Genomic DNA, 55,408 nt, shown 5'->3' with positions numbered 1-55,408 from the left:
CGCGTTCGCGGCGGCGGGCCGTCGGCTGTCGGGGCCGGCGACGCTCCGCCCCGCCCGGCCGGTGGCCGGTACGGGGCGGAGCGCTTCGGAGGAACGGGGCGCCGAGTGCGGGCTCGGCGCATCCCGTCCCCGCCCGGCCGGACGGGGCGGAGGGGGGTGCGGGCCTCGCCGCACTCCGTGCCGGCCGAGCTCCCTCCCCACGGAAGGGAGGGGGCGAGGGTTCGTCAGGAGGCGGTGCAAGCGCCCACGACGGGCGCCGACGTGTTGCCGTTGGTGGTGACGGTGAATCCGAAGCTCGTCGAGGCGCCCGCCGCCAGCGTTCCGTTCCAGGCGGACTTGACCGTCATGACGCTGCCGGACGTGGTGGGTGTGCCGTTCCAGACGGCGGAGACCCTCTGCGGTGACGGGACGGTCACGGGTACCGTCCAGCCGGTGATGCCCGAACTGCCGGCCTTGACCGTCACCTGGCCGTTGTACCCGCCGTTCCACGTCGACGTCTGGGTGTAGACCGCTGTGCAGGCACCTGTACCGCCACCCTCGCCGCCCCCGCTCGACCCGCCGAGCGCGGCGAGCACCGCGTCGTAGGCAGGCTTCTTGTTGTAGTCACCGTCGAAGAGGAGCGGCGTGCCGCTGCTGCGCCACGAGTACTTGTCCGTGACACCCCAAACGGTGATGCCGGTGCACCGCGTGACGGCCAGGCAGGCGTTCACCACCTTGGTGTAGTTCGCCGCCTGGGCGGAGCCGGAGCCCTCGATGTCGAGCTCGGTGATCTGCACGTCGACACCGAGATCGGCGAAGCGCTGCAGGTTAACCTGGAAATCCGAGGGGACGGGCGAGTTGCTGTTGAAGTGCGACTGGAAGCCCACGCAGTCGATCGGGACCCCGCGCTGTTTGAAGTCCTTCACCATGTCGTAGACCGCGTTGCTCTTCGCGTTCTGACCATCGGTGTTGTAGTCGTTGTAACAGAGCTTGGCGTCGGCATCGACGGTGCGAGCGGTACGGAACGCCTCCTCGATGAACCCGTTGCCGAGCTTGTCCTGGAACGGCGAACTGCGCCGCGCCCCACTGCCGCCGTCCTGATACGCCTCGTTCACCACGTCCCACGAGTCGATCTCGCCCTTGTAGTGCGTCATCACCTGGGTGATGTGGTTGTTCATCGCCGAGCGGAGGTCCGTGGCGCCCAGGCCGCTCACCCAGCCCGGAAGCTGAGAGTGCCACACCAGGGTATGACCCCTGACCTTCATGCCCTTGCTCTGCGCGTGGTCGACGATCCGGTCGGCGGCCGCGAAGTCGAACGAGTTGCGCGAGCTCTCGAGGGCGTCCCACTTCATCTCGTTCTCAGGCGTGACCGAGTCGAACTGGGCGTCCAGTGTGGATGCGTACGCCGCCTCGCCGAGGTGGTTGGCGGCCACCGCCGTACCGAAGTAGCGGCCCTTCGCGGCTGCCGCGTCACCGAGGGCGCCGACGGCCTGGGCGTTGCCGGCGAGCGCGACGACGCCGGCGGCGGCGAGGACTCCAGCGGTGAGGAAGGACAGTGCCCGTCCGGCACTGGCCGGTGGGCGGGGGCGGGCGGGGGTGCCGCCGGAGGTCTTCTGGAGCATCGCGTTTTCAGCCTCTTCTTCCGGTTGCCGGGCGTGTCGGAGAAGTCGCCCGGGCAGGGGGATGCGGAGCGTGCGAGGTGCTGTGCAGCCGACGGCGGTCGCACCAGAAGGGCTTACCTGCCGACGGGAAGACGAGCCGTGGAACAAGGGGAGCGAGGAGAGTATGCGCTCAACGGGAAGACTCGTCAACGCTACGTTTCCGAAACATTTCCGAGCTAACTAGCGCTCACCTGAGGGGAGTTGATCGCCTGGCCTGCGAATTGAGCGGAGCTGTGGCGCGATGCCGGACCAGCCGTCGGGGCACTCCCCGAGCTGAGTGGGAGTGCGACGAAAGTCATTCAGTAAAATGGTCGAAAGTTTCGTGAGCTTTCATGGGCTCGGTCGGCTCCTGCCGGGACCGAGAGGCCGAGGGGTGCGGACCGCCGCCGGTGAGGTCCGGGCCCACCCCGCGCAGGCGTGAGGAGGTCCTCAACCGCCGATGACGGACAACCCGCGGACGACCCCGCCAGGCACGGCCACCTTGCCGGGCGTCAGATCGCTCTCACCGGCTGCGCCGTGGTGACTGCTGTGGCTGCGGTAGCTCTGCATATGTTCCGCGTCGGCCACCTTGATGTGGATGACGGGTCCGCGTTGCGCCCCGGCCGCATGCACGTGCAGGGCGGCTCTCTCCCGCGCTGCTGCCACAGTCGCAGTGCGCGGGGGCGCGCAGTCCCCTCTGCGCGCGCACGTCGAACTCGACAGCCTTGGCTGCGTTGCCCCCACGTCGACGACGTCGGCCAGCACGGTCTTCAGGAGGTCCAGCTCACGCAGTCAGGTTCAGCCTCGACGTGGCGGCGAATGCCTCGCCCGGTCTGTTCCTGTCCGCGCCGTCGCGACGCGGAGGCGTGCCAGGTCGGGAGCGGCGTCCACGCTCGCCGCTCCGGACACCGACACGCCCCACGGGGTCTCTGGGGACTGGGTTCCGTTCATGGCGGTCATCCAGCCGGCCCGGGCTGATCAGTCGGAGGAGACGGTCCATCCCGTCGCCTCGACGCGTCCCGCGTCACCGGGCCTGTTCCCGTCGAAGAGCGGACGGCCGCCGTCCTCGACCCGTACGTCGTCCACGTACGCGCCCCGGCCGACGTACGACTGGTCGGTCACGTACCGCCAGCGGAGCCGCACCTCTGTGCCCCTCCAGGCCGCCAGGTCGGCTTCGACGCGGTGCCAGACGCGCCCCGACCAGCCGGAGACCGAGCCGTCCGGGTGCGCCCGGGACTGCCCCTGCCCCTCACCCCGCGCGGGCTCGGTGGTGAACGGCACGGGCTGCCATGTCGTTCCGGAGTCCGACGAGGCCTCCAGGCGGAGGGTGTCCGAAGCCGGCTCGGTGTCCCACCAGAGGGCGCAACGGAGCGAAGGCCGGGGGGACACGGGGCGCAGCGCGGGGAGCGCGAGCGTCGCGTTCGCGCCACCGGCCATGCCGGAGAACCAGGCCGAACGGCCGCGGGCCGGACGGACGGGCACCGCGCGCGCCATCCGGTTGGCCGCAGCCACCCGGGGGGCGCTCCCCGAACGCCAGGTGCGTACCGGGTGGACGGAGTTGCCCAGAACGATCAGGAACGAGTCCGTCGTCGGATCGAGAACCAGACTCGTGCCGGTGAACCCCGTGTGCCCCGCCGTGCGCGGAGTGGCCATCGCCCCCATGTACCAGTGCTGGTAGAGCTCGAAGCCCAGGCCGTGCTCGTCGCCGGGGAAGGCGGTGTTGAAGTCGGTGAACAGCAGCTCCACGGACTCCTCGGACAGGATCCGGGACCTGCCGTAGACCCCGCCGTTGAGCAGCGTACGGGCCAGCACGGCCAGATCCCAGGCGCACGAGAAGACTCCCGCGTGGCCGGCCACCCCGCCCAGGCTGTACGCGTTCTCGTCGTGCACCTCGCCCCAGACCAGCCCGCGATCCAGGCCCGACCAGGGAAGGCGGGCGTCCTCGGTGGCCGCGATCTTCGGCTTCCATGAGGCGGGCGGGTTGTACCGCGTGCGGTGCATCCCGAGCGGAGCGGTGATCTCCTCCCGGAGCAGGGCGTCCTGGGCGCGGCCGGTGACCTTCTCCAGGATCAGCTGGAGCGAGATCAGGTTCAGGTCCGAGTAGAGGTACTTCGTGCCGGGTGGTGAGGCCGGGACCTCGTCCCAGAGGAGTTGGAGCTTCCCCTCACGGGTGGGCTCCTTGTAGAGGGGGATCCAGGACCGGAAACCCGAGGTGTGGGTGAGCAGCTGACGCACAGTCACGTCCTGCTTGCCCCCACCGGCGAAGTCGGGGAGGTAGCGGGCGGCCGGTGCCTCCAGCTCCAGCGTTCCCCGCTCGATCTGCTGAACGGCGAGGATCGAGGTGAACAGCTTGGACACCGAGGCCAGATCGAAGACCGTGTCCTCGGCCATGGCGATCTGCTCGTCCGGGGGGAACTCCACCCCGGTGTCGGTCGTCTCGTCATAGGCCGAGTAACGCACGGCCCGGCCGATCGGCCGGTGCAGGGCCACCGTGCCTCCCCGTCCGGCAAGCAGCACCGCGCCCGCGTACCAGGGATGCGCGGGGGAGTCGGTGAGGTACTTCTCCGCGTCGGCCACGAGCTGGTCGAGCTGGTCGGGCAGCAGACCCGCACGCCTGGCCGACCCGCGGCGCAGTGTCGGCCTGTCCCGCCCTGATCCCATACCCGTCCCGGTTGCCGATGCCGTACCCGGAGCTCCGCCGCCCGGGGCGTCCGCACCTCGTTCCACGCCGACGGCCACGCCTGTACCCGCGAAGGGGATCGGTGCGAGGGCGAGCGCTCCGCCCAGCGCCAGTATCCCGCCGCCCAGCCTTCGGCGGCTCATTCCCCGGCCCGACACGTCTCCGGTCATCCGGAACCCCTTCCCTCATGTCGAAAGCACCGCCGCGAAAGTAACTTTCGAAATCTCGTGCGGTGTTGAAACTTCTTGCCGAACAGAGGTTACTGTCACCACTGCCGTCCGTGGACCCCCTAGCGCCACAAAGAACCGACGTCCCGTCATGTGCCGGTGTGCCGGGGCGGTCGTCGCGCCCGCGCTCCGCACCTGCTGCCGCAGCCGCCTGGACGACGAGGCAGGCCGACAGGCCCCCAGGCCCTTGACCCCCGGCGGCCCGACACCCAGGATCACGCCATGACAGGAGTACGCAGCAGCACAGTGGACGGCCTGGTGACACGTAGCGCACGGCGCACCCCCGAGCGCGTCGCCGTACGGTACGCCGAGCGGTCCTGGACCTACGCCGCGCTGGACGAGGCGGTCAGCACGGCGGCCGCTGCGCTGACCGCCGCACACGGCCTGAGCCCCGGCGACCGGGTGGCCTGTTACGCGCACAACTCCGATGTGTACCTGATCGCCTACCTGGCCTGCGCCCGCGCCGGACTGATCCATGTGCCGGTCAACCAGAACCTCACCGGGGAGGACCTGGAGTACATCCTTCGTCAGTCCGGCAGCGCACTGGTCCTCACCGACCCGGGACTCGCGGCACGGGTCCCGGCCGGCTACCCCGTGCGGCCACTGCGCGACGCCCCGGAATCCCTCCTCGGCATGCTGGCCACCCCGCGCCCTTTCGTTCCGCCACGCGAACCGGGTGCCGAGGACCTGGTCCAACTGCTCTACACCTCCGGCACGACCGCCCAGCCCAAGGGCGCGATGATGACGCACGGCGCCCTGGTCCACGAGTACGTCAGTGCCGTCACGGCTCTCGACCTGCGCGCCGGCGACCGTCCGGTGCACTCGCTGCCGCTCTACCACTCCGCGCAGATGCATGTGTTCCTGCTGCCGTACCTCGCGGTCGGCGCCGAGAACACGATCCTCGACTCCCCGGACGCCGGCCGTATCTTCGATCTGGTCGAAGCGGGCCAGGCGGACAGCCTGTTCGCGCCCCCGACCGTCTGGATCGCACTCGCCAACCACCCGGAGTTCGCCACCCGGGAGCTCGGAGCGCTGCGCAAGGCGTACTACGGGGCGTCGATCATGCCCGTTCCCGTCCTGGAACGCCTGCGGGAGAGGCTGCCCGCGCTGGCGTTCTACAACTGTTTCGGCCAGAGCGAGATCGGACCCCTCGCCACCGTCCTCGGTCCTGACGAGCACGAAGGGAGGATGGAATCGTGCGGCCGGCCGGTGCTCTTCGTCGAGGCGAAGGTGGTCGACGAGCACGGCGAGGATGTGCCCGACGGCACGGCGGGCGAAGTGGTCTACCGCTCCCCCCAGCTGTGCCGGGGCTACTGGGACAAACCGGAGGAGAGCGCGGAGGCCTTCCGTGACGGCTGGTTCCACTCCGGCGACCTCGCCGTGCGCGACGCCGAGGGCTACTTCACAGTCGTCGACCGTGTGAAGGACGTCATCAACTCGGGAGGCGTCCTCGTAGCTTCCCGCCAGGTGGAGGATGCCCTTTACACCCATCCCGCGGTGGCCGAGGCGGCGGTGGTGGGACTGCCCGACGCGCGCTGGATCGAGGCCGTCACCGCGGTGGTGGTGCTCCGGGGCGAGGCCTCGGAATCCGAACTCATCGAGCACGCACGAGGAAAGCTCGCCCATTTCAAAGCGCCGAAGCGGGTGCTGATCGTCGGCGCACTCCCGCGCAACGCCAGCGGAAAGATTCTCAAGAGGGAGCTGCGGGACCGGTTCTCCGCTTCCAACGCACCCACGGACAGGCCGTCGGAGTCACCGGCGGACCGGACCGATCCCTGATCCCGGCCCACCGCACTCCCGGCCCGTGCTGCCAGGCCTACGGCGACCACCCGCCCGTCGTGCGTTTCCGGCGGCTCGCCGGACGAGCTGTGCCGAGGCGCTGTTAGACCATTCGCCGCCCGGGGCGCGCTGTCTGCCGTGGGCTCGTCCCGGGCTCGGTGACCTGCGTAAACGCCTGGCGCGCGACGGGCTCCGGGGTCCGGCCGGGTGACGCGCGGCGCATCGTCTCGTGTTGCGGAGGTGACGGGCTGTCGGTTGCCTCGGGAGCGGAGCACAGCAGAGGCGCCGCGCAGACCAGCCGGACCCTGCTTCCCCGGGAGGATCCTCATGCGTAACACACGTGTCTGTGCGGGTATCTGTCTGGCCGTAGGTTCCCTCGCCCTCGTGGCTCCGCCGGCAGGAGCGGCGGCCGACCCTGCCGGGGAACAGACCATTCGCATCAGCCCGGCGACGGCCTCGCCGGGCTCACAGGTCACCGTCAGCACCAGAGCCTGCGGCAAGGAGACCTACGGCAAGGGCACGTCCGAGGCAGGAGGGGCGTTCCACCTCTTCGAGGGCGACCGGGAAGGCGTGCTCGTCGGCGTGTTCTCCATCCCGGCGGGGACCCGCCCGGGTACCGACACCGTCACCGTGAAATGCCCGCCGCGGGTCAAGCTCACGGATACGTACCGCATCGTCCACCGCGTTCCCACGGGCGGGATCGACGCCGGCGTCGGGGCGCCCGCCGGGAGCAGCACGCATCTCGTCGCGGGCAGCGTGCTGCTCGCGGCGGCGGCGGCCGGGGGAGCGGTCAGAATGCGTCGCCGGAACGCCTCCGCGCGCCCCTGACCGCACGACGCGCGTCCGCGGTCCCGAAGGGATCCCGGTCGGGTGGCCTCCCGGCCGGGACCCGCCTCCGGCCGGGACCCTTGCCGGTACGGGGCCGCGGACGTCCCACACCGTCCGCCGCGGAGCAGAGGCACAACTGATGGATACCGAGCACACGACCAGCACGTCACCCCCCTCGTTCCCCGCGATCAGACACCTCGTCTGGGCCGTGGTGGCGGGTACGGCGTTGGTGCTCAGCGGCATGAGCGACGGACAGCCGCCGCTGTCTCCGGCATCCGCGCCAGCCGCCCCCGCCCAACCCCCGGAAGCCACCTGGGCGCCCGCGCCGCCCGTGGTCCCGGCCCCGGCAGGCCCGTCCGCAATTCCCACGAGGCGTGCGGCCCCCGCCTACCTGGCCCCTGCCGGCCCTCCACCCGAACCTCCTTCCTACGTGCGTCTTCCCCTGCCGCCACCCGCCCTTCCGCCCCACCTCCCCGCCCGCCTCTCCCCCCTGCGCCCCCTGCCGTCCGGCGCCTCGTCGACGACCCAGCCGGATCACGCCCCCGGCCGTCCCGCCGGCACGGGTCCGGCACCCGCACGCACCGTCTCACCGCGCCCCGCCGTGAAGCCCCTGCCACCCTCGGTGGCGCTGCGGCTGGTGATCCCGGACCTCGGGGTGGACGCGCCCATGGTGGAACTCGCGTTGAACGCGGCCGGAGCCCTGGAGCCGCCGCCCGACGACAACCCCGTGCTCGCCGGCTGGTACGCCGGCGGAACGGTACCCGGATCCGTGGGCACCGCCGTCGCGACCGGTCATGTGGACACCCTCGTCGGACCCGGTGTCTTCCACCGGCTGGGGTCGGTGCGCAAGGGTGCCACCGTCGAGATCGTGCGTGCCGACCGGCGCACCGCCGTGTTCACCGTCTACGCGGTGGAGGTCCACGACAAGAAGCACTTCCCGGACGAGAAGGTCTACGGCCCTTCCGCCGGGCCCGAACTCAGGGTGATCACCTGCGGGGGTGACTACGACAAGGAATCGGGCTACGAGGACAACGTCGTGGTGTTCGCGGCCATGACCGGGTCGCGCTGATCGCCTGACGCGTTCCACCGAGCCCACGCACACCGCGTCAGCCGGCCTCCCGCAGGTCCACGATCCGCCGGATCTTGCCGACCGACCGCTCCAGAGTCTCCGGATCGACGATCTCGACCCCGACGCTCACACCGATTCCGTCCTTCACGGCGGACGCGATCGACAGCGCGGCAGCCTCCCGCTCGGCAGTCGTCGCAGCGGCCCGCGCCTCCGCCCGCACCGTCAGGGCGTCCATCCGCCCCTGCCGGGTCAGCCGTAGCTGGAAGTGCGGCGCCACCCCCGGGGTCCGCAGCACGATCTCCTCGATCTGTGTGGGGAAGAGGTTCACACCGCGCAGGATGACCATGTCGTCACTGCGCCCGGTGACCTTCTCCATGCGCCGGAAGACGCGCGCCGTACCGGGTAGCAGCCGTGTCAGGTCCCGGGTGCGGTAACGGATCACCGGCATGGCCTCCTTGGTGAGGGAGGTGAGGACCAGCTCACCCTTCTCCCCGTCCGGGAGCACTTCTCCGGTGAACGGATCGACGACCTCGGGATAGAAGTGGTCCTCCCAGATGTGCAGACCGTCCTTGGTCTCGACGCACTCCTGAGCCACGCCCGGGCCCATCACCTCCGACAGTCCGTATATGTCGACGGCGTCGATGGCGAACCTCTCCTCGATCTCGCCGCGCATCTGCTCGGTCCACGGCTCGGCGCCGAAGATGCCGACCCGCAGCGACGTGGAACGGGGATCGACCCCTTGGCGTTCGAACTCGTCCAGGAGGGTCAGCATGTAGGAGGGCGTGATCATGATGATCTCGGGCCGGAAGTCCTGGATCAGCTGGACCTGGCGCGCAGTCATGCCCCCGGAGGCCGGGATGACGGTGCAGCCGAGGCGCTCCGCCCCGTAGTGAGCGCCGAGGCCTCCGGTGAACAGCCCGTATCCGTAAGCCACGTGCGCCTTGTGGCCGGGGCGTCCACCCGCCGCCCTGATCGACCGTGCCACCACGTCCGCCCAGGTGCCCAGGTCGCGCTCGGTGTACCCGACCACCGTGGGCCGGCCGGTCGTGCCGCTGGAAGCGTGGATCCGGCGCACCTGGTCCTGGGGGACGGCGAACATCCCGAACGGGTAGTTGTCGCGCAGATCGGCCTTGGCGGTGAACGGGAAGCGGGCGAGATCCGCGAGCGTACGGCAGTCCTCGGGGCGCAGCCCCGCTTCGTCGAAGGCCGCACGGTAGAAGCCGACGTTCTCGTAGGCGTGCCGCAGGGTGGCTCGCAGCCGCTCCAGCTGCAGGTCTCCGAGCTCGTCGCGGCCGAGCCGTTCGCCGGCGTCGTACAGCGCGGTCATACCGATCATCCCCTCGCCGACCGACGACCGACCATTCGGTCGTCTCCTCGGAGCAGTAATTCAGGAGGCGGGGGGTCCTGGCAAGGGGGGAGGTGCCGCCTGTGGACAACTGATCCGCTGTGGGCGGACGCCGCCGCAGCGCGCCGTCCGCCCTGTTTGAATGCAGCCATGCCGATCTTCAGCACGTACGACGGAACCCGGCTCGCCTACCACCTGGTGGGTGAGGGCGAGCCGCTGATCTGCCTGCCCGGCGGCCCCATGCGGGCAGCCCGCTACTTCGGCGACCTCGGCGGTCTGTCCCGAGTGCGGCAGCTGGTACTGCTCGATCTGCGGGGCACCGGCGAATCGGCCGTCCCCCAGGACACCTCGTCGTACCGGATCGACCGTCTCGTCGACGACGTCGAGGCGCTACGCGCACACCTCGGTCTCGAACAGGCCGACGTCCTCGGCCACTCCGCCTCCGGCGAGCTCGCGGCGCTCTACGCGGCCAGGTACCCGCGGAGACTCCGCTCCCTCACTCTCATCACACCCGGAACCGACACCCTCGGCCTGCCCGCCACCGACCAGGACCGGCGCGACGCCGCCGGACTGCGCGCCCATGAGCCCTGGTACGCCGAGGCCCGGGCCGCACTGGAAGAGATCCAGGCCGGACGCGCCACCCCCGAGGCCTGGGCGGGAATCCGGCCGTTCGCCTACGGGCGCTGGGACGCGGCGGCGCAGGCGCACGCAGCCGGGTCCCCAGCTCAGCGGAACGCCCTGGCAGGGTCGCTCTACTACCCGGAGAGCGGCCTCGACACCGGTGCGACGGTCGCCGCGCTGCGGGAGCTGCCGGTGCCCGTGCTGGTCCTCGCGGGAGAGTACGACGGAGGCCCCACCCCCGACCGGGCGGCGGAACTGGCCGCGCTGTTCCCCCACGCGGAATGCGTCGTCCAGCGGGGCGCCGGCCACTTCCCCTGGATGGACGACCCCGGGGCATTCGTCCGCACGGTCTCCGCCTTCCTCGACCCGGACGTCAGCAGCGTGCAAGCGGGCGGGATCCGGCTCGCCTACCGCACCTGGGGCGACCCCTCGGCGCCGCCCGTCGTCCTCGCCCACGGGCGGGGCGGGAGCAGCCTGGACTGGACGGACATCGCCGAACAGCTCGCAGCCCGTCATCGGGTGTACGCACTCGACTTCCGGGGACACGGCCTCAGCGACTGGCCGGGCCGCTACTCCTTCGCGCTGTTCCGTGACGACCTGCTTGCCTTCCTGGAGGCCCGCGACCTGTCCGGTGCCACGGTGATCGGGCACTCCATGGGCGGCGTGGCCGCCGTGCTGCTCGCCGAGCGCCATCCGGCACTCGTCGGGGCGCTGGTCGTCGAGGACGCTCCGGCCCCGCTCCCACTCGACCCGCCCCGCCCGCCGGCCGAGCGGCCGGCGGAAGAGCTGGACCACGACTGGCAGGTGGTGCCGGCCATCGACGCCCAGCTGAACGCCCCGGACCCGGCAGCACGGGAGTCCCTGGGCGAGATCACCGCCCCCGCCCTCGTCGTAGGAGGCTCCCGCAGTCACGTCGACCAGGAACAACTGGCTTGGATGGCGCGGCAGATGCCGGGAGGGCGGTTCGTCACCGTCGACGCGGGCCACCTGGTGCACGCCGACAACCCGAAGGCGTTCCTCGCCGCCCTCCGATCGTTCGGGGTCGGCTGACGGGCCCCGCGGGGCCCGCCGGCCCGTTCCGCTGTCAGCCTCGGTGGAGCAGAGTCAGCATGACCTCGTACAACGTCGCCTCCGGGTCCGCCGCCGGCCCCTCCGAACGCCAGGCGACGAAGCCGTCGGGGCGCACCAGAACGGCGCCCTCGGCGGACGTGCCGTGCACGGCGGCCCAGTCGGCCCCGCTCTCGGGCTCCAGATCCGCCCCGGGGACGGAACCGATACCGAAGGCCTGCAGCGGGACCGACAGGCGCTTCGCCACCTGCTGCGCCGCCGCGCGCCAGTCCGGATACCGGGCATCGCTCAGCAGCACGAACGACTTCTCGTACAGGTCAAGGGTCGACACCCGCGTCCCGGCGTGTCCGAGCCACATGTGCGGTGCCCGCGTGCCGGGTTCGCCCGTCAGCGCCATGGCCTCCGGCACCACCGGAAGCCCGGGGTCCACCTCCAGGACGGCGCCCCGCACGTAGCGGTAGCCCAGGGCGACGGTGAGCATGCCGCCCTTGCGGCCGCCGCCCGGACCGGGCGAGCCCGCGTACCCGGGGTGACTGTGCTCTCCCGAACGGGCCGACGCACGCGCACTCGTCGCCTTCGCCACCGGCAGCCGTTCCGCCTCATAGGTCTGCAGAAGCCCCGGCCCCGCCGTCTCGTCGAGCACGGCAGCCAGCTTCCACGCCAGGTTGTGCGCGTCCTGGATACCGGTGTTGGAGCCGAACGCGCCGGTGGGGGACATCTCGTGCGCCGAGTCACCGGCAAGGAAGACGCGGCCGGAGGCATACCGTTCGGCGACCCGCTCGGCGGCGTGCCACGGAGCCTTGCCCGTGATCTCGATGTCCAGGCCGGGCGCTCCGACCGCCCTGCGGATGTGCTCCGCACACCGTTCGTCCGTGAAGTCCTCCAGGGTCTCGCCCCGGTCGGGCTGCCACGGGGCGTGGAACACCCACTTCTCCTCGTTGTCCACGGGCAGTAGCGCCCCGTCCGCCTCCGGATCGGTCAGGTAGCAGACGATGAAGCGCCGGTCACCCACCACGGACGCCAGCCGGCGGGACCGGAACGTGATGCTCACGTTGTGGAAGAGGTCCCCCGGGCCCGTCCGGCCGATGCCCAGCTGCTCCCGGACCGGGCTGCGGGGCCCGTCGGCCGCGACGAGGTAGTCCGCCCGCACCGTCGTGCGCCCTCCGGTCTCCCGGTCCTTCAGCACGGCGGTCACCCCGTCGGCGTCCTGCTCGAAGGTGAGCAGCTCCGTGGAGAACCGGAGCTCGCTGCCCTGGGCCCGCGCGTGGGCGACCAGCACCGGCTCGAGGTCGTTCTGACTGCACAGACACCAGCCGCTCGGGCTGAACCTGGCGAGCCCACCGCCCGGGTCGATCTCCTTGAAGAGCCACTCCTGGTCGTCGCCGGTGAGCGACCCGGCCTGCAGGATCCCGTGGTTGTCCGCCAGCACGGACGCGGCGTCGCGGATCAGCTGCTCCGCGCCCGCGGCCCGGAAGATCTCCATCGTGCGGACGTTGTTCCCCCGTCCGCGCGGGTGGGTCGACGTATCGCTGTGCTTCTCCACGAGCAGGTGGCGGACGCCGAGCCGGCTCAGGAAGAGGGAGGCGGACAGGCCCACCAGGGAGCCGCCCACGATGAGGACCGGTACGCGGAGGTCGACGTTCTCGTTCATCAGTTGCTCCAGCTCGGACGCGTGACGGATGCAGTGTCCATGCCCTCGGGGGAGACCTTCGGCCGGACTTCGGACGGTGCCTCACCTGAACGGTTCATAAATCTCGCGCACCCCGTACCGGCGTTCCACGATCAGTCGCGGGAGCGTTGCTCGCGATGCGGGGGCGGATGTCACGCGCCGACGGGCAGGGACCTGCGCCGCTTCCACCGATACCGACGGATGACGAGAGGCCACGGGACGTGGCCGCCGCACCGTCTCGAAGGAGAGCGAAAGATGACAACCCTCTCGGAACGGATATCTCAGTCCGCCTTCGACGGTTCGAGGCTCCGGGTCATACTGCTGCTGGACCTGCACGACGGCGCCCAGAACCAGTTCCTCGAGGCGTACGAGCACATGCGCAACCAGGTGGCCTCGATCCCCGGACACATCAGCGACCAGCTGTGCCAGTCCATCGAGAACCCCTCGCAGTGGCTCATCACCAGCGAGTGGGAGAGCGCGCCGCCGTTCCTCGCCTGGGTGAACAGCGAGGAGCACGTTGCGACGGTGCAGCCGCTGCACAGCTGCGTACGCGACACGCGCTCCCTTCGCTTCAGCGTGCTGCGGGAGACGGGCGCCGCGTTCGCGAGCACTCCCGAGCCCGCGCGGGGACGCCTCCAGTCCGCCCCACGACTGGGTGACGGCGTCGTACGCCACGCACTCACCTTCACCGTGAAGCCGGGGACGGAGGAGATGGTCGCGAAGATCCTCTCCGACTACGACTCCCCTCAGGCGCGCGTCGACGAGAACACCCGGCTGCGCCGTACCTCGCTCTTCATGCACGGGAACCGCGTCGTGCGAGCGGTCGAGGTCGAGGGCGACCTCATGGCAGCTCTGCGCCACGTCTCCCGTCAGCCCGAGGTCAGGGCCGTCGAGGAGGCCATCAACCCGTATCTGGAGCAGGACCGCGACCTCAGCGATCCCGACTCCGCCAGGATGTTCTTCACCCGGGCAGCACTCCCGACCGTCCACCACGTGACGGCAGGCCGCCACGCCCCCGAGGACGTCCAGCGGCACGCGCTGTTCTACCAGGCCAAGGAAGGCTGTGGCATGGCACTGGCCCGGCTGCTGGCCGGCCAGGACGAGGAAGTGGCGAACGACGCGTCCAGCCCCGTCGAGAGCAGCACCATCTTCCAGCGCGACGACATCGTGGTGCGTCTCCTCGAGATGAGCGGCCCGCTCGACGCACAGCCCTCGCACGCGCTCGGTATCGGCGGCCACCGCAAGGCGGCGATGCTCGGCCGACTGCTCGACGGCGGCGCGAACGGCATGCCGACGACCGACCAGGAGGCCGCGCGCTTCCTCGCGCAGGCCGAGATGGACCTGATCACCGACCGTCGGGCCACCGATTCCTGACGCGTCTCCGGCAGCGGGGCGACCCGCTGCCGTCACACAGCACAACGTGCCTGGAGGAGAACAGCCATGACCACCCACCGGCCTCGCATCGTGGACCTCAGCGAGACTCAGCCCAACCGCAGGCGCGGCGGCGACCTGCGCGCCATGCTCACCCCCACGGCGGTGGGCGCCACCAGCGGCTTCATGGGGCTGGCCATCGTCGCCCCCGGTGACCGCATCGGCGAGCACTACCACCCGTACTCCGAGGAGTTCGTGTACGTCGTGGACGGACTGCTCGAAGTCGACCTGGACGGCGAACCCCACCCCATGCGGGCCGACCAGGGCCTGCTGATCCCGCCGCACGTCCGCCACCGCTTCCGCAACGTGGGTGACGTGGAAGCCCGCATGGTCTTCCACCTCGGCCCCCTCGCCCCGCGTCCCGAACTCGGACACGTGGACACCGAGGTCACGGAGACCGCGAACCCCAGCGACGGCTACGCGCCGCCAGAACGAACGGGGGCGGCCTCGTGACCCGGCGCCGTGTGGCCGTCACCGGGGTCGGCGTGGTGGCACCCGGTGGCATCGGAGCCCCGGCGTTCTGGGACCTGCTCGCCAACGGCCGTACCGCGACACGTGGCATCACGCTGTTCGACCCGGCGGAGTTCCGGTCGCGGATCGCCGCGGAGTGCGACTTCGACCCCGTCGACCACGGGCTGGACGCGGACCTCATCGCCCGCTCGGACCGCTACATCCAGTTCGCCCTCGTGGCGGCTAGGGAGGCACTGGGGGACGCCGGCCTCGACCTCGAGAAGGAGGACCCCTGGCGTATCGGCGTCTCCCTCGGGACGGCGGTCGGCGGCACCACCCGCCTGGAACACGACTACGTCGCCGTCAGCGGGAGCGGCGCGCGCTGGGACGTCGACCACCGGCCGGCGGGCGCCCACCTGGAGCGGGCGTTCGCGCCGAGCACCCTCGCCTCCGCGGTCGCGGAAGAGGTCGGCGCGCACGGGCCCGTGCAGACGGTCTCGACCGGCTGCACCTCCGGGCTCGACGCGATCGGGTACGCCTTCCACTCCGTCGAGGAGGGCCGGGTCGACGTCTGTGTCGCCGGAGCCTCCGACACGCCGATCACACCCATCACGGTGGCGTGCTTCGACGCGATCAAGGCGACCTCGGCGAACAACGACGACCCCGAGCACGCCTCCAGGCCGTTCGACGCCCGGAGGGACGGCTTCGTCATGGGCGAGGGCGGCGCCGTCCTCATACTCGAGGAACTGGAGCACGCCCGCGCCCGGGGCGCGACCGTCTACTGCGAGATATCGGGCTACGCCACCTTCGGCAACGCCTACCACATGACCGGGCTCACCACCGAAGGACTGGAGATGGCCGAGGCCATCAACACCGCCCTCGCGCACGCCCGGCTCGACGGCTCGCAGGTCGACTACGTCAACGCGCACGGCTCGGGCACCAAGCAGAACGACCGGCACGAGACCGCAGCGGTGAAGCGAGCCCTGGGCGCGCACGCGTACAAGGTGCCGATGAGCTCGATCAAGTCGATGGTCGGCCACTCCCTCGGCGCCATCGGAGCGATAGAGATCGCCGCCTGCGTCCTCGCGCTCAAGCACCAGACGGTGCCGCCGACGGCCAACTACGAGACCGCGGACCCGGAGTGCGATCTCGACTACGTACCCCGCACCGCACGGCCACTCAAGCTGCGCAGCGTGCTCTCGGTCGGCAGCGGCTTCGGTGGATTCCAGTCCGCTGTCGCCATGACCCGATCAGGCGGGAGGACCCCATGAACACGCCGGCACATCGCCGTTCCGTCCTCACGGGGATCGGTGTCGTCGCCCCCAACGGGACCGGCGCCGGCGCCTTCTGGAAGCAGACCCAGGAGGGCGTCAGCGTCCTCGACCTGGTGTCCCGCGAAGGCTGCGAGAACCTCCCGCTGCGGGTCGCGGGCGAGGTCAGGGACTTCGACCCGGTCGCGTTCATCGAAGAGCGCTACCTCGTCCAGACCGACCGCTTCACGCACTACGCGATGGCCGCGGCCGACCTGGCGTTGGACGACGCGCGGCTCGGACGCGCGGACTACGAGGACCGGCCGTTCAAGGTGGGCGTGGTCACCGCCGCAGGGTCCGGTGGTGGTGAGTTCGGCCAGCGGGAGCTGCAACGGCTGTGGGGCGAGGGCTCCCGTTTCGTCGGCCCCTACCAGTCCATCGCCTGGTTCTACGCCGCCAGCACCGGTCAGATCTCGATCCGGGGCGGCTTCAAGGGGCCGTGCGCCGTCGTGGCCAGTGACGAGGCCGGTGGCCTGGACGCGATCATGCACGCCGGGCGTTCCATCCGGCGGGGCACGGACGCGGTCGTCGTCGGTGCGGCCGAGGCGCCGCTCGCGCCGTACTCGGTCGTCTGCCAGCTCGGCTACGACGACCTCAGCCTCTGCGACGAACCCACCCGCGCCTACCGGCCGTTCACTGCGGACGCCTGCGGATTCGTGCCGGCCGAGGGCGGAGCCATGCTGGTGGTCGAGGAGGAGACGGCGGCCCGTGACCGCGGGGCGAGGATCCGGGCCGAACTGGCCGGCCACGCCGCCACCTTCACCGGCGCGGCCCGTTGGGAGGAGTCGCGTGCGGGCCTGGCCAGGGCGATCGAAGGCGCGCTGCGTGAAGCCGGCTGCGCGCCGGAGGAGATCGACGTGGTCTTCGCGGACGCACTCGGCGTGCCCTCGGCGGACCGGGCCGAGGCCCTGGCCATCGCCGACGCCCTCGGACCCCACGGACGGCGCGTGCCGGTGACGGCGCCCAAGACCGGAACCGGCCGTGCCTACTGCGGCGCACCCGTGCTCGACACCGCCGCCGCCGTGCTCGCCATGGAACACGGTCTGATCCCGCCGACGCCCAACGTCTTCGAGGTGTGCCACGACCTGGACGTGGTCACCGGACGCGCGCGTCCGGCCGAGCTCCGGACGGCACTCGTGCTGAGCCGGGGACTCATGGGTTCCAACGCGGCCCTGGTGCTGCGGTATCCCACCGACACCCAAGCGTGAGAAGGAGCAGCGTCATGAACACTCCACTGACCTACGAAGAACTGGCCGCGCTCATGAAGAGCGGCGCCGGCCTCACGGTCGACCCGTCGGAGATGGCCGGCCGTCCCGGCTCGGCCTTCGACGAGTACGGCCTGGACTCGCTCGGCCTGCTCGGCATCGTGGCGGCGCTCGAGAACCGGTACGGCCGGCCGCTGCCGGTCGACGCCGACCGGTGCAAGACGCCCGGCGAGTTCCTCGACCTCGTCAACAACACCCCAGTGACAGGAGTCTGACGTGTCCGGACACACCGAGAACGAGATCACCATCGCCGCTCCCCTGGATCTCGTGTGGGACATGACGAACGATCTGGACAACTGGCCGCAGCTGTTCAGCGAGTACGCGGCCGTGGAGGTGATGAAGCGCGAGGGTCAGAAGACGACCTTCCGCCTCACCATGCACCCCGACGACAACGGCAAGGTCTGGAGCTGGGTCTCCGAGCGGACCACGGACCGTCAGGGACTCAACGTGCGTGCGCGGCGGGTCGAGCCGGGGCCGTTCCAGCACATGGACATCCGGTGGGACTACTCGGAGGTCCCGGGCGGCACGCTCATGCGCTGGCGCCAGGACTTCGCGATGCGCCCCGACGCACCGGTCGACGACGCCTGGATGACCGACAACATCAACCGCAACTCGCGCGTCCAGCTGGAGCTCATCCGCGACAAGATCGAACAGCGCGACCGTGAACGCCGCTCCGCCTCGGTCCCCGCCAACTGATGCCCCGAAAGGCAGCCAGATGCATCACGCACTGATCGTCGCCCGGATGGCGCCGGGATCCGCGCCGGACATCGCGAAGCTGTTCGCGGCCTCCGACAACACCGAGCTGCCCCACCTCGTCGGCGTGAACAGGCGCACGCTGTTCCAGTTCGGCGATGTCTATCTCCATCTGATCGAGTCGGACCGGCCTCCGGGCCCGGAGATCGCCAAGGTGACGGAGCACCCGGAGTTCCAGGCCATCAGCGACCAGCTCACGGCCTACGTGAGCCCCTACGACCCGCAGACCTGGCGCGGTCCGAAGGACGCGATGGCGCAGCCGTTCTACCGGTGGCAGCGCGAGGGCTCCGCCTGACGGACGAAGAGACCGCCCCGGGCCCGGCACCTGAGTGCCGGGCCCGGGGCGGTCCGCGTCACCGGGGTGCGGACTACGGCACCACGCACTCGAACGCGTGCAGGTACGCGTTGACGGGGTGGATCTCGCCCACCTGGAGACCCGCGTCGGACATCCGCCCGACCAAGCTCTCCCGTGTGTGCTTGGCGCCCCCGACGTTGAGCAGGAGCAGCAGGTCCATCGCTGTGGTGAACCTCATCGAGGGGGTGTCGTCGACGAGATTCTCGATGATCACCACACGGGCACCGGGCCTGGCCGCGGCGACCACGTTGCGCAGGGTCCTCCGGGTGCTCTCGTCGTCCCACTCGAGGATGTTCTTGATGATGTACAGATCCACCTCGAACGGGATGTCCTCGCGGCAGTCGCCGGGCACGATCCGGACCCGGTCGGCCAGCCGGCCGCCGTCCCGCAGCCGCGCGTCCGCACGTGCCACGACACCCGGCAGGTCCAGGAGGGTCCCACGGACCGTGGGGTGCTTCTCCAGCAGGCTCGCGAGGACGTGCCCCTGTCCACCGCCGATATCAGCGACCGAGGACACCCCGGTGAGGTCCAGGAGGTCGGCGACATCCTGTGCGGACTGCGTGCTGGACGTGGTCATCGCCCGGTTGAACACCTGGGCGGACTCGCCCGCATCCTCGTGAAGGTACTCGAAGAAGCCCTTGCCGAACGTCTCCGGGAAGACGCTCGCGCCCGAGCGGACCGCGTCGTCGAGTCGCGGCCAGACCTCCCAGGTCCAGGGCTCCGTGCACCACAGGGAGATGTACTTCAGGCTGTTCGGGTCGTCCTCACGCAGCAGCCGGGACATCTCCGTGTGCACGAACTTCCCGTCCGCCGTCTCGCTGAAGATCCCGTAGCAGCACAGGGCGCGCAGCAGCCGCCGCAGGGGCACGGGCTCGGCGTCCACGACCAGGGCCAGCTCATCGGCCGATGCCGGCGCCTGCCCCAGGGCGTCGGCGATGCCCAGCCTGGCCGCCGCGCGTACGGCCGCGGCGCAGGCCGCTCCGAAGGCCAGCTCCCGCAGCCGCATGGACGGCGGCGGAGCCTGCGCGGCGGAGATCTGCGTGGTGACGGGGGTCGCGACGGGAGTGGTGTCGGGGGTGGGACTCACGGTGGTCATACCGTCTCGTTTCTCCTTGTGCGGCGGTGAGCCGTCATCCGGCACACATCCCGGCCGGGACGGACGTCCCGCAGGTGTTGCTGACGAAGGTGTTGCCGGTGCCCGAGGTGTCGCGGTTGGCGATGTCCGCCGGCTTGTTGTCCTCCACGAGGTTGCGGCTGACGGTGTTGTCGGTGTTGAGCGCGCCCACGAAGCTCTTGAACAGCAGGATGCCGCCGGAGAGCGGGGTCGAGCCGACGTTGCCCCGGATGACGTTGGAACGGACGACCGTGGCCTCGCTGCCGGTGAGCACGATGCCCGATCCCTGGATCGCGGACAGACGGGGGGTCGCCGGGCAGTACTTGTTGTTCTCGAGGATCCGGTTGCCGCTGATCGTCATCGCCCCGGCCGCGGGCTTGGACTCGTCACCGACGACGAACACCCCGCTGCAGTTGCCGGTCAGGGTGTTGCCGTCGATCACGAGGTTCCGCACGCGACGAGCGGTGACACCGATGCGGTTTCCGCTCACCGTGTTGTCCACGACCAGCGTCCCGCCGGTGTCCGTCGCTCCGCCCTCCTCGCTGACGGAGTTGGCGACGAAGATGCCGGCGTCACCGTTACCGGTGGCGGTGTTGCGCCGGAAGTCGCCGCGAGTGGACCGCTCCTGGGCGATGCCCCACGTGCCGTTCCTGTCAGCAGCCACCCTGCGTACGGAGAGGCCGTCGGTCCAGGAGGCCCAGATGCCGCTCTTCCCGAAGCCGGAGACGGTCAGCGAGCGGATGCGGACGTCGTCGACCGTGTGACCTTTGGTCCCGATGACGCAGATGCCGTTCCCGCCCGAAGCGCACGCGTTGGCGGCCTTGGCGGCCTTGGTGACCGGCGGCGCGATCACCGTCCGCTCACCGGTCCCGCGCAAGGTCAGGCCGGGCTTGGTGATCAGGACGCTCTCCCGGTAGGTGCCTGCCAGGACGACGACGGTGTCACCGGCCCGGGCGGTGTCCACCGCACTCTGGATCGATTCGCCCGGACGCACCACAAGATCATGGTGACCGGAGGCGGCGGAGGGAACGGCCGCGAGGCCCAGGGCCGTGGCCGTGGCTACGGTGATGCCCGCCAGGCATTTCATGTGTCTTTTCCTCATACGCCGACGCTATGGGCGATCCACGACCGGTGCCACGCAACGTGAGCGTATGGAGACATGGCGTGCCTGAATGGCTTACTCGCCCCGTCGCGCCGCCGTGTCCGCCCGCCCGGAGGCCGGCCGTGCCGATGTCCGCAGCCCGTCGTCCGCAGCGCCGCCGCCCGCCTCGCCGGGCAGCCGTGACGCGGGGGGTTGCCTCCGTGCGCCGGTAGCGTGGCCGCATGACGGGCGAGCGCGACCTTCGAACACTGCTCCACGGCATGCGACCGGAGCTACGGCCCGGCCGGTACGTCTACACGACCCTGGCCGGACGTGAGACGCCCACCGGAGTCACCCCGGTGGTGACCGTCTCGGAACCGGAAGGGCTGACGCTCGTCGTGCCCGAGCCGCAGGCCGTGGCTTCAGGGCTCACGTACCACTTCGTGGCCGGGTGGATCACCCTCCGTGTCCACTCCGCGCTGGAGGCCGTCGGGCTCACCGCGGCGGTGTCCCTGGCCCTCACGGACGCCGGAATCAGCTGCAACGTGGTCGCCGGATTCCATCACGACCACCTGTTCGTGCCCTACGCGCGTGCCGTCGAGGCGGTGCGGGTGCTCGAGGCGCTCGCCGCGGAGTCCGGGTAGCAGTGCCCGGCTCCGCAACGTGAGCCGGGACACGTACCATGGCCCCATGTCCTTCCTCCGCCGCCGTAGCGCCGCCACACCCGCGGGCCCGGACTTCGACGTCCTGGCCATGGACCCGGGGGACTGGCCCGGCAACCTCGGCGCCGGTCTGCTCCCCGCTCCCGACGGGAGCTGTCAGGGTGTCTTCCTGCGCTACGACCTGTTCGGCGGACGCGGGCCCGCAATGATCATCGGCAACCTGCCGGAGGGCTCACCGGCCCGCGAGACCGAGGAGGGCCAGGTCCCCTTCGAGGTCGCCCAGCTGCTCCTCGCCCTCGAGAACGACGAGCCGGTCGAAGTGACCGGCACCGAGGACGTCCCCGTCATGCAGGGGGACAGCCTGCTGATCGTGCGCCGTATCAAACTGTCCGAGAGCCGGATCTCCTGTGTCCAGTTCGACCGGAGCGACGGCGTGCTCGTCACCATCGCCAGCTGGGACCGGCCGATCACCGATGATCTGTACGCACTGCTGAAGCCACTTCCCGCGGAGCTGTTCCAGCAGGGCTGAATCGTCCCTGCGACGTCAGCAGCCGTGTCACCCGCGCCGCCGACGTACCGAACCCCGTGGGCCCGCTGATGTGCCACGGGGTCCCGGTACCCCGGCGCAGGTCCTCCTCGCGATAGCGCCGGCAGTCCCGGTGCCAGATCAGGATGCCCGCCAGCCAGTGCTGGAGCTCCACCACATAGCCGGCCAGGACCTCCCTCGCCTCGGCGTCCAGGCCGAAGTCGTCGTACAGGACCGGCAGTTCCTGTTCGGCGACATGCCGGAACTGGCGCATGCGCGAGTTCATCAGATCGTGCACGATCGCGACACCCGTCGGATAGTCCACCCCGAAGAAGTTCTGTACGACCAGGACACCGTTGTGCACCTCACCCTCGTACTCGATCTCCTTCTGGTACGAGAACAGGTCGTTGAGCAGGCACGCGTAATCCGCTGCCGCGTTCTCCAGGGACCGCATCGGGCCGCTCCGGTAGACGGCCTCCGGGACCTTCCTGCCGTGGCCCAGCCGGCACAGGCTCATCGTGAGATCCGAACCGAACGTCGCGCGGCGCATCTCCATGTAGTCCACCGGGTCGGGAATCCGGTTCTGCGCCTGATTCGCCAGCTCCCACAGCCAGCTCGCCGTCATCGACTCCACGGCCTCCCGGAAGGTGCGGCGTGCGCCCGCGTCCATGGGCCCGGCCGTCCGCCGCCACAGGTCGGCGAGTCCCCGCTCCAGCGCGTTGACCGGCTCGGGGACCGACGCCCCGTCCAGCGGCATGAACAGCGAAAGCCGCTCGTTGGCCGTCTGCGCCCCCGCCAGATCACGCGTGCGGCCGTGCACCACCGGGAACCAGTCGTCGCCGTACGTGCCCCAGGTCAGCCACCCCGACGAGAGGTCGAGCTCGTCCGGGGTGGCGTCCGGGTGCAACCCCGCGGCGCAGAGCGGCAGATCGGTCGCCACGAGCCGCTCCTCGTCCCAGATGTGCGACCCCGGCACACCCGGCTGCGCGTCCAGTAGTCCCATCCGGCGCGACCAGTCCACGATCCGCACCCGCGCGCCGTCCAGATGCGGGCTCAGTGTCGTGCTGAAAGGCATGTCGAACGCGGGCAGCAGGGACGGGCCGACGTGCTGGTACGGCACATGGGCGTGGCTGCGCCGCCGGAGCGCTTCGGAACGCGGAGTGAAGCGGAGTGATGCGGCGGCCATGCCGAAACCGGGCACGCTCTCCCCGGCGCCACCGCCGTTCATGTACCGGCTGGAGCGCATGTGCCACTCATGGCCGCCGGACTGCCAGTCCTGGAGCCCCTTCACGTACGCCAGGACGGCGACCGTCTCGTCGGCGGACAGCCCCTTCTCGGCGCACAGGGGGCCGAGCTCGGTGAGCGCGGTGTTCTCGAACTGCTGCAGGCGCGACGTGAGGAGGTCGTTGACGGATTCGGCCGCCTCCTGGGTGGAACAGCCCAGGAACCTCTCCAGGACCAGGACACCGTTGCTGTTCTCGCCCTCGTCCTCGACCTCGCGCTGGTACGAGAAGAGATCGTTGCGCAGGTGCACGGCGTCCGAGAACGCGTCCCTCAGCACCCGCAGCGGACGTGAGGCGGCCACCGCGTCCGGAACCTCCGCGTTCGCCGCGTACTCGACCAGGCCCGCCGACCACGGTGCTCCGCCCACCTTGCGACGCATCTCGATGTACTCGACGGGGTTGGCGACGCGTCCCTCGTTGATGTTCGCGAGTTCCCACAGGGATTCGTTGAGCAGATTCTCCGTCGACTCGGCGAACCGGGCGCGCCAGGCGTCGGACATTCCCGGCACGGTCCTGGACCAGAGGTCCGCCAGCCCCGCTTCGACCGGATTAGTCGGTTCCGGCAGCGGGGCGCCCCGCTCCATGGGCATGAAGGCGGGCAGCCGGTCCAGATACCGCTTCCCGCCCTCGCGGTCCGGGGTCCGCTTGAACAGTTCGAGGAAGTGGTCGTCGAAGAAGAAGACCCACACGTACCAGTCGGTGACCAGGGACAGGGCCTCGGCCGAGCAGTCGGGGTGGGTGTAGGCGCAGAGCAGCGCGTAGTCGTGGGATTCCAGGTCCTTCTCCTCCCAGATGCCGGAGCCCTCCAGCATTCCCATGCCGCGCGCCCACTTCCGGGTGTGGCTCCGTGCCGCCTCGAGATGAGGGTTGAGACGCGCCGGGTACGGCACGTAGAAGTCCGGCAGTGAGAAGGGCTGTGCCATGTGCGTCCGGCCTTTCCGAGAATTCCACGCGATCCGTGTTGCGGACCGGTCCTGTCGGCGCCAGCACTACCCCTCGGCCATCCGGGGCACGCGCGGCGCGGAATAGTCACACAAGTTCAGGGTTACCTGCACACTGCACTCTTGACGCGCCAGCACCTCCCGCCACAGAGTGTGCGCCGACCGAAGAACACGGGGAGCCTCCCGGGTACCGCTCTGCCACACCGGCCCAAGAAGGGTTGTCATGACGTCGAAGCAGAGGACCAGACTCGCACTCGCACTGACCACGGCAGGGGCGCTGAGCGTGGCGCTCCTCTCCCCGGCGCCGGCCGGCGCGGACACCGTTCGACCGGACTGCCCACGGGGCCTGAGCTGCGACTGGGTGCCCGCGGCCTACCAGCAGACAGGCGACCCGGCGGACAAGGAGACCTACGGCAACTACGACACGGCGGACCGGCCCGGCAGCAACCCCGTCAAGTTCATCGTCCTGCACGACACCGAGGTGGACTACGACACCACACTGAAGATCTTCCAGAACCCTGCCAACCAGACCTCCGCCCACTACGTGGTGCGCTCGTCCGACGGCCATGTCACGCAGATGGTGAAGAACAAGGACGTCGCCTGGCAGGCCGGGAACTGGTACCTCAACACCCATTCCATCGGCATCGAGCAGGAGGGCGTCGCAGCCGAGGGCGCCAAGTGGTACACCCCCGAGATGTACCGTTCGACCGCACGACTGGTGCGGCATCTCGCGGCGAAGTACGACATCCCGCTCGACCGGCAGCACATCCTCGGCCATGACGGCGTACCACCCACCAGCGCGGCCGGCACACGGAACATGCACTGGGACCCGGGCCCCTACTGGGACTGGAACCGCTTCATGGCGCTGCTCGGCAGGCCCACCGTGCCGAGCGCCCCCAGGGACAGCGAACTCATCACCGTCAGCGCCGACTTCACCCGTAACCAGCAGGAGTTCCGCGACTGCGAGAAGGGTGTCGACCTCCCTCGGCAGGGCAGCAGCGCGGTCCCGCTGCACACCGCGCCGTCCGCGGACTCGCCGCTCTTCTCCGATCCAGGACTTCACCCGGACGGTTCGCCGGGGACGAACTGCGCGGCTGACTGGGGCAGCAAGATCAGCGCCACGCAGCAGGCCGTCGTCGCCGGGAGAACGCCCGGCTGGACCGCGATCTGGTGGTACGGGGAGAAGGCGTGGCTCCGCACCCCCGCAGGGGCCCGCGTCGTCAGCCCCACCTCCGGTCAGGTGGTGCGGCCCAAGGCAGGCAAGGCGGAAGTACAGGTGTACGGCGTCGCCTACCCGGAGAAGGCGGAATACCCGGCGGACTTCGTCAAGCCGTCCGTGGGCACCCCGCTCGGCTACACCATCAAGGCGGGACAGGCGTTCCCCGGTGGGGGAGAGGCGCCCACCGGCTACTACTACGCACCGACGATCGACGCTTCTAAGGCGTACGACCACACCTACTTCCGGGGAGGGCAGACGTACGTGACCGTCCAGATCGGCCACCGGATCGGCTTCGTGAGGGCTTCGGACGTCGATGTGGTGCGAGCCGGCTCATGAACGGCGGCTGAGCCACGGCCGGCGCGCTGCGGTACCCGTGTGCCGGTACTCGTCCGCAGCGCGCTCCCCGCCGTCGGCCGCCCCGGCGTGGTCAGCGTGTGCCCACCGCTGCGCGCACGGCTCGCCGGGCCATCGCACAGTCGTCGTGCAGCCTGCGCAGCAGCAGTCGCTGCTCCTCGCCGGAGGAGAGAACCCCCTGCCGCGCCTGTCCGCCACCGGCCGGCGTGCCCTCGCGCATGGCCCGCTGGACAGCCGTCTCGTACGTACGGATCTCCCGGGTCAGGACGATCATGAGGTTGACCAGGAACGCGTCCCGGGCGGCGGCTCCCGCAGCCTGTGCCAGCTGGCTGATCTGGCGCCGCGACGCCGGAGCGTCACCCAGCACGGCCCAGAGCGTTGCCAGGTCGTATCCCGGCAGGTACCAGCCGACGTGCTCCCAGTCGACCAGCACCGGCCCCGTCGGCGGCAGCAGGATGTTCGAGAGCAGCGCGTCACCGTGGCAGAACTGGCCCATGCCCTGACGGCCGCCGGCGTGGGCCAGGCCGTGCAGCAGCTTCTGGAGGTCACCCAGATCACGGTCGGTGAACAGACCCAACTCGTGGTACCGGGAGATGCGCGAGGCGTAGTCCAGCGGCGCGTCGAACAGGCCGGCCGGCGGCCGCCAGGCGTTGATCCGGCTCACCGCTCCGAGAACGGCGCGCAGATCCGCGCGGGGCGGTGCCTCCGCAGGATGCCTCGTCAGTGCCGCGACACGGCCGGGCATCCGCTCGATCACCAGGGTGCAGTTCTCCGGGTCGGCGGCGATGAGACGAGGAACCCGGACCGGCGGGCGGTGCCTGACGAAGGCACGGTATGCCGCTATTTCGTGCCGGAACCGCTCCGCCCACGCGGGGGAGTGATCGAGTAAGCACTTGGCCACCGCGGTCGCGCGACCCGTGGTGCCCACGATGAGCACCGAGCGTCCGCTGCGGCGGAGCACCTGCACCGGATTGAACTCCGGGCAGATGCGGTGCACCGAAGCGATGGCCATCCGCAGCTGCGCCCCCTGGGCACCGGACAGGTCCAGTCTGCCGCTGAGCGGTTGGGAGCCCGGGCCCGCCGTCCGCCGGGGCCGACCCGTGCCGGGCGCCGGTGACGCGGCGCGGGGGTCGAGATACGGCCCGCCGCCCGCCCCCGAGGGACGAAGCGGCCGGAGCGGGGCGGACACGGAGGACGATGCTGTGTACATGGGCGAGACAGATCCCTTCGTGCGCCGACAAGTTGCGTGCGCCGCCCCGGCCGGCGGCCGTTCGGCACCCTGGGGAGTACCTAGGGCTGCCGGGCGGGGTGGCGCTTTCCTACCTGACACCGGCGCGCGGGTGGCACAACATCTGGCGACCCCTGGCGAACCCTGGCGAATATTCGCCGGGCATCCGCCATGAGGCTAGGGTCAAGTCAGCCGAGAACCTGGGGGCTTGACGTGACCGGAGAACCCAACACCCGCCTGTCTGACCTGTTCGGCCTGGCCGGCTGGTCCAAGGGCGAACTCGCGAGAATGGTGAACAGGCAGGCGGCGGCCATGGGCCACCCCCAACTGGCCACCGACACCTCGCGGGTGCGGCGCTGGATCGACATGGGGGAGTCCCCCCGCGATCCCGTGCCCGAGGTGCTGGCAGCTCTGTTCACCGAGCGGCTCGGCCGTGTCGTGACCATCGAGGACCTCGGGTTCGGCCGGCGCGGGCGTGTGGGGAAGCGGCGAAAAGCCGGGACGGAAGACAATCCCGACGGTTTGCCGTGGGCGCCCGAACGGACGGCAGCGGTCCTCACCGAATTCACGGGAATGGACCTCATGCTCAACCGACGCGGCTTGGTGGGCGCGGGCGCCGCGCTCGCCGCTGGCTCAGCACTCACCGGCGCCATGCACGACTGGCTGCACTCCGAGCCCGCTCCGGCGGCCCGGGCCTCCCGCCTCAACGATCCCCTGTACGCCGACAACGCGGGCTTCGACCTGTACGAGGCCGCACCCATCGGATCCGAGGAGATCGAAGCCCTCGAGCGCTCGGTCGAGGTGTTCCGGGCCTGGGACGCCTCCAGAGGGGGCGGACTCCAGCGCAAGGCGGTCGTGGGCCAGCTGAACGAAGTGGGCGGGATGCTCGCCTACCACCACCCCGAGCATCTGCAGCGCCGCCTCTGGGGCGTCGCCGCCAACCTCGCGGTCCTCGCCGGCTGGATGTCCCACGACGTCGGCCTCGAGCCCACCGCACAGAAGTACTTCGTGATCGCGGCCCATGCGGCTCGCGAGGGGGGCGATCGTCCGCGCGCAGGGGAAGCGCTGTCCCGCGCGGCCCGTCAGATGGTCCACCTGGGCCGGCCGGACGACGCCCTGGACCTGATGAAGCTCGCCAAGTCCGGTTCCGGGGAGGAGACCCTGCCGCGCACCCGGGCGATGCTGCACACCATCGAGGCCTGGGCGCAGGCGTCGATGGGACGTGGTCAGGCCATGCGGCGGACACTCGGCGAAGCCGAGGAGCTCTTCGTCTCGGACAAGGGCGATGTCCCGCCGCCGAGCTGGATGCAGATGTTCGACGAGGCGGACATGCACGGGATGCAGGCACTGGCCTTCCGTACGCTGGCCGAGCATGACCCCCGTGCCGCCTCCACCGCGCAGCGCCACGCCAAGCAGGCACTCGATCTGCGGATAAACGGCCGCCAGCGGTCCAAGATCTTCGACTACATCTCGCTCGCGTCGGCGTGCTTCATCGCCGACGACCCCGAGCAGGCCGACCGCTACGCACGCCTCGCCCTGGTGTCGATGGGGGAGACGTCCTCACACCGGACCTGGGACCGGCTGCGCGAGATGTACCGCCTCACCGGCCAGTTCGCCGGCAGCGCGAAGATCGAGGACCTGCGTGAGGAGATCGAGCGCGCGCTGCCGCCTCGCGTGGCCGGCAAGAAGACGAGGCACTCCGAGGTCTGACCGCAGCCGGAGCCGACGAGCCCACCACGAAGCGCCCTCCCGGCCAGGGCGGGTCCGCCGTATCCGAGGAGTCCCGCGGCTCTGGGCCGGCCCGGACGTTCCACAAGCTTCCGCGACCTCCCCCGGGTCGAAGTGGTCCGGTGTTCCCTCACGCCTCGACGCGTGCGATCAACACGCATGCGTCGTCGAGGTGTTCGGACGGTCCCAGCTCCTCGACCACCGCCCGTACACAGTCCTGTGCCGTGCGGGCCTGGGCGAACCGAGGTGCCAGCCCGAGAAGCACGTCCGGGCCGGTGCTCCGGTCGCTCCGCCGTGTGAGTCCGTCGGTGTGCAGGACGAGCACGTCGCCGGGCAGCAGCTCCACCTGATCCTCTTCATAGGTGACCCCGGACGCCGCCCCGAGCAGGACCCCGTCCGGCGAGGGCAGAGGGCGCCCCTCTCCACTGCGGAACAGCAGCGGCGCGGGGTGCCCTGCCTGTGCCCAGACCAGCGTGCCGGTCACGGGATCGAAGCGGCAGCACACGGCGCTGCCCAGGGCCGGCTGCGCCGAGCACTCGATCAGTTGGTTGAGATGGCCCATGACCGCCCCAGGGCCCACACCGGCCACGGCCATGCCCCGCAGCGCACCGAGCAGCATCGCCATGGAGGAGGCCGCGGGGATCCCGTGGCCCGTGAGGTCACCGACGGTGAGGAGGGTCTTCCCGTCCGGCAGTGGCAGCGCGTCGTACCAGTCGCCACCGATGAGGTCGCTCGGTCCCGACGGCAGGTAGTGGGCGGCGATGTCCAGTCCGTTCGTGCCGTGGCCGGGTGTCGGCAGCGAGCCGCGCCATGACGGAAGAACGGCCTCCCGGAGTTCCGCCGCCACCCGGTGCTCGGCGTGCGCCATCTGCTCCTGGCGCCGCAGTGAATCCTTGGTCCGGCCCACGAGGTGCTGGCCGCGCCTCAGCCTGCTGACGTCGCGCAGCACCGCCCACATGGAAGCGGTGCAGCCGTCCGCGTCGAGCACGGGTTCGCCCATCATGTGCAGGGTCCGCATGCTGCCGTCGGGCAGCAGGATCCTGAATTCGCCGTCTATCGGCCTGCCGTCCACCAGGCAGTCGGTCACCATGGACGTCAGGAGGGGCTGGTCCTCCGCGAGGAGCACGGACGGCAGTTCGTCCAGGGACAGCGCCCCCGTGCCCGGAGTCCTGCCGAAGATCCGGTACAGCTCGTCGGACCAGCTGACCTCGTCGGTGAGCAGGTCCCACTCGGCGCTGCCCACCCTGCTGAGGAGGGAGTCCGTGGGCGCCTCGGCCGGCGCCTCGGCGCAGACCTCAGCCGCCGGCTCGGCGGCACCGGCCCCGGGGATGCCGTCCCGAAGCTGTCCCAGGTGCTCGCCCAGGTCGTCGAGCTGATGCACGGCGAGTTCGCAGAGTGCCCGCTGCCAGCGGAGCTGGGGATCGTCGTCGATCACCGTGGTGTCGCGTCGCACGGCGTCCACGTCGCCCCGCAGCAGCCGGGTCCGGCTGATCAAGGCGTCGACGGCATCCCGCTCGGGCGGTTGGGGGGCGGGGCGGTCCGCGAACAGATGGGACGGCATCTGGTACTCCGATACAGGCGGTGCGGCCGGTTCGTGGGGGTGGACCGAACACGACTGTCGCACAGGCGGGGGGACCCCGTAAGGGGTTTGGCAACACTCGAGACGTCCTTGCTTCCGGCATATGCCATCGGCTGTGTGGACCCGGGGCGATCCTCGAACACCCTTGCCCCTGTGGGGTAGTTGACGCAAGCCGTCCGGCGTGAGCAGCTCGGCGTCCGCCCGTGTACGCGGTCCCGCGCCGCTCGCACCGGCCGGATTGAGGGGCGTGCGGGCGCGCCGATGCGAGGCCGCGCCGAAGGCGGGGCCGGCAGCCGACGTAGCGTCCGGGGTGCGGCCAGGCGTTCGCCGCTCCTCCGTTCGGCGTTCCGTCGCGGACACGGGGCCGACGGCGTCCCGGTACGCGGCGCGGGAATGGCGGTGCCCCCGCGTGTGTTGTGAGAGCCGGAAACGAAAACGACACCCATCCCCAATCAGGGGGCGGGGTCGGAGTCCCAGTCTGGAGATCCCATGGCGCGCAGCGAGGTCAGACCTGTCGTCCTGCTCCGTTCCACGGCCGGAACCGGCCACACCTACGTGACGCGGAAGAACCGGCGCAACGACCCGGACCGGATGGAGCTCCGGAAGTTCGACCCGGTCGCCGGGCGCCATGTCACGTTCCGCGAGGCCCGCTGAGGAGCGAGGCACATCCACCCTGCTTCTACGGCAACGCTCCGGCCTGCACAGTCGTGGTGTGGATCACAGGGCAGGGGGCGGATTACGGGAACGGGGAGAGCTGGTTTATCGTTCACCTATACGTGGGAGTGAACGGCCGGAACCCCCGGCGCGGTGATCCGCCTTCACCTCCGCACACAAGCCGCCCCGGCTGGATTCCCCCGATCCGGCCGGGGCTTCCCCTTTCCCGCGTGACGGGCGCCCCGATGATCCTCGGCGTCGCGCTCACGCACCGGGCGTTCGGCCCGGCGCCCTCACGGCCCCGGTTCACATGGTCTTCGTCAGATCGGTCGCGTAGTGCTCGATGGCGGGCCGGTACCGCTGTACGTCCGGACTGTCGCTCGTCGTCGCCACCAGGCGCAGCAGAAGCTGCATGGCCTCGTGGTGCTCGCCGGTGTTGAACAGGGCCATGGAGAGGAAGGCGCGTAGCGCCCCGTCGTCCGGAAACTCCGACACGCCGCGCCGGAGCGTCTCGACGGCCTGCCCGAATCTGCCCAGGCAGCGGTAGGTGCTGCCCAGCCCCAGCAATGCGCCACGGCGGTCCTCGTCGGGGAGGCCGTCGCCCTGCAGACTCCGCTCGTAGTACGGCACGGCCTCGGCCTCCAGGCCGAGCACGTCGTGGACCCAGGCTGTCTGGTAGGCGACGTCCGGCGCGTCGGGGTACGCGGCGGTGAGGGAGAGGAGGCGTTCCCTGGCCTGCTCGGGATGGCCCTGTTCCCGCAGTCGTACGGCCTCCGTCAGCAGCTCGTCCTTCGTCTGTGCGCTCATGCGCACATGGTCGCACCCGTCAGGGGGTGTGGGTTCCCGGGTCGGGGGCATCCGTTCCGCCATGACAGCTGAGGCGGAACACAGTGCACGACGGCGCAGAAGTGTGGGACGTCTGCTGTTGCGCGCGGCGGCGCTGGCCGCGGCGTTCCTGGCGCTCGTGGCGTTCTCGGTGGTCCTCGCCAAGGTGACGCTCACACCGTCACCGGCGTCCGAGGACATCGTGACCTCCAATCTGAAGCCGGGGCGCTCACTGCGGCAGTACGCGGAGGACTACACCTTCCTCGCGGCGTGCAAGCAGGCCGGCGGGAACCTGCTGCTGGGAGCACCCTTCGGTGTGCTGCTGCCGATTCTTGTCCCGCGCCGGCTCCGGATGCTCCGGATGACCGTGCTGACCGTGCTGGTCATGGCGGTCGTGGAGCTCGCGCAGGGCGCGCTCGTGGCGGGACGGGCCTTCGACATCGACGACGTGATCCTCAATACGACGGGCGCTCTGCTGGGGTACGCACTGGTGGGCCGACGCGTCAGCCATCGCTACCACACTCTTTCGGACCGACCTGCGGGCGCGGCGGAACCCGCGCCAGCCCCGGCGAGGACCGGGCCGGTCACCGGGAACAAGGGGAAGCCGGGCACCGGAGCGAAGGGCGGGGCCAAGGCGGGGAGCGCGGTCATGTCGAAGGTGCGGGCGACGAAGCGCGGAAACGAAGCCGCTTCCGGACCCGCCGCACGCCGGAGCGCGTCCGCGCCGATGGCTCGCGGACGCGCTCTGTTCGACAGGTGGCGCAGTCGTCGGTAGGGCCCGGGCGGGAGAGCGCCCGGGACCCGCCGGCGCGGAGCCTAGAGCGCCGGGTAGGCGTTCTTCATGAGCTCCTGGAACTGGGCGGAGAACCACTTCCCGGAGACCGGAGCGTTGCCCAGGGCCCCGGACATGTTGTTGTTGTTGCGGGCGTTACCGGTGTACGTCGGGTCGCACATCCGGTCGAATCCCTTGCCCTCGTCGTTCGGGATCGCCTTGCTGGATCCGTCCGACTCCCCCGGGGGCTTCATCCAGACGTACGCGTCGATGCCGGCCTCCGGGGCCGCCTGCGGCCGCTCACCGAGGCCTGCTCCGGCCTGGTTGCACCAGTTGCCCAGGTGGATGCGGCGGTCGTAGCGTCCGCCCTCCACGTAGGTGTCGACGCTGGTGGAGGCACCCGGGCCGGTCGGCCGGTTCGCACCGCCCCAACCGTTACGCGAGGTGTCGATGAGCATGCCGATGTCGGAGTTGAAGCCGACCGAGACCAGTTCGTTGCGGAAGGCCTGGGCGAAGGACAGCTCGTCCGTGTAGCGGTTCCAGTCGACCCACTTGGACTGCCGCACGGAGGTTCCGTTCACGGTGTCGTCGATGGAGAAGTTCTCCTCCTTCAGGGCGCTGTAGTTGGCCGTGTTGGTGATGAAGCCGTGCACGTCGTTGACGGTCGCGCCCTCGGCGGTGGCGGCCTGGTGGAAGATGTCGGCGGAGGGGCCGAAGTTGTCGTCCCAGCCGATCCAGCCGTGGTGGCCGGCGTCGATGTAGTTGTAGACGTTCGGCGCGTCGCCGAGCTTGTTGAGTGCGTAGCCGACGCCCTTGACGTAGTTGCCGTTGGCCTTCATGACGTCACACGCGGGGGTGGCGGTGGGCCGGCCGCCCGCGTTGGTCACCAGGTTCGGCAGGGAGTCGATCTCGACGGTGGTGACGATACGAAGACCCGCGTACTTCGCGTCGGCGAGGATGGCCGCGATCGGGTCGATGTACTCGGTCTTGTAGCGGCCGATCTCGGTGGGGCCGAGCTCGCCGTTGGACGCGAGTGCCGCGCAGTCACGCCCGGGCAGGTTGTAGATGACGAGCTGGACGACGAGTTCGCCGGAGCCCTTCTGGGTCAGGGCCTCGTCCAGGTGGTCACGCAGGCCCATGCCGCCGTTGGCGCCCTCGATGGCGGCGATGCGGTCGAGCCACACACCCGTCGGCTGGTTCGCGACCCGGCTGCCGCCCGGTTCGGCGGCTGCGTTGGCCGACCATTCGGGGTTCACGTAGACCTTGGCGCCCTGATAGGGGTTGTCAGCCTGCTCGCCCGCGGGCGGGTCGGTCGGGTCCGGGGGATCGGTCGGACCCGTGGTGCCTCCGTCACAGGTGACGCCGTTCAGCTTGAAGGTCGCGGGCACGGTGCTGTTGCCGTTCCCGGTCGCGTTGAAGCCGAAGGTGGCGGAGGATCCGGTGGCCAGCGCGGCGTTGTAGCCGGCGTCCTTCGCGGTGACGGCTGTGCCGCTCTGGGAGACGGTGGCGTTCCAGCCCTGGCTGACCTTCTCGCCGCCCGAGAACGCCCACTGCAGTTGCCAGCCGGAGACGGCGGCGCCCAGGTTCTTCACGGTCACGGAGGCCGTGAGTCCCCCGTTCCACTGGTTCTGGATCTTGTAATCGACGCTGCAGCCTGCCGCCGCCGCGGCGGAGGCTCCGAAGGGTGCCACCGCGGCGGCGGAGCCTGCGGCTGCGGCGACGAGTGCTCCCGCGGCAATGAGTGCCGTTCGGGATCGGCGCAGGGTGGTGCGGCTCGTGCGGCTCATACGAATTCCGTTTCCTCAGCTGTCAAGGGCGCGCAGGTGATCGCGCGGCCCGATTCCGTACGGGGTGGGGGTACCGTCGTAGTCGCTGGTCAAGGACGAGGCCGTGGAGTGGTCCCAGCTGTTCCAGGCCCGCCAGTGACAGGAGTTGCTGGTCGTCGAACCCCTGCGTGACCCGGCCGGCGAAGCCGGTGGGGGCAGGTGTCCTCGCCGATGTCGTGCGTATCGAGGGGGACCGGTGCGAGCGGGGTCTGCGAGAGGCCCCGTGCGCAGGCGTGCCGGGGTCGTCGATGTGTGGCGGGCGGCCCCGCGTGCCCGTGGTCCCCGAGGCCGATGCCGACACCAGGCGCCGTCGGCGTACCGGTCGGAGTGGCCGGCTGTGACGCCGGTGTCCCGCCCCGGTGCTGGCGCGCCGGGGCAGCCGCGCCTCGGCACTCGGCCCGTCGGCCGGGCGCTCCAAGGCGCTGTCGTCCTTCTCGTCCGCGTAGTGCGGGTCCATGGTGTTCAGGCCAGGTGGGTACTCCTCGTTCGAAGGCCAGGGGCCGGGGGGTGGAGCGGTCGCTCCGGTCGACGCCCGCCCGCACAGGTGCGTGCTCGGCGAGCTCGTCGCTCCGGAGGCCCGTTCTCCTCGGTCCGTCGGCGGGGGCGAAAGGATCCGCCGGACCGGTGGAGCCGGTCGGATCCGCGGTGCGGCGTGTGCTGTTGAGCCTGGACACCGGATGCGGGATCCGGCCCCGGCGCGGAGCTCAAAAGATCCGTCTCCGGGCCCGCACCGATCGCATGTGTCCTGTACCGGCTGCCGGGTGACGCGGTGCCCGCCACCGTTGGTCCGCTGTCCCGGTGGCGCGCGGCGCTGTTCTTCACCGTGCGCCCCGGGGTGGATACCGAAGGCGTGACCATGACCGCGGATGCGTTGCCGGCCATGTCGGGCACTGCTCCGGGGAACAGTCTGAACAGGTGCGATAAGTGCGGGAGGTGACGCATGAGCGACTCCTGGCAGATCGGGCGTGCCCCCTACGGCACGTCGACTGGTGGAACCGCTCCCACTGGTGTGGCTTGACGTTAGAGCGTCAAGTGGTGGCGGTCAACACACCAGTTCCCAACTCTTGTTGTCGAATTAATTCGACTCTTCAAGTCTCTTGACTCTCTTTTTCCTCATCCCCATGCTGGGAGCGCTCCCACTGGTTCAAGGCTTGTGCTCAACCCCGCACGCCCCCATGTTGCCGAGCCGCAGGAGGTACCGCGCATGCCATCGGGACGCACACGAAGAACGTGGTTACCGAGGAGACCCGGCAGAACCGGAGCCGGATACCGACGTCTGTGGACAGCATTCGCGGCAGCACTGGCCCTCCCCCTGGGAATGACCGCCGCAGTCGGCGGCCCGGCCCAGGCCGCAGCCGTGCAGTGCAGCGTCGACTACAAGGTCAATGACTGGGGTTCGGGCTTCAGCACCGAACTCACCATCACGAACAGGAGCTCCGCCGCCATCGCCGGCTGGACCCTGACCTACGACTACGCGGGCAGCCAGAAGCTCGCCAACGGCTGGAACGGGAACTGGTCCCAGTCGGGCAGGACGGTCACCGTCAAGAACGCGGCCTGGAACGGCTCGATCGCCGCCGGCTCCGCCGTCACGACGGGTGCGCAGTTCACCTACAGCGGCACCAACACCGCGCCGACCGCCTTCTCCGTCAACGGCACGGCGTGCGTGGGGGCCCACCAGCCGCCCATCACCGTCCTCACCAGTCCGGCGGCGGGCGCCGTCTTCTCCGCAGGAGACCCGGTACCCCTGGCAGCCACCGCGGCAGCCGCCGACGGTGCGGGGATCAGCAAGGTCGAGTTCTACGACAACACGAAGCTGCTCGGCACGGACACCACGTCGCCGTACACCTACAACGCCGAAGGGCTCTCCGCGGGCGGTCACTCCGTGTACGCCAGGGCCTACGACAGCCTCGGCGCCTCGGCGGAGTCGACCCCGGCGGGCATCACCGTCGTCGCGGGCCCGGTCGTCGTCGCCACGCCCGCACAACTGGGCGTGCAGCAGGGTAAGTCGGGGACGTTCAACGTGTCGCTGTCCACCGCGCCCTCCTCGTCGGTCACCGCGACCGTCGCGCGCAGCGCCGGTAACTCCGGCCTGAGTGTCACCGGTGGTGCGAGCCTCACGTTCACTCCGTCGAACTGGTCCACGCCCCAGAAGGTGACCGTCACGGCCGACGCGTCCGGCACGGGAGCCGCGACCTTCACCGTGACGGCCCCCGGGCACGGCAAGGCCGAGGTCACGGTCACCCAGCTCGCCGCGGCGAAGGAGTACGACGCCCGCTTCCTCGACCTGTACGGGAAGATCACCGATCCGGCCAACGGATACTTCTCCTCGGAGGGCATCCCCTACCACTCCGTCGAGACCCTGATCGTCGAGGCGCCGGACCACGGACACGAGACGACGTCCGAGGCCTACAGCTATCTGATCTGGCTCCAGGCGATGTACGGCAAGATCACCGGTGACTGGACCAAGTTCAACGGTGCGTGGGAAACCATGGAGACGTACATGATCCCCACCCACGCCGACCAGCCCACGAACTCCTCCTACAACGCGTCGAAGCCCGCCACGTACGCCCCCGAGCACGACACCCCGAACGAGTACCCGGCGGTGCTCGACGGATCGGCGGCCTCCGGATCGGACCCGATCGCCTCGGAACTGAAGAGCGCGTACGGCACCGACGACATCTACGGGATGCACTGGATCCAGGACGTCGACAACGTCTACGGGTACGGCAACTCCCCCGGGAAGTGCTCGGCCGGGCCGACCGAGACCGGTCCCTCGTACATCAACACCTTCCAGCGCGGCACCCAGGAGTCGGTCTGGGAGACCGTCACCCACCCCACCTGCGACAACTTCACCTACGGTGGTGACAACGGCTACCTGGACCTGTTCACCGGGGACGCCTCGTACGCCAAGCAGTGGAAGTTCACCAACGCTCCGGACGCGGACGCCCGTGCCGTGCAGGCCGCCTACTGGGCGGACGTCTGGGCGAAGGAGCAGGGCAAGTCGAGTCAGGTCTCCGCGACGGTCGCCAAGGCGGCGAAGATGGGTGACTACCTCCGCTACTCGATGTTCGACAAGTACTTCAAGAAGGTCGGCAACTGCGTCGGCCCGGCCACCTGCCCCGCCGGCAGCGGCAAGAACAGCGCGCACTACCTCATGTCCTGGTACTACGCCTGGGGCGGTGCCACGGACACTTCGGCCGGCTGGTCCTGGCGCATCGGCTCCAGCCACGCCCACGGCGGCTACCAGAACCCGATGGCGGCCTACGCACTCAGTTCTGTGGCCGACCTCAAGCCCAAGTCGGCCACGGGACAGCAGGACTGGGCCAAGAGCCTGGACCGGCAGATGGACTTCTACCAGTGGCTCCAGTCCGACGAGGGCGCCATAGCGGGCGGCGCTACCAACAGCTGGAAGGGCAGTTACGCCCAGCCTCCTGCCGGTACACCGACCTTCCACGGCATGTACTACGACGAGAAGCCCGTCTATCACGACCCGCCGTCGAACCAGTGGTTCGGCTTCCAGGCCTGGTCCATGGAGCGGGTCGCGGAGTACTACCACGAGTCCGGCGACGCCCAGGCCAAGGCGGTACTCGACAAGTGGGTCGACTGGGCCCTGTCGGAGACGACCATCAACCCGGACGGCACCTACCTCATGCCGTCCACCCTCAAGTGGTCGGGCGCACCCGACACCTGGAACGCGTCCGACCCGGGTGCGAACGCCGGCCTCCACGTCACGGTCGCCGACTACACCAACGACGTCGGGGTGGCCGGTGCCTACGCCAGGACACTGACCTACTACGCGGCCAAGTCCGGTGACGCCGAGGCGAAGGCCACGGCCGAGGGGCTGCTCGACGGTATGTGGAGTCACTACCAGGACGACGCCGGGGTCGCGGTTCCCGAGACGCGCGCCGACTACAACCGGTTCGACGACCCGGTGTACGTCCCGAACGGCTGGACGGGTGCGATGCCCAACGGTGACACCGTCGACAACGACTCGACGTTCCTCTCCATCCGGTCGTTCTACGAGGACGACCCGAACTGGCCGAAGGTGCAGGCCTACCTGGACGGCGGAGCCGCTCCGGTCTTCACCTACCACCGGTTCTGGGCACAGACCGACGTCGCGCTGGCCCTGGGGGCGTATGCCGACCTTCTGGAGTGAGTGACAGCAGTGCCAGGGTTCCGGCCGCCGGCCATCCGCCGGCGGCCGGGACCCCGCTCGTCCACGGGGGTCTCGCACGAACCGGAGGCAGAGGGCATGATCGTGCGATGACCTGGACAGCGCCCGAAGCCACCCGCACCACCGGAGCGCTCACCGGCGGTGAGCGCGAGACACTGACCGCCTTCCTGTCCTTCTACCGCAGCACACTGCTGCAGAAATGTGCGGGCCTGACCGGCCGGCAGCTCGCCGAGCAGACGGTCGAGCCCTCCAACCTCACTCTCCTCGGTCTGGTCCGGCACATGGCCAAGGTGGAGCGCATATGGTTCCGCGAAGGGCTCGCGGGCATGTCACTGCCGCCGATGTACGACCCGGAGAAAGGGAAGGACGCGGACTTCGAGGACCTCTCCCCGGACCGCGCACCCGACGACTACGCGCGCCTCGTCGAGGAGATCCGTCTGGCTGACGAGGCGGCGGCGGGGGCGTCACTCGACACCACGTTCACCTGGAGGGGCTCCGTCTACTCACTGCGCACGGTGTACGTCCACATGGTCGCCGAATACGCCCGCCACATCGGACACGCCGACCTGCTGCGGGAGCGACTGGACGGCACCACCGGGGCCTGAAGTCACCCGGGGGACTCATGCCCCCGCCGGCTCCGGCCCAATCGGCGCCCGGGCGGACTGAAACGACCGTACGGGGTCACACGGAAGGCATGACGTCCACAGACGTAAGGACAGACGGCGCCGGTGACCCCGGCCACGGCGGCGCCACGCCCCACCGGCCCCGCACGCGAGGGTGCCTTCCGGTCGCCGGTGTGTGTGCCGCGGCGCTGGTCCTCCTGTTCCTGGGTTCCAGGCTCAGCCTGCTGCCGGGTCTCGGCGACCTCTTCGAGGAGGAGACCACCGACCGCTCCGGGCCGGCGGTGCTCAAGTCCATCCAGGACATGAGCGCCTACGAGGCCGCGTCCGGCAACTTCCAGGTGGTGGTCGACCTGGAGAAGGACGCCAAACTGCTGCCCGACGCCATCCGGGGCACCCGGACGCTGTACGTCGGCGCGGGCACCGTCGGGGCCTCCGTCGATCTCGGCAAGGTCGGGGCCGAGGGGGTGAGGGTCGACAAGGACCGGACCACGGCCGAACTCGTGCTGCCCCACGCGGTGCTCGGCAAGCCCGCCCTGGACCCGGACCGCTCCTACGCCGTGTCCAAGCAGCGTGGACTCCTCGACCGCCTCGGCGACTTCTTCTCCGACAACCCGGGCAGCGAGCAGGCCGTCAACAAGCTGGCGGCGCGGCACATCGGAGAGGCCGCCGCGGAGAGCGGCCTCACGGAACGGGCCGAGAAGAACACCACCTCCATGCTCCAGGGCCTGCTCGGCTCGCTCGGCTTCGAGAAGGTCACCGTCCGCTACGGCGATCCGGCCGGCTGACACCCTGCCTTCGCCACGCCCGCCGGCCCTGCGTCACACTCACCGGAGCGACGGTCGACCAATCCCACCGACCGTCCCAAGCCAGGGAGTGAGGACCATGACCGCCGAAACCACGGAACGCTTCAAAGCCGCAGTTGAGAAGGGCGATACGTCAGCACTGGAAGCGCTGTTCACCGAGGACGTACGTCTCTTCAGCCCGGTCAAGTTCACGCCCTTCGAAGGTCGTCCCATGGTTCTGGGCCTCTTCGACGTACTCCTGCGCACCTTCGAGGACTTCCGCTACGTCGGCCGCTTCGAGGGCGAGGCGTCCACCAGCGCGGAAGGCGCTCAGGAACCGTCGGAGGTCCTGCTCTTCAGGGCGACCGTGAACGGCAAGGCGATCCACGGAATCGACCTGCTCCAGTTCGGCGAGGACGGCCGCATCAAGGAGTTCACCGTGATGGTCCGCCCGATGTCCGCGGTGCAGGCGCTGGGCGAGGCCGTTCTCCGGGGGCTCGCCGCCGACGGTCTCGTACCCAGACAGGCGCCGCACTGAGGCCGTCTCCGGCCCGGGTCCGCCCGGCTGCCGGGGCACAGCGTGGCACGGTGTGAACGCACTGCGGAATCATTCCGTTACCCTACGTGAGATCACCGATCGCTCATCGGCATCCGAGGGGACTTCCGAATGAACCGTATCCGCACCGCACTTGCCGCGCTGGGGCTCACCGCAGGCCTGGTGACCGCCCCCGCCGCGAGCGCCGCACCGCACGAGAACCGCGTGGCGCCGGCCATCAGCCACGATCCCTGCACGGGTGAGTTCACCGGGGACGCACGGCTGGGGCCCCGGTGGCTGCCCTCGGCGAAGCAGGCGCCCGTCGGTCCGCTGCTCAAGGGATACAAGCGGACGGGCAGCCTGTCACCCTCCGCCTTCCTGAAGAAGTACTGGGAGGGGCCCGCGGACACGGGCGGCTGGAAGTACCCGCCCAACGACGGATTCGCCGAGGTCAACGGGGAGATCGACAAGGAGCCCGCGAAGCTGCGCACCGGACAGCGTCTGGACCGCTTCGGATCGGAGTACGGCGGCTACCTCGCCCCGGCGGGAGACGCCTACGAGGAGCGTGCGCTGCCCCCGCAGAACCTCAACACCCGTGAGGCCGCGGTTCCCTGTGACTACCGCGTCTACAAGGTCGCCAAGCCGTTCTGGGTCTGGCAGGGCAGTATCGCACCGTGGTTCGAGCAGCCCGGCGGAGGCGCGCAGATCAAACTGGACGCCGTCTTCCTCGACCCCGGCGCCGGGCAGCGGCTCAACGTGAAATGGCTGCTCGACCACGCCTACCTCATGCCCGCGGACGCCTAGACCCGACGTGGACCGCCGGGAACTGCGTGCCGCGCTGGGAGTGGCAGGAGTGGCGGACGGCAACTACCGCATCGAAGGCGTGCACGAACCGGTCCCCACGCCACCGGACTTCCTCTTCCTGAGGAAGGCGTCGGACGGAGTGTGGGAGACCGGTGCGTACGAGCGCGGCAGGTCCGAGGTGATCGGGCGGCATCCGGGCGAGGCGGCGGCCTGCGCGCACCTTATGCGCCTGCTCGTCCGACCGGCCGCCGGCACGGTGCCGGACGACCACGACCGCTGAGCGCCCGGAGGCGGTGGCGGCCGGGGCCCGGGAACGCGGCGGCCCCAGCAGCCGACGGGCAGGAACCGGCGCCGGCAGCCCTCCGCCGACGGGACGGGCCCACCGTGCGCCGGTGAGGGCGCGTGTCGGAGGTGGAGCCCCGCCCGGGGAGCCGCCATGGTGGTCGTATGAACAGTGCAGGCATTCTCGCCGATGCGTTCGAGCGCATCCACGAAGCGGTGCACGCCGCAGTCGAAGGTCTCCCGGCCGAGGATCTCAACACCAGACTCGACGGCGAGGCGAATTCCATCGCCTGGCTCGTGTGGCACCTCACGCGCGTCCAGGACGACCACCTCGCCGACGCTGCGGGCACCGAGCAGATCTGGTTCGCCAGGGACTGGGCTTCCCGCTTCGAGCTGCCCCTCGAGAAGGGCTCGACCGGCTACGGCCACAGCAGCGCCCAGGTGGGTTCCGTGAAGGTGGCGTCGGGCGACCTCCTTCTCGGCTACTTCGACGCCGTGCACGAGCAGACGCTCGGTTTCGTCCGGGGACTCGACGGCCGGGCCCTGGACCGTGTCGTCGACGACGCCTGGTCGCCGCCGGTGACACTCGGCGTGCGGCTGATCAGCGTCATCGCCGATGATCTGCAGCACGCGGGTCAGGCCGCCTTCGTGCGAGGCGCACTGGAGCGCCGTCAGTAGGCCGCGGACGCGGTGCGCGCGTAGCGTCCGGGACTCGTGCCGACCACACGCCTGAAGTGCCGGGAGAGGTGGGACTGGTCGTAGAACCCGGCCGAGGTCGCGACCTCCGGCGCGGGCATCCCGCCGAGCAGCAGGCGCCGGGCCAGATCGACACGACGCCCTGTCACGTACTGGTGCGGGGCCATGCCGAACTCCCGGCTGAAGGCCCGCACCAGGTGCGTGTGGTGGGCGTGGAGACGCTCCGCCGCGTCGCGCAGCGTCAGCCCTTCGACGAAGGACGCGTCGAGCAGCTCCCGGAGGGCGTGCGCGGTCCGGCGGTCGGACACCTGCGGGGTGTCGGGCTCGTCGCGCAGGTGCCGGGCGAGACGATCGGAGACGAGCGCGAGACGGCTCTGCGCCTCCAGCTCGTCCCCGGGGTGCTCGAGTGTCCGGTGGAGCTGGTGGACACGACGGCGCAGCCACGGATCCCGCAGCACGGGGCTGTCGACCGCCCTCCCGACGAGCTCCGCGTCGATCTCCCCGGTGTTCAGGTACAGCACACGCTTACGGAACCCCCCGGGAGTCGCGGCGTCGCCGTTGTGCGGGACATGCGGGGGCAGGAGAGTCACCACCGAACTCGGCGCCCCGTGCTCCTGGCGGTCAAGGTCGTAGCGGACCATTCCCTCGTCGACGATGAGCAGCGTCCACGCGTCATGCGTGTGCATCGGGTACGCGTGGTCCGCGAAACGCGCGTGAAAGACCTCTTTGATCCCCTCGACGCGCGGACGCCACGCGGTGATGTCCGGACGTGCACCCATGGGCGAAGCGTACAAGAGCGTCACCACCACCCCGGTGTGCAAACTTCGTACAAGACGGCCGGCGGCCGGCTCGGCAGACTCCTGGCATGAACGACGACAACGCACCCGTACGCTTCGACACGAAGATCGCTGTACTGCTCCGCGACGACCTCGAGACCTGGCAGCGCCTCAACGTCACCGCCTTCCTGGTGAGCGGCCTCGGTACGCAGGCGCCCGAGGTGATCGGTGAACCGTACGCCGATGCCGACGGCACCCCCTACCTGCCGATGTTCAGGCAGCCGGTGGTCGTGTTCGCCGGGTCGAAGGAACTCCTGAGGACCGCGCACACCAAGGCGGTGGGTCGCGGGGCCACGCTGTCCGTATTCACCTCGGACCTCTTCGCGACCGGCCACGACGAGGCCAACCGGGCCGCGGTCCGGGCGGTGGGGAGGGACGCCATGGATCTCGTGGGACTGGCCGTGTACGGGCCGCGCAACGGGGTCGACAAGATCCTCAAAGGCGCGTCGATGCACCCGTGAGCACCGGCACGGCGTCACCGGACGGATACTCACGGGCACACCCGTGCGGGTGATGGACGCCGGTGCCATACTCAAGACAGTCCGCTTGACAGGCTTGTCATTGTCCCGAAAGGCGACGCGTCATGAACTGGGCATCGTGGACCACCCTCGGTGTCTTCGCGGGAACCGGCGGAGTGCGCACCGAAGAGGTAGGCGTCGTGAGCGGTGATCTGACCGTGCACACGACGTGGACCGAAGAGCAGGCAGAGGTCGCCGTGCAGTACAGCGGCGCCTCGGACTGGTTCACCCTGGCCGGCAGTCCGGTGCCGTGCCCCTCAGAGGAAGCGAGCAGAGCCCTCCATCAGAGCGTCGTCGAGGCGGTACGCGCCGGCGGCGGAGCCACGGTTCCGGCTCCGCACCCGGTGGACTGAACCGCACGGGAGGCGCGGCGGCAGGCTCAATCGCCTGCGAAGCCCACCACATACCGGCGCTGCCAAGGTGTCTCCACGGCCTTGGGGTGATAGTTCCGGCGGACGTAGGCGACCGCTTCCCCCGCCGGGACCCCGTCCAGCACGGCCAGGCACGCCAGAGCCGTACCGGTCCGCCCGCGGCCACCTCCGCACGCGAGTTCGACCCGTTCACGCGGGGCCCGGCGCCAGGCCTCCTCGAGCACGGCTCGCGCCGCCGCCCTGTCCGTGGGCAGACGGAAGTCGGGCCAGCGCAGCCACTGTGAATCCCACGCCACCGGGGGCGGCGGGCCGCCCAGCAGATGGACGGCGAAGGTGGGTTCGGGGCCGGCGGGCAGCGGACGCCGGAGCTCACGGCCGCGCACCAGCCGCCCGGAGGGCAGCTGGAGCACGCCCTCAGCCTCCGGGTCCCAGGTCTCCGCCATGCTCAGTCCTTCCCGTCGAGGTCCTGGCTCAGCAGGCCAGCCAGCTCCTCGACGGCGTCGGGGGCGCTTTCGCCCACGGCAGACAGCACCAGTAGATCCCCTTGCTGAGCGGCAAGGGCGAGCACCGACAGCATGCTGCGGGCGTCGACCGGGTCGCCGCCCTCACGTGCGACGGTGACAGGGACCGGCTGACGCATGGCCGCCTGGACGAAGAGGGAGGCGGGACGGGCGTGCAAGCCGCTGCGGGAGCCGACGGAGACGGTGCGCTGGTACACGGGTTCACTCCTGTGTGCAGAGGGGGACTGGATGCCGGGGGAGGGGCGACGGGTTCTACGCGGCGACGGGGACTCCGGCCTCCTCGCCGGCCGGGGCGGAGGCGTCCGGGTTGCCCCGCACGCCCTTGAGGGTGACGACCAGAGCGGTGGACACCGCGGTGCCTGCGGCGATCGCCAGCAGATAGAGGAACGGCTCGCCGATGAGCGGTACGACGAACACACCACCATGCGGAGCGCGGAGCGTACAGCCGAAAGCCATGGACAGGGCGCCTGTGACCGCCCCGCCGGCCATCACGGACGGGATCACCCGCAGCGGATCCGCCGCGGCGAACGGGATCGCGCCCTCGGTGATGAACGAGGCGCCGAGCACCCACGCCGCCCTGCCGTTCTCCTGTTCGGTCCGGGTGAACAGCTTGCGGCGCACGGTCGTGGCGAGGGCCATCGCCAGGGGAGGCACCATGCCGGCCGCCATCACGGCGGCCATGACCTTGAGACTGCCTGGCGTGGGGTCGGCCAGGCCGCCGACCGCCAAGGCGTAGGCCACCTTGTTCAGCGGGCCGCCCATGTCGAAGCACATCATCAGGCCGAGGACCACACCGAGGATGACCGCGTTGGAGCCCGACAGCCCGTTCAGCCAGTCGGTGAGAGCGTTCTGGAGGGAGGCGATCGGCTTGCCGACCACGATGAACATCAGGAAGCCGACCGCGACCGACGCCAGCAGCGGGATCACCAGCACCGGCATGATGCCGCGCAGCGTGGGATGCACCTTGACCCGCTGGATCGCCATCACCGCCGCGCCGGCCAGCAGACCCGCGACCAGACCGCCGAGGAATCCCGCGTCGATGGTGAGCGCGATGGCACCGCCGACGAATCCGGGCACGAGTGCGGGCCGGTCCGCCATCCCGTAGGCGATGTACCCGGCCAGCACCGGGACCAGGAAGCCGAACGCGGCGGTACCGATCTGGTTGAGCAGGGCGGCCCAGCTGGCCGCCTCGCCCCAGACGAAGTGGTCCGCCACCGACTTGGCGCCGGCGATCTCGTAGCCGCCGATGGCGAACGAGAGGGCGATGAGCAGCCCTCCGGCCGCCACGAACGGCACCATGTAGCTGACGCCGGACATGAGATAGGTCCGCAGGCGGACACCGAGGTGCCCTGCTGCACCCGGTGAGCTGCCCGCGCCCGCACGTGGTTCGCCGGATTCGCCGGAGAACGTGCTGACCTCTCCCTGCGCGGCCTTGCGCCGGGCCTCGGCGATGAGCTCGGCGGGCCGGTTGATCCCGGCCTTCACCCCGGTGTCGACCACCGGTTTGCCGCCGAACCGGGTCTTCTCCCGCACGTCGACGTCGTGGGCCCAGATGACCGCGTCCGCCGCGGCGATCACCGCCGGGTCCAGGCGCTGGAAACCCGCCGACCCCTGTGTCTCGACGTCCAGTACGACTCCCTGGGCACGCGCGGCCGCTTCCAGGGACTCGGCGGCCATGTAGGTGTGCGCGATACCGGTAGGACACGACGTGACGGCGACGATGCGGAACGGCTCGGCCGTCGCCCCGCCCGGTTCCGGCGCAGGCGCGTCCAGCTGGTCCCGTACCGGTACCTCCTCGCCGCGGATCCGGGCCGCCGCGGCGGCGGGATCGGTCTCGGCCCGCAGCGCGCCGGTGAAGGCGGGGTCCATGAGCCGCCGCGCCAGGCTCGACAGAATAGTGAGGTGGTCGTCGTCCGCGCCCGCGGGCGCGGCTATCAGGAAGACGAGGTCCGCGGGGCCGTCGGCGGCTCCGAAGTCGATGCCTCCCGGGCTGCGGCCGAAGGCCAGTGTCGGGGCGGCGACATGCTCGCTGCGGCAGTGGGGGATGCCGATGCCACCGTCCAGGCCGGTCGGCATCTGCGCCTCGCGGGCCGCCACATCGGCGAGAAAGCCGTCGAGGTCGGTGACACGGCCTGCCGCGACCATCCGTCCGGCCAGTGAACGGGCGGCGGCGTCCTTCGTCTCGGCGGACAGATCGAGATCGACCAGTTCCGCGGTGATCAGCTCACTCATCGCGGGGCTCCTTGCTCGTGGACCGCCCGGGGGACGGCGCGGGGGACGGGGGCGTCATGGGACTGGACTCGTACGGGGACTGTCATGGGGCCTGCCCCGCCAGGGCGAGGTCCACGGGGACGTCCTCGGTGGTGACCACGGAGGACGGATCGAGATCGGCGGGCGTCGGCATGACGCTGCCGGGCAGCTGCACGGCAGCGGCGCCGTGCGCCACCGCGGCCGACAGCGCGGCCCTGCCCGTCCCGCCCGCGGACAGGAATCCGGCGAGTGAGGCGTCTCCCGCACCGACGTCGCTCCGGACCGCGTCGACCCGGGCGGCGGCGAAGCAGGCGCCGGAGCGTTCCACGAGCAACTGTCCGACGGGACCGAGGCTGGCGAGAACCGCCCGTGCCCCGAGCTCGCACAGCTCCTGCGCCGCCTTGAGCGCGTCGCCGACGGTCGCGAGCGGTCGGCCAACGGCCTCGGCGAGCTCCTGCGCGTTCGGCTTGATGACGTCGGGCCGTTCACACAGTGCGGCGACGAGCGCGGCGCCCGAGGTGTCGAGGGCGATCCGGACGCCGGCGCGGTGGCTGCGGGCGACCAGTTCGGCGTACCACTCCGGAGGCAGGCCTCGCGGAAGGCTTCCGCAACAAGCGATCCAGTCCGCGCCCGCCGAGCGGGCCCGGACGGTGTCCAGCAGGCGCTCGGCCTCCGCGGGGGCGATATCGGGCCCGGCCGCGTTCACCTTGGTGAGTGTGCCGTCGGGTTCGACGAGGGTGATGTTGACGCGCGTGCTGCCGGTGATCGGTACCCCGGCGGCCTCGATACCGTGCTCGCCGAGCAGCCGGGCCAGCAGGGCGCCCTCAGGCCCGCCCAAGGGTGCGACGGCCACCGTGCGGTGGCCGGCGGCGGCGACGGCGCGGGAGACGTTGACGCCTTTGCCACCGGGATCCACACGGTCGGCAGTGGCCCGGAGCACCGCGCCACGGGTGAGCCCGGGAAGCTCGTACGTGCGGTCCAGGCTCGGGTTGGGAGTGACTGTGAGGATCATGCTCGTACCACTTCCGTGCCCTGGCTCTCGATGGCCCGGGCGTCCTCGGGGCTCAGCCCCGTATCGGTGATCAGCAGGTCGACGTGGGAGAGATCGCCGAAACGCGCGAAGTGCTCCTGACCGCACTTGTCCGAGTCGGCGAGGAGCACCACTCTGCGGGCCGCCGCGATCACGGCGCGCTTCACGGCCGCTTCGGCCAGGTCCGGGGTCGTCAGACCGCCCTCGGGCGAGAAGCCGTTCGTGGCGAGGAAGACGACATCCGCGTTGATCTCGGCGTACGCGCTCAGCGCCCAGGCGTCGACGGCCGCCCGCGTCCGGTGCCGCACCCTGCCGCCGACCAGGTGCAGGGAGATGTCCGGATGATCCGAGAGGCGGGCGGCCACGGGCAGGGCGTGGGTGACCACGGTGAGGCGTGACTCGACCGGGACGGCGGCCGCCAGCCTGACGGTCGTCGTCCCGGCATCGATGATGATGTTGCCCTCGGCGGGGAGTTCACCCAGGGCCGCGGCGGCGATGCGGTCCTTCTCGTCGGCCGCCACGGTGTCGCGCTCGGCGAGATCCGGCTCGAATCCGAGCCGCCCGGCGGGGATCGCACCACCGTGCACCCGGCGCAGGAGCCCTGCCCGGTCGAGAGTCTTGAGGTCTCGCCGGACCGTCTCCGCGGTCACCTGGAACTGTTCGGCCAAGGACAGCACGTCGACGCGTCCGCTCTCGCCGGCGAGGCGGAGGATTTCTTGCTGCCGCTCCGGTGCGTACATGTGGTTACGTATCCGTTCCATGCCCGAGTCTGTGGTTTCACCGGCAGACTACGGGCGCTGTTCAGGAAAGTAAACACATTCGGGCAGAGAACTGGGCGTGAACGGACTTCGGAGCGGCGGGCCCGTCGGCCGCGTACTTCAGTCGCCGCGGCGGGCGGCCGTCCGCGGACTCAGCGGGCGTACCAGCAAGGGTGCTCCCAGGACCTGATGTCCGCCGCTCGCCTGCATACGCACCTCGCCGCGTTCGCTGATCTCGGCGCGCACGATTCCGGTCTCGTCCTCGTACACCGGATTGCCCCCCGCGCCGGAGCGTGCCGTGAGGTGGACGACCACCACGTCGTCCTCGGCGCCGCCCGCCTGGAATATGAGTTCGTAACTCTCCGGGTAATCCATGACCCACCTCCGACCGGGCCGGCAGCAGTCGCTCGCCCGTCATCACCATTGTTTCCCACCGCGGCGCATGACGCTCATGGACGAACGGACCGGTGACCGTCCGTGACTGCGGATGCGGATCAGGTGAGGTGGGGCGACCATCGTCTGCAAGGGACCGGACGCGTGCTGTCAGCTTCGCACGGCCGGCCGTGACGCCAGGCGGCTCCGCCGGCGCTATCGGATTTCGTCGGCGCGGGAACCACGGGCTCCCGGCCGCCCTGTGGAGAGGAACTGCCGTGCTGATGGCCAACCCCGCAACGCTGCGAAATCTCGTCAAGCGCTACGAGACACTGCGAAGCACCCATGCACGGCTGGGCACTTCCGAGAGCAGCCGCCAACTCGAGGACGTCTCCTACACCCTCTGCGTGACCACCGGGACCAGGGCCGTGCCCGAGGCCCTGGCCGTCGCGGCGGCGCAGTTGCACGCAGTGCCGTCCACGGGGGCTCTGAGTCCCACGGCGGGGCCGGCTGACGTGCAGCTGACCGCCTGACCGCACAGCCTTCCACGGATGGCGCCGGTTCCCCGAACCGGCGCCATCCGCCTGTCCGGACATTCCCGGGCCGGTACCCGCGACACGCCGAATGGGCGGACGGCGCCGTCGATCGGGTGACACCCGCAGGCCGGACAACATGACTGTTCGCGCGGACGGCTAGGCATGCCAGCATGAGATTTGAGCCCCGTCGAACCAAGACCGTTTCCCCGCGTAACCGCCGGCTCCGCGTCACAGGCGGCGCCCTGTGCGCCGCTGCTCTTGCCGCCACCCTTGTGACCGGTTGCGGTCAGGACAGCGGTGACGAGACCGCCGCGGAGACCTCCGAGGCTGCGAAGGTCCTCCCGAACCAGACGACCAGCCCCTCCGGGAGCGTTTCGGGCAGCCCCTCCGGGACGGCGCAGCTGACCGAGGACCAGACCGAGCGCAAGGAACTGCTGTCGACCGTCAAGGTCACCTACGACAAGGCCGCCGCGACGGCCGTCGGCGAGGTGTCCGGTGGCAAGCTGACCGACCTGGACCTCGAGGGCCTCGACGACGAGGATGACGACGACGCGACCGGCAGCCCCAGCCCGACCGGCAGCCCGACCGGCAGCCCGACCGGCGGCACCAGCCCGAGCCCCGAGGCCACCTCGAGCCCGAGTGGGACCGGCAGCCCCAGTCCGAGCGGCAGCGCCGGAAGCCCGAAGTGGGTGGCGGAGGTCGTGGAGAAGGACGGCACCGCGCACAACGTGACCATCGACGCGGTGTCCGGCGACGTCATCGACTTCGCGCCGGACGCCGATCAGAGCGACGCGGACAAGCAGGAGCTGGCGGCCCAGATCGCCAAGGCGACGCAGACGCCCCAGCAGGCCGCGAAGGTCGCCCTTGCGAGGCAGAAGGGCTGGGTCACCTCGATGGCCCTCGACGAGAACGACAGCCAGGTTCTGGTCTGGAAGGTCGACGTCGTCTCCAAGGGGTGGAACAAGACCACCTTCGACGTGGACGCGGTGAAGGGCACGATCACCGACGAGCAGATCGACGAAGACTGATCACGGCACTGGACGAACGGACATATCGGCGGCGGACCGCGGTGCGGTGCGCCGCCGACGTGTGCGTCCCGGCACGCGGGGAGCGAGAGGTCACGGGGTCGGATCGGCCGGAGCGCGGACGCGGCGCAGCCCGGCTTCCCCAGGACGGTCATGCGACGACAGGGGAGAAGCCAGGTGCAGACAGGTTGCGCACCGGCACGCTTCCGGCCCTCCCCACGACGACACGGGACAAGCGGAGGCGGTCGGCAGGAGGGCGGCGCCGGAGCAGGTGAACACCATCCGCTCACGGTGCTGCCGTCGGACGTCTCGCTCGGGCACGTGCCGGTCGACGCGGTCCTCGTCCCCACCACCGGGATGCCGCCTTGTGTCCGTACCGCGGCGTTCGTGCCGCGTGCCGGGCCGCGCTGACCGTCACGCGGCGCTGCGAACGGTGACTTCGGCCCCTCGCGCGCGTTGTACACGGTGTGTCCCCTTCCTCCCCCAGTTCGTTCCCCGCTCCGGCCGCCGCACCGGTGCCGAAGCCGAACCCCTTCCTGCTGACACCTCATCAGGGGGAAGCGGCCCGCGTGCTCATGGCCTACGTCGGCTCTCTGCCGTTGAAGGGCGCCGATGCGCGGCTCCTCGCGGTGGTCGTCTCCATCCGGGCGGCGAGGGGAGGCGTCGGCAACCTCACCGGTCAGGACGTCCGCTCTCTCCGCCTGGCCGATCCGGACGGTGCCGTCGCCGCGTTCGCCGCTCTGGGCTGGCAGGGGCAGGAAGCCCTGCTCGGCGATGACCTCGTCACCCCGGTGGGGGTGTCGGTCCCGGACCTCACCGGCCACCCGGACTCCCCGCTGCCCTTCGGCAAGGTGATGCGGTCCAGGGTGTCGGGCTGGACCGTCCGCACCCTTTCCGCGAAGCCGGTCAAGAAGACCTCGCCCGCCGCGCGGTTGGCCGCGCTCTTCCTGGCTGCCCACGGACCGGCCGACGACCACGGCGCGCTTCCCGCCCACCTGCCGGACGAGTGCCGGGCGGCCCTCCCCGAACTGCTGGCCAAGGGCTTCCTGCGGGAGTTGGAAGGCGACCGGTTCCTGCTGGCCGACGCAGTGCGGCACCTGTCGGGCATGCGTCCCCCGTCCGGGCCCCGGACGCCCGACGAGCCGGAGACGGAGACGGAACAGCTGAGCTGGGACCAGTGGAAGGACCGGGCGAGCGTGGCCCTGCGGCGGCACGTCGCCGCTGTCGAGGGCTGCTCCGAGTGTTCCCTGTCCACGGCCAGGGTGTCCGAGGCCTTCATGCGCAAGGCGGTGCCGGCCCAGTTCGAGGAGAAGGTGCGTCGGGCCTACGTCGCCTGGGAGACCACGTACCCCGGTCAGGGACCCGCCGCAGCCGAGTTCGCCGCTGCGTTCCGCGCGTCACACGGTCACGGGCCCTCCGTGAAGCAGCTCTGCAAGGGGATGGGCTGGGGGAAGATGTCACGGGACCTGCGGATCCACGTCGTGCGCCGACTGATCACCGACGGGTGGCTGACGAACACCGATCCGGTGCCGTGGACCCTCCGTCCGGGCAAGGCCGCTCAGGCGGTCGCGCCCGCCACCGCGGACACAGGCGTACGTCCTCGCTGAGCGTGCCGGGTTGCGTGTGACGCCCCGCGCACCGGAGATCAGCCGTCTGAGGTGACGTGACGTCTGCCGGACCAGTGGTCAGATGTCCGTTCGGCCAACTTCAGTGCACCTCCGGTCGGTTCCCGCATGACGGTGTCGGACGCCGGGCGCTCCCGGGGTTCAAGGCGGTTGCGATGGGCATGTCAGGCCTAGCGCGCGTGCCCCCACCCGCAGCCACGCGCCGACCGGGAGGACGCAGTGAAGACCAGCCCACCGATCCGCAAGGCCTGCCTCGTCGTGACCAGCGCCATCGCCCTGGTCATAGCCTCCGCGAGCAGCGCGTTCGCCGCCCCACCGTCAGCGCTGCCCGCGAACGCGGACGCCATGGAACAGGCCTTCCAGCCGGCGTACGACTACGACACGGACGGGTGTTACCCCACGCCGGCGATCGGCTCCGACGGAACGATCGCGGCCGGCCTCAACACCACCGGTGCGGTCAACGGCAGTTGCCGTGACGCGGTGGACCTGGACAACACCAACGGATACGCCCGCTCCAAGTGCAACAACGGGTGGTGCGCGGTCATGTACGGCCTCTACTTCGAGAAGGACCAGGCGGTGGCCGGCAGTGGGCTCGGCGGACACCGGCACGACTGGGAGCACGTCGTGGTGTGGGTCCAGAACAACGAAGCCCGTTTCGTCTCCACCTCCGCCCACGGCGACTTCGACGTCCACGCCCGTGACCGGATCCGATGGGACGGGACCCACCCCAAGATCGTTTACCACAAGGACGGGCTCAGCACCCACTGCTTCCGCCCCGCGAACTCGAACGACGAGCCGCCGGAGAACCACTACCACCAGTGGCGGTTCCCCGGCCTCGTCGGCTGGAACGGCTACCCGGCGGGTCTGCGGGACAAGCTGGTCCGGGCGGACTTCGGAAGCGCGGTCTTCGGCCTCAAGGACGGCAACTTCGCCGGCCACCTGGAGAAGGCACGCCCGGCAGGCATCCCCTTCGACCCGAACGCCTGATCTGCCAGGGGGGCGGGGCGTCCCGCCCCCTCCGGGCTCAGCGTTCCGACAGCTCCGACGGCGCCTCCTGGACGACCCATCCGTTGCCGTCCGGATCGGCGAAGGCCATGAACGAGTTCCAGGTGTCGCCCTTCCCCTCCTCCCAGCCCGTCGCCCCCACGTGCCGGATCGGGGACACGTCCACGCCCCGCCCCACCAGTTCCTCCCGCGCCGCCTCGATGTCCGTCACGCAGACCTGGAGGCCCTGCAGTGCCCCCGGAGCCATCGGCTTCTCGCCGGGGAACGCGGGCATGCCCTGGAGCATGGCGATCGAACACCGCGAGCCCGGGGGCGTCAACTGGATGATGCGCATACCAGGAGCCACCTCGTCGTCCAGGTCCAGCGTGAAACCCGCCTTCTCCGTGTAGAACGCCTTCGCCCGGTCCATGTCGGTCACCGGGACAGGGATGACTTCGAGTGTCCAGTTCATGCAGCCTCCTCAGAAGGGCCAGTGCGTCTGGCCGGTCGTTTCCTCCTCGGCGAAGCCGGGACGGCGGGGCGCCACGGTGAACTCCGAAGAACGTCCACCGTCACCCAGCAAGCACCCGGCGCGCACGCCGAAACGCCAACAGGAGCCGCACTGTGACCATGTGCGCCGTCGGCGTCCCGCCCTTCGAGCGGTGGTGTGCAGGTCTAGGTCGCGGCCTGGGAGCTGTCCCGGAAGCCACCCCAGCCGTGCCAGCGGTCGATCTCGATCCAGGCATTGACCCGGCCGCGCTCACGGTCCGCGTACGGCTTGCCGAGGTACTGCCGGGACAGCCGGTCGATGCCTGCCAGCCCTTCGTCGTCGCTGACCTCGACGACCCGCCCGATCAACGTCACGTGGGTGTACCAGTCGGATTCGTCTAGCACCGTCAGGGTGACACGGGGGTCCCGTCGCACATGGTCGAGACGCTTGCGCCCCTCGTCCATGTTGACGAGGACCCTGCCGTCGTCCCACAGATACCAGGTGGCCGTCGACACCGGCTGCCCGTCCGCACGAAGGGTGGCGATCACCGCCGGGTTGGGCTTGCGCAGCATCGTGATCGCGGCGTCAGGAAGGGGCGGCTTCGACATGTTCTCTCCTCTGTCTCGTGCTGTGCCCTCCCCACCGGGGTGGACCACCGGTGATGCAGAGGGCGCGCCTCCACGCTGCCACAGAACAAGGACGGCATCCGGGACCGCGTAGGCGACAGCCCTCGTGCCGCCTGTGGTCCGGAGGGAATTGTCAGTGGTGACTGTGATGCTGGGGGCATGGACGAACTGATGAGGCGCCGCGTCTACGGTGCCGACCACGAGGACCCCGACCCGGGGCCCCGGCGCGGGCACGTCTACGTGGAGCTGGTGGGTGGTCCGCTCGACGGACTCCTCCTGGACGTGACCGGCTGGTCCGAGGAGCGCCTTTCCACGGGCGCCGCGCTCGGGACGGAGCTCGGGAGATTCGGAGCAGGAGGACGCGCCGTGTACGGGCCGGTGGCTGCCGACCCGAAGCGCTGGGCCTGGGAGGCGGACAGTCCTTGAGCCGTCTGCCTCCCCGCTCGAAGGGCTGGTGCAGGAGGAGCCGAAGAGGAAGCGTACGACCTCGTCGGTCTCGGCCCCCGCGGGGCCGGCGGCAGCGTCAGGGCACGCTGTGGCGGTCCGGTGCTGTGGTCGTGCACCACCAGGAACGAGGCCCGCGACATCGACCGCCTCCGACACCGGCTATGCGGAGCAACGGCCCGGCTCCCGGGCGCCGTAGTCCGCAGCACCCGCTGACGAGGACGTCGACCACCATGTGCTCCCTTATCATCGGCGTCATGAGCGTTGAGCCTTCGCACCCCGTCCCCCTGCGCGCCTCCGACGCGGACCGTGAGGCAGTGGTTGCGGAGTTGCAGGAAGCGATGGCCGACGGCCGCATCGACCTCGACGAACTGGGCGCGCGGCTGGAAGTGGCCCTGTCCGCCAGAACGCACGCCGAACTTGCCCCGCTCACCGCCGACCTGCTGCCCGTCGCGCCGCCGGCTCAGCCACTGCTGCTCAAAGGCGGCATCGCCGGCGCGGTACGGACCGGCGTCTGGCGCGTTCCCCACCGGATCAGGGCGTACGGCGGGCTCGGCGGCGTCAAGATCGACTTCACGCAGGCCGCATGCCGGCTGCGGGTGGTGGACGTAGAGGTGGACGGGCAGACCGGCGGCGTCGAGATCGTCATCCCTGACGGATGGGTGGTGGAGACGGAGCACGTGGATGCCGGCCTGGCCGGCCTGCGCGACAGGACGACCGCGGCGAAGCTCCCCGGTTCGCCCCTGGTCCGTCTCACCGGTACTTGCGGGATGGGCGGAGTAACTGTCCGTCATCCCAAGCGCGGGGAGCGCCGCAAGCTGCTGCGCGAGAGTCGCTGAGCGAGAGCCCTCTCGTCCGAAGCGGT

The 55,408-nt window shown here is 70.4% G+C and carries 53 protein-coding genes; 32 read left to right on the top strand and 21 right to left on the bottom strand.

Annotation, left to right across the window (positions count from 1 at the left end):
• Positions 1-224: 224 nt before the first annotated feature.
• The 3 genes from ACHFIV_RS16690 to ACHFIV_RS16680 form a co-directional block, all read right to left on the bottom strand.
• The gene (locus tag ACHFIV_RS16690; RefSeq protein WP_398969000.1) at positions 225-1,601 is read right to left on the bottom strand and encodes an endo-1,4-beta-xylanase; all 1,377 of its coding nucleotides are present in this window, start codon (positions 1,599-1,601) and stop codon (positions 225-227) included.
• 468 nt (positions 1,602-2,069) lie between these two features.
• The gene (locus tag ACHFIV_RS16685; RefSeq protein WP_398968997.1) at positions 2,070-2,285 is read right to left on the bottom strand and encodes a hypothetical protein; all 216 of its coding nucleotides are present in this window, start codon (positions 2,283-2,285) and stop codon (positions 2,070-2,072) included.
• A 312-nt stretch (positions 2,286-2,597) separates the two neighbouring features.
• Positions 2,598-4,469, bottom strand: coding sequence for a serine hydrolase (locus ACHFIV_RS16680; RefSeq protein ID WP_398968994.1), 1,872 nt, complete (start codon positions 4,467-4,469; stop codon positions 2,598-2,600).
• A gap of 279 nt (positions 4,470-4,748) precedes the next feature.
• On the opposite strand from ACHFIV_RS16680, the gene ACHFIV_RS16675 reads away from it, so the two are divergent.
• The 3 genes from ACHFIV_RS16675 to ACHFIV_RS16665 all read left to right on the top strand — a co-directional run bounded on the left by ACHFIV_RS16675 (position 4,749) and on the right by ACHFIV_RS16665 (position 8,202).
• Positions 4,749-6,305, top strand: coding sequence for a fatty acyl-CoA synthetase (locus tag ACHFIV_RS16675; protein ID WP_398968991.1), 1,557 nt, complete (start codon positions 4,749-4,751; stop codon positions 6,303-6,305).
• A 327-nt stretch (positions 6,306-6,632) separates the two neighbouring features.
• A complete protein-coding gene (locus ACHFIV_RS16670) occupies positions 6,633-7,133 on the top strand; it encodes a sortase (protein WP_398968988.1) in 501 nt (166 codons plus the stop codon).
• Positions 7,134-7,563: 430 nt separating this feature from the next.
• Complete coding sequence (locus ACHFIV_RS16665; RefSeq protein WP_398968987.1) at positions 7,564-8,202, top strand: class F sortase; 639 nt, start codon at positions 7,564-7,566, stop codon at positions 8,200-8,202.
• Between the two features lie 37 nt (positions 8,203-8,239).
• Here the strand turns inward: ACHFIV_RS16665 and paaK are convergent, their stop codons facing one another.
• Positions 8,240-9,529: a phenylacetate--CoA ligase PaaK gene (gene paaK, locus ACHFIV_RS16660; protein ID WP_398968984.1), complete on the bottom strand. Its 1,290-nt coding sequence runs from the start codon at positions 9,527-9,529 to the stop codon at positions 8,240-8,242.
• 168 nt (positions 9,530-9,697) lie between these two features.
• On the opposite strand from paaK, the gene ACHFIV_RS16655 reads away from it, so the two are divergent.
• Positions 9,698-11,218, top strand: a complete 1,521-nt coding sequence (locus ACHFIV_RS16655; protein ID WP_398968982.1) for an alpha/beta fold hydrolase — start codon at positions 9,698-9,700, stop codon at positions 11,216-11,218.
• Between the two features lie 34 nt (positions 11,219-11,252).
• Here the strand turns inward: ACHFIV_RS16655 and ACHFIV_RS16650 are convergent, their stop codons facing one another.
• Positions 11,253-12,887 carry an FAD-dependent oxidoreductase gene (locus ACHFIV_RS16650; RefSeq protein ID WP_398968979.1) on the bottom strand — a complete coding sequence of 545 codons (1,635 nt, stop codon included), beginning with the start codon at positions 12,885-12,887 and terminating at the stop codon, positions 11,253-11,255.
• A 273-nt stretch (positions 12,888-13,160) separates the two neighbouring features.
• On the opposite strand from ACHFIV_RS16650, the gene ACHFIV_RS16645 reads away from it, so the two are divergent.
• From ACHFIV_RS16645 to ACHFIV_RS16615, 7 genes are all read left to right on the top strand, one after another.
• On the top strand, positions 13,161-14,279 hold the full coding sequence (locus tag ACHFIV_RS16645) for a SchA/CurD-like domain-containing protein (RefSeq protein ID WP_398968977.1): 1,119 nt from the start codon (positions 13,161-13,163) through the stop codon (positions 14,277-14,279).
• Between the two features lie 66 nt (positions 14,280-14,345).
• Entirely contained in the window at positions 14,346-14,789 is a 444-nt protein-coding gene (locus ACHFIV_RS16640) for a cupin domain-containing protein (RefSeq protein WP_398968974.1), read from the top strand.
• Entirely contained in the window at positions 14,786-16,057 is a 1,272-nt protein-coding gene (locus ACHFIV_RS16635) for a beta-ketoacyl-[acyl-carrier-protein] synthase family protein (RefSeq protein ID WP_398968971.1), read from the top strand. The genes ACHFIV_RS16640 and ACHFIV_RS16635 overlap by 4 nt, the downstream gene beginning before the upstream one ends.
• On the top strand, positions 16,054-17,304 hold the full coding sequence (locus tag ACHFIV_RS16630) for a ketosynthase chain-length factor (protein WP_398968968.1): 1,251 nt from the start codon (positions 16,054-16,056) through the stop codon (positions 17,302-17,304). The genes ACHFIV_RS16635 and ACHFIV_RS16630 overlap by 4 nt, the downstream gene beginning before the upstream one ends.
• A gap of 14 nt (positions 17,305-17,318) precedes the next feature.
• On the top strand, positions 17,319-17,576 hold the full coding sequence (locus tag ACHFIV_RS16625) for an acyl carrier protein (RefSeq protein ID WP_398968966.1): 258 nt from the start codon (positions 17,319-17,321) through the stop codon (positions 17,574-17,576).
• A 1-nt stretch (position 17,577) separates the two neighbouring features.
• Positions 17,578-18,057, top strand: coding sequence for an SRPBCC family protein (locus ACHFIV_RS16620; protein ID WP_398968963.1), 480 nt, complete (start codon positions 17,578-17,580; stop codon positions 18,055-18,057).
• A 19-nt stretch (positions 18,058-18,076) separates the two neighbouring features.
• Complete coding sequence (locus tag ACHFIV_RS16615; protein WP_398968960.1) at positions 18,077-18,409, top strand: TcmI family type II polyketide cyclase; 333 nt, start codon at positions 18,077-18,079, stop codon at positions 18,407-18,409.
• A 73-nt stretch (positions 18,410-18,482) separates the two neighbouring features.
• On the opposite strand, the gene ACHFIV_RS16610 is transcribed toward ACHFIV_RS16615, so the two are convergent.
• Together ACHFIV_RS16610 and ACHFIV_RS16605 are read right to left on the bottom strand one after the other, a co-directional pair.
• Positions 18,483-19,565, bottom strand: coding sequence for a methyltransferase (locus ACHFIV_RS16610; protein ID WP_398968958.1), 1,083 nt, complete (start codon positions 19,563-19,565; stop codon positions 18,483-18,485).
• A gap of 34 nt (positions 19,566-19,599) precedes the next feature.
• Positions 19,600-20,685: a nitrous oxide reductase family maturation protein NosD gene (locus ACHFIV_RS16605; RefSeq protein ID WP_398968956.1), complete on the bottom strand. Its 1,086-nt coding sequence runs from the start codon at positions 20,683-20,685 to the stop codon at positions 19,600-19,602.
• 221 nt (positions 20,686-20,906) lie between these two features.
• Between ACHFIV_RS16605 and ACHFIV_RS16600 the strand changes: the two genes are divergently transcribed.
• Together ACHFIV_RS16600 and ACHFIV_RS16595 are read left to right on the top strand one after the other, a co-directional pair.
• On the top strand, positions 20,907-21,308 hold the full coding sequence (locus ACHFIV_RS16600) for an ACT domain-containing protein (RefSeq protein WP_398968953.1): 402 nt from the start codon (positions 20,907-20,909) through the stop codon (positions 21,306-21,308).
• Between the two features lie 46 nt (positions 21,309-21,354).
• Positions 21,355-21,855, top strand: a complete 501-nt coding sequence (locus tag ACHFIV_RS16595) for a hypothetical protein (RefSeq protein WP_031095964.1) — start codon at positions 21,355-21,357, stop codon at positions 21,853-21,855.
• Here ACHFIV_RS16595 and ACHFIV_RS16590 read toward each other — a convergent pair.
• On the bottom strand, positions 21,794-24,058 hold the full coding sequence (locus tag ACHFIV_RS16590; RefSeq protein ID WP_398968951.1) for a terpene synthase family protein: 2,265 nt from the start codon (positions 24,056-24,058) through the stop codon (positions 21,794-21,796). The genes ACHFIV_RS16595 and ACHFIV_RS16590 overlap by 62 nt on opposite strands.
• A gap of 241 nt (positions 24,059-24,299) precedes the next feature.
• Between ACHFIV_RS16590 and ACHFIV_RS16585 the strand changes: the two genes are divergently transcribed.
• Positions 24,300-25,631: an N-acetylmuramoyl-L-alanine amidase gene (locus tag ACHFIV_RS16585; RefSeq protein ID WP_398968948.1), complete on the top strand. Its 1,332-nt coding sequence runs from the start codon at positions 24,300-24,302 to the stop codon at positions 25,629-25,631.
• A 91-nt stretch (positions 25,632-25,722) separates the two neighbouring features.
• On the opposite strand, the gene ACHFIV_RS16580 is transcribed toward ACHFIV_RS16585, so the two are convergent.
• Positions 25,723-26,859, bottom strand: coding sequence for an aminoglycoside phosphotransferase family protein (locus ACHFIV_RS16580; RefSeq protein WP_398968946.1), 1,137 nt, complete (start codon positions 26,857-26,859; stop codon positions 25,723-25,725).
• 231 nt (positions 26,860-27,090) lie between these two features.
• Here ACHFIV_RS16580 and ACHFIV_RS16575 point away from each other — a divergent pair, with 231 nt between their 5' ends.
• Positions 27,091-28,587 carry a DNA-binding protein NsdB gene (locus tag ACHFIV_RS16575; RefSeq protein ID WP_398968944.1) on the top strand — a complete coding sequence of 499 codons (1,497 nt, stop codon included), beginning with the start codon at positions 27,091-27,093 and terminating at the stop codon, positions 28,585-28,587.
• A 148-nt stretch (positions 28,588-28,735) separates the two neighbouring features.
• Here the strand turns inward: ACHFIV_RS16575 and ACHFIV_RS16570 are convergent, their stop codons facing one another.
• On the bottom strand, positions 28,736-30,166 hold the full coding sequence (locus ACHFIV_RS16570; protein WP_398968942.1) for a PP2C family protein-serine/threonine phosphatase: 1,431 nt from the start codon (positions 30,164-30,166) through the stop codon (positions 28,736-28,738).
• Between the two features lie 507 nt (positions 30,167-30,673).
• Here ACHFIV_RS16570 and rpmG point away from each other — a divergent pair.
• On the top strand, positions 30,674-30,838 hold the full coding sequence (gene rpmG, locus ACHFIV_RS16565) for a 50S ribosomal protein L33 (protein ID WP_398968939.1): 165 nt from the start codon (positions 30,674-30,676) through the stop codon (positions 30,836-30,838).
• A gap of 306 nt (positions 30,839-31,144) precedes the next feature.
• Here the strand turns inward: rpmG and ACHFIV_RS16560 are convergent, their stop codons facing one another.
• On the bottom strand, positions 31,145-31,645 hold the full coding sequence (locus ACHFIV_RS16560; protein WP_398968936.1) for a tetratricopeptide repeat protein: 501 nt from the start codon (positions 31,643-31,645) through the stop codon (positions 31,145-31,147).
• A gap of 61 nt (positions 31,646-31,706) precedes the next feature.
• Here ACHFIV_RS16560 and ACHFIV_RS16555 point away from each other — a divergent pair, with 61 nt between their 5' ends.
• Positions 31,707-32,438, top strand: a complete 732-nt coding sequence (locus ACHFIV_RS16555; protein ID WP_398968934.1) for a VanZ family protein — start codon at positions 31,707-31,709, stop codon at positions 32,436-32,438.
• Positions 32,439-32,479: 41 nt separating this feature from the next.
• On the opposite strand, the gene ACHFIV_RS16550 is transcribed toward ACHFIV_RS16555, so the two are convergent.
• Positions 32,480-34,222, bottom strand: coding sequence for a glycoside hydrolase family 6 protein (locus ACHFIV_RS16550; protein ID WP_398968931.1), 1,743 nt, complete (start codon positions 34,220-34,222; stop codon positions 32,480-32,482).
• Between the two features lie 1,243 nt (positions 34,223-35,465).
• Here ACHFIV_RS16550 and ACHFIV_RS16545 point away from each other — a divergent pair.
• The 7 genes from ACHFIV_RS16545 to ACHFIV_RS16515 all read left to right on the top strand — a co-directional run bounded on the left by ACHFIV_RS16545 (position 35,466) and on the right by ACHFIV_RS16515 (position 42,139).
• Positions 35,466-38,417, top strand: coding sequence for a glycoside hydrolase family 48 protein (locus ACHFIV_RS16545; protein WP_398968928.1), 2,952 nt, complete (start codon positions 35,466-35,468; stop codon positions 38,415-38,417).
• A gap of 107 nt (positions 38,418-38,524) precedes the next feature.
• A complete protein-coding gene (locus ACHFIV_RS16540; RefSeq protein WP_398968925.1) occupies positions 38,525-39,040 on the top strand; it encodes a DinB family protein in 516 nt (171 codons plus the stop codon).
• Positions 39,041-39,129: 89 nt separating this feature from the next.
• Positions 39,130-39,843, top strand: coding sequence for a DUF4230 domain-containing protein (locus ACHFIV_RS16535; protein ID WP_398968923.1), 714 nt, complete (start codon positions 39,130-39,132; stop codon positions 39,841-39,843).
• 97 nt (positions 39,844-39,940) lie between these two features.
• A complete protein-coding gene (locus ACHFIV_RS16530; RefSeq protein ID WP_398968920.1) occupies positions 39,941-40,378 on the top strand; it encodes a nuclear transport factor 2 family protein in 438 nt (145 codons plus the stop codon).
• A 129-nt stretch (positions 40,379-40,507) separates the two neighbouring features.
• Complete coding sequence (locus tag ACHFIV_RS16525; protein WP_398968917.1) at positions 40,508-41,179, top strand: TNT domain-containing protein; 672 nt, start codon at positions 40,508-40,510, stop codon at positions 41,177-41,179.
• A gap of 7 nt (positions 41,180-41,186) precedes the next feature.
• Positions 41,187-41,459, top strand: coding sequence for a hypothetical protein (locus ACHFIV_RS16520; protein ID WP_398968915.1), 273 nt, complete (start codon positions 41,187-41,189; stop codon positions 41,457-41,459).
• 167 nt (positions 41,460-41,626) lie between these two features.
• Positions 41,627-42,139, top strand: coding sequence for a mycothiol transferase (locus ACHFIV_RS16515; protein WP_398968913.1), 513 nt, complete (start codon positions 41,627-41,629; stop codon positions 42,137-42,139).
• On the opposite strand, the gene ACHFIV_RS16510 is transcribed toward ACHFIV_RS16515, so the two are convergent.
• Complete coding sequence (locus ACHFIV_RS16510) at positions 42,133-42,936, bottom strand: AraC family transcriptional regulator (RefSeq protein ID WP_398968910.1); 804 nt, start codon at positions 42,934-42,936, stop codon at positions 42,133-42,135. The genes ACHFIV_RS16515 and ACHFIV_RS16510 overlap by 7 nt on opposite strands.
• A gap of 86 nt (positions 42,937-43,022) precedes the next feature.
• Between ACHFIV_RS16510 and ACHFIV_RS16505 the strand changes: the two genes are divergently transcribed.
• Positions 43,023-43,454 (top strand): DUF2000 family protein, encoded by a 432-nt coding sequence (locus ACHFIV_RS16505; RefSeq protein ID WP_398968908.1) that lies wholly within the window; start codon positions 43,023-43,025, stop codon positions 43,452-43,454.
• Positions 43,455-43,576: 122 nt separating this feature from the next.
• The gene (locus ACHFIV_RS16500) at positions 43,577-43,864 is read left to right on the top strand and encodes a hypothetical protein (RefSeq protein WP_398968906.1); all 288 of its coding nucleotides are present in this window, start codon (positions 43,577-43,579) and stop codon (positions 43,862-43,864) included.
• Between the two features lie 26 nt (positions 43,865-43,890).
• Here ACHFIV_RS16500 and ACHFIV_RS16495 read toward each other — a convergent pair whose 3' ends face one another.
• The 6 genes from ACHFIV_RS16495 to ACHFIV_RS16470 all read right to left on the bottom strand — a co-directional run bounded on the left by ACHFIV_RS16495 (position 43,891) and on the right by ACHFIV_RS16470 (position 48,816).
• Positions 43,891-44,325, bottom strand: a complete 435-nt coding sequence (locus ACHFIV_RS16495) for a protein-tyrosine phosphatase family protein (protein ID WP_398968904.1) — start codon at positions 44,323-44,325, stop codon at positions 43,891-43,893.
• 2 nt (positions 44,326-44,327) lie between these two features.
• Entirely contained in the window at positions 44,328-44,600 is a 273-nt protein-coding gene (locus ACHFIV_RS16490; RefSeq protein WP_398968902.1) for an HPr family phosphocarrier protein, read from the bottom strand.
• A gap of 55 nt (positions 44,601-44,655) precedes the next feature.
• Positions 44,656-46,635, bottom strand: coding sequence for a fructose-specific PTS transporter subunit EIIC (locus tag ACHFIV_RS16485; protein ID WP_398968899.1), 1,980 nt, complete (start codon positions 46,633-46,635; stop codon positions 44,656-44,658).
• A gap of 82 nt (positions 46,636-46,717) precedes the next feature.
• Complete coding sequence (gene pfkB, locus ACHFIV_RS16480; RefSeq protein ID WP_398968896.1) at positions 46,718-47,665, bottom strand: 1-phosphofructokinase; 948 nt, start codon at positions 47,663-47,665, stop codon at positions 46,718-46,720.
• Entirely contained in the window at positions 47,662-48,423 is a 762-nt protein-coding gene (locus ACHFIV_RS16475) for a DeoR/GlpR family DNA-binding transcription regulator (protein WP_398969710.1), read from the bottom strand. The genes pfkB and ACHFIV_RS16475 overlap by 4 nt, the downstream gene beginning before the upstream one ends.
• Positions 48,424-48,561: 138 nt before the next feature.
• A complete protein-coding gene (locus ACHFIV_RS16470; RefSeq protein WP_398968893.1) occupies positions 48,562-48,816 on the bottom strand; it encodes a DUF6296 family protein in 255 nt (84 codons plus the stop codon).
• Positions 48,817-49,091: 275 nt separating this feature from the next.
• Here ACHFIV_RS16470 and ACHFIV_RS16465 point away from each other — a divergent pair, with 275 nt between their 5' ends.
• The 4 genes from ACHFIV_RS16465 (at position 49,092) to ACHFIV_RS16450 (ending at position 52,986) form a co-directional block, all read left to right on the top strand.
• Complete coding sequence (locus ACHFIV_RS16465; RefSeq protein WP_398968890.1) at positions 49,092-49,346, top strand: DUF5133 domain-containing protein; 255 nt, start codon at positions 49,092-49,094, stop codon at positions 49,344-49,346.
• A 173-nt stretch (positions 49,347-49,519) separates the two neighbouring features.
• Complete coding sequence (locus ACHFIV_RS16460) at positions 49,520-50,377, top strand: PepSY domain-containing protein (RefSeq protein ID WP_398968888.1); 858 nt, start codon at positions 49,520-49,522, stop codon at positions 50,375-50,377.
• 572 nt (positions 50,378-50,949) lie between these two features.
• Positions 50,950-51,981 (top strand): hypothetical protein, encoded by a 1,032-nt coding sequence (locus tag ACHFIV_RS16455; RefSeq protein WP_398969708.1) that lies wholly within the window; start codon positions 50,950-50,952, stop codon positions 51,979-51,981.
• Positions 51,982-52,218: 237 nt separating this feature from the next.
• Positions 52,219-52,986, top strand: coding sequence for an NPP1 family protein (locus ACHFIV_RS16450; RefSeq protein WP_398968885.1), 768 nt, complete (start codon positions 52,219-52,221; stop codon positions 52,984-52,986).
• Positions 52,987-53,023: 37 nt separating this feature from the next.
• Here the strand turns inward: ACHFIV_RS16450 and ACHFIV_RS16445 are convergent, their stop codons facing one another.
• Together ACHFIV_RS16445 and ACHFIV_RS16440 are read right to left on the bottom strand one after the other, a co-directional pair.
• A complete protein-coding gene (locus ACHFIV_RS16445; protein ID WP_398968882.1) occupies positions 53,024-53,455 on the bottom strand; it encodes a VOC family protein in 432 nt (143 codons plus the stop codon).
• Positions 53,456-53,658: 203 nt separating this feature from the next.
• A complete protein-coding gene (locus tag ACHFIV_RS16440) occupies positions 53,659-54,081 on the bottom strand; it encodes a PPOX class F420-dependent oxidoreductase (protein ID WP_398968880.1) in 423 nt (140 codons plus the stop codon).
• A gap of 177 nt (positions 54,082-54,258) precedes the next feature.
• Between ACHFIV_RS16440 and ACHFIV_RS16435 the strand changes: the two genes are divergently transcribed.
• Together ACHFIV_RS16435 and ACHFIV_RS16430 are read left to right on the top strand one after the other, a co-directional pair.
• Positions 54,259-54,525 (top strand): hypothetical protein, encoded by a 267-nt coding sequence (locus tag ACHFIV_RS16435; RefSeq protein WP_398968878.1) that lies wholly within the window; start codon positions 54,259-54,261, stop codon positions 54,523-54,525.
• 275 nt (positions 54,526-54,800) lie between these two features.
• Complete coding sequence (locus tag ACHFIV_RS16430) at positions 54,801-55,382, top strand: DUF1707 domain-containing protein (RefSeq protein ID WP_398968875.1); 582 nt, start codon at positions 54,801-54,803, stop codon at positions 55,380-55,382.
• The last annotated feature ends 26 nt before the right edge of the window (positions 55,383-55,408 follow it).

This window comes from Streptomyces sp. ALB3 (assembly GCF_044385685.1).
Lineage (GTDB): Bacteria > Actinomycetota > Actinomycetes > Streptomycetales > Streptomycetaceae > Streptomyces.
The sequence above is the reverse complement of the archived record's forward strand: the minus strand, read 5'-3'. Positions and strand labels throughout refer to the sequence as shown.

Bases quoted from the DNA above. Each gene is read 5' to 3' on its own strand.
- ACHFIV_RS16690 (WP_398969000.1), bottom strand. From the start codon at position 1,601: ATGCTCCAGAAGACCTCCGGCGGCACCCCCGCCCGCCCCCGCCCACCG.
- ACHFIV_RS16680 (WP_398968994.1), bottom strand. From the start codon at position 4,469: ATGACCGGAGACGTGTCGGGCCGGGGAATGAGCCGCCGAAGGCTGGGC.
- ACHFIV_RS16675 (WP_398968991.1), top strand. From the start codon at position 4,749: ATGACAGGAGTACGCAGCAGCACAGTGGACGGCCTGGTGACACGTAGC.
- ACHFIV_RS16670 (WP_398968988.1), top strand. From the start codon at position 6,633: ATGCGTAACACACGTGTCTGTGCGGGTATCTGTCTGGCCGTAGGTTCC.
- paaK (WP_398968984.1), bottom strand. From the start codon at position 9,529: ATGACCGCGCTGTACGACGCCGGCGAACGGCTCGGCCGCGACGAGCTC.
- ACHFIV_RS16655 (WP_398968982.1), top strand. From the start codon at position 9,698: ATGCCGATCTTCAGCACGTACGACGGAACCCGGCTCGCCTACCACCTG.
- ACHFIV_RS16650 (WP_398968979.1), bottom strand. From the start codon at position 12,887: ATGAACGAGAACGTCGACCTCCGCGTACCGGTCCTCATCGTGGGCGGC.
- ACHFIV_RS16645 (WP_398968977.1), top strand. From the start codon at position 13,161: ATGACAACCCTCTCGGAACGGATATCTCAGTCCGCCTTCGACGGTTCG.
- ACHFIV_RS16640 (WP_398968974.1), top strand. From the start codon at position 14,346: ATGACCACCCACCGGCCTCGCATCGTGGACCTCAGCGAGACTCAGCCC.
- ACHFIV_RS16630 (WP_398968968.1), top strand. From the start codon at position 16,054: ATGAACACGCCGGCACATCGCCGTTCCGTCCTCACGGGGATCGGTGTC.
- ACHFIV_RS16625 (WP_398968966.1), top strand. From the start codon at position 17,319: ATGAACACTCCACTGACCTACGAAGAACTGGCCGCGCTCATGAAGAGC.
- ACHFIV_RS16615 (WP_398968960.1), top strand. From the start codon at position 18,077: ATGCATCACGCACTGATCGTCGCCCGGATGGCGCCGGGATCCGCGCCG.
- ACHFIV_RS16610 (WP_398968958.1), bottom strand. From the start codon at position 19,565: ATGACCACCGTGAGTCCCACCCCCGACACCACTCCCGTCGCGACCCCC.
- ACHFIV_RS16605 (WP_398968956.1), bottom strand. From the start codon at position 20,685: ATGAGGAAAAGACACATGAAATGCCTGGCGGGCATCACCGTAGCCACG.
- ACHFIV_RS16600 (WP_398968953.1), top strand. From the start codon at position 20,907: ATGACGGGCGAGCGCGACCTTCGAACACTGCTCCACGGCATGCGACCG.
- ACHFIV_RS16595 (WP_031095964.1), top strand. From the start codon at position 21,355: ATGTCCTTCCTCCGCCGCCGTAGCGCCGCCACACCCGCGGGCCCGGAC.
- ACHFIV_RS16590 (WP_398968951.1), bottom strand. From the start codon at position 24,058: ATGGCACAGCCCTTCTCACTGCCGGACTTCTACGTGCCGTACCCGGCG.
- ACHFIV_RS16585 (WP_398968948.1), top strand. From the start codon at position 24,300: ATGACGTCGAAGCAGAGGACCAGACTCGCACTCGCACTGACCACGGCA.
- ACHFIV_RS16580 (WP_398968946.1), bottom strand. From the start codon at position 26,859: ATGTACACAGCATCGTCCTCCGTGTCCGCCCCGCTCCGGCCGCTTCGT.
- ACHFIV_RS16570 (WP_398968942.1), bottom strand. From the start codon at position 30,166: ATGCCGTCCCATCTGTTCGCGGACCGCCCCGCCCCCCAACCGCCCGAG.
- rpmG (WP_398968939.1), top strand. From the start codon at position 30,674: ATGGCGCGCAGCGAGGTCAGACCTGTCGTCCTGCTCCGTTCCACGGCC.
- ACHFIV_RS16560 (WP_398968936.1), bottom strand. From the start codon at position 31,645: ATGAGCGCACAGACGAAGGACGAGCTGCTGACGGAGGCCGTACGACTG.
- ACHFIV_RS16555 (WP_398968934.1), top strand. From the start codon at position 31,707: ATGACAGCTGAGGCGGAACACAGTGCACGACGGCGCAGAAGTGTGGGA.
- ACHFIV_RS16550 (WP_398968931.1), bottom strand. From the start codon at position 34,222: ATGAGCCGCACGAGCCGCACCACCCTGCGCCGATCCCGAACGGCACTC.
- ACHFIV_RS16545 (WP_398968928.1), top strand. From the start codon at position 35,466: ATGCCATCGGGACGCACACGAAGAACGTGGTTACCGAGGAGACCCGGC.
- ACHFIV_RS16540 (WP_398968925.1), top strand. From the start codon at position 38,525: ATGACCTGGACAGCGCCCGAAGCCACCCGCACCACCGGAGCGCTCACC.
- ACHFIV_RS16535 (WP_398968923.1), top strand. From the start codon at position 39,130: ATGACGTCCACAGACGTAAGGACAGACGGCGCCGGTGACCCCGGCCAC.
- ACHFIV_RS16530 (WP_398968920.1), top strand. From the start codon at position 39,941: ATGACCGCCGAAACCACGGAACGCTTCAAAGCCGCAGTTGAGAAGGGC.
- ACHFIV_RS16525 (WP_398968917.1), top strand. From the start codon at position 40,508: ATGAACCGTATCCGCACCGCACTTGCCGCGCTGGGGCTCACCGCAGGC.
- ACHFIV_RS16515 (WP_398968913.1), top strand. From the start codon at position 41,627: ATGAACAGTGCAGGCATTCTCGCCGATGCGTTCGAGCGCATCCACGAA.
- ACHFIV_RS16510 (WP_398968910.1), bottom strand. From the start codon at position 42,936: ATGGGTGCACGTCCGGACATCACCGCGTGGCGTCCGCGCGTCGAGGGG.
- ACHFIV_RS16505 (WP_398968908.1), top strand. From the start codon at position 43,023: ATGAACGACGACAACGCACCCGTACGCTTCGACACGAAGATCGCTGTA.
- ACHFIV_RS16500 (WP_398968906.1), top strand. From the start codon at position 43,577: ATGAACTGGGCATCGTGGACCACCCTCGGTGTCTTCGCGGGAACCGGC.
- ACHFIV_RS16495 (WP_398968904.1), bottom strand. From the start codon at position 44,325: ATGGCGGAGACCTGGGACCCGGAGGCTGAGGGCGTGCTCCAGCTGCCC.
- ACHFIV_RS16485 (WP_398968899.1), bottom strand. From the start codon at position 46,635: ATGAGTGAGCTGATCACCGCGGAACTGGTCGATCTCGATCTGTCCGCC.
- pfkB (WP_398968896.1), bottom strand. From the start codon at position 47,665: ATGATCCTCACAGTCACTCCCAACCCGAGCCTGGACCGCACGTACGAG.
- ACHFIV_RS16475 (WP_398969710.1), bottom strand. From the start codon at position 48,423: ATGTACGCACCGGAGCGGCAGCAAGAAATCCTCCGCCTCGCCGGCGAG.
- ACHFIV_RS16470 (WP_398968893.1), bottom strand. From the start codon at position 48,816: ATGGATTACCCGGAGAGTTACGAACTCATATTCCAGGCGGGCGGCGCC.
- ACHFIV_RS16460 (WP_398968888.1), top strand. From the start codon at position 49,520: ATGAGATTTGAGCCCCGTCGAACCAAGACCGTTTCCCCGCGTAACCGC.
- ACHFIV_RS16455 (WP_398969708.1), top strand. From the start codon at position 50,950: ATGGCCTACGTCGGCTCTCTGCCGTTGAAGGGCGCCGATGCGCGGCTC.
- ACHFIV_RS16445 (WP_398968882.1), bottom strand. From the start codon at position 53,455: ATGAACTGGACACTCGAAGTCATCCCTGTCCCGGTGACCGACATGGAC.
- ACHFIV_RS16440 (WP_398968880.1), bottom strand. From the start codon at position 54,081: ATGTCGAAGCCGCCCCTTCCTGACGCCGCGATCACGATGCTGCGCAAG.
- ACHFIV_RS16435 (WP_398968878.1), top strand. From the start codon at position 54,259: ATGGACGAACTGATGAGGCGCCGCGTCTACGGTGCCGACCACGAGGAC.
- ACHFIV_RS16430 (WP_398968875.1), top strand. From the start codon at position 54,801: ATGAGCGTTGAGCCTTCGCACCCCGTCCCCCTGCGCGCCTCCGACGCG.